Below are 57,671 nucleotides of genomic sequence, written 5' to 3'. Positions count from 1 at the left end.
AATCTGCAGTTCGTAAACTTCCTTATCAGTCAGTTCATCGATGTAGGAGGATTTATCCTGGTAAATCATGTATTGCATAAGTGCGCTGGACAAAGCGTTCACGTTTTCCTTGCGTTGCTGACGGCTACCCAACATAGAACCTTTGATACGGCTCAGCTGCTTTTCGTCCAGTTTCGGCATCAGAATCTGACGGGCGAGGAGCTGGCAGGCTTGCGGCAAAGTTTCTTCATAACCTTCCATGGTGATGTAGAGATAGTTGCTGTTAGCACTTACTTCACAAGTAGCATTCAGTTTACCAAGCTCTTCTTTCAATTGTTGTGGCTCGTAAGCACCCATGATACCTGCATTATTCATCAGGTCTGCTGCGATACCCAGTTTGCGGAATTCGCGTTCACCAACACCGTAACGCAGTGTTAAACTGAATACATTATTTTCCGGATTCTGTGTATAGTACATCTTAGAGCGGTCGTTCAATTGCTTGCTTTGTACGTCAGCGAAGTTGATGAACTTCTCGTCTACTTGTCCGATAGGCATGTTCTTGAATTGCGTAGCATACAGTGATTGTTTGCCTACAGGAGGTTCGATAGGTTTATATCCCGGTTTCTTAATTTTGGTACTCTTATCAAGCTTTCCTTTTTCAATGTAAATGGCAAGATAATCATCCGTCAGGTATTGCTTAGCCACACGTTTGATATCCTCTGTTGTGATGGCCATTACTTCATCTTTGTAGTTGAGAACTTGTCCCAGATCTTCTTCGCTGATGAAAGCATTCATCAACATGTGTGCCTTGTAAGTGTTAGATTCCATTCTGCGGTCGAAATCACGGCACATATTGTTCTTAATAGAATTGATTTGCCATTCTTCAAATTCACCGTTAGCTACTTTTTCGATAGCTTTCAGAGCTTTCTTTTCAGCGCTCTTGTTTGATTCGAAGCGACGTTGGTTTTCATCGTACAGAGGGATACAACGTACGATATTACGGCCCTGTTCGCGACGACTGTCTGAATAAGCATAACCTTGAGTCAACTCACCGTCAATAGTCAGTTTGTCCAGTGTACCGGTGTTGCTGTTATTGCTCAACAGAGACATGGCGATATCCAAAGGCTTTTCATCGGGATGTCCGGAAGGTACACCTTTATAAACGAGGCATACATTGGGATAATAACCAACCTTCGCATTATATTGCTTACGACCTTTGATTTCGAGGTCGGGATAAGTTTTACGTTCGGGAGTCGATTTAGCTTGCAGGCGTCCGAAGGTAGCGTTGATACGTCCGCTGATTTGTTTAGCATCTACGTTACCAACGAGGATGAGCACCATGTTTTCCGGAGTGTACCAATCGTTATAATAGTCGATCAACTTACTCAAACGTGGATTTTTCAGGTGTTCCGGCAATCCGATGATAGGACGTGCATAAGGATGCCCTTCGTATGCTTTGCTGGAAATAAATTCCTGCTGTACGCTTCCTGGATCATCCTTATACATATTATATTCTTCGTATACACTTTCCAACTCGGTCTGGAAAGTACGGAATACCGGGTTGATCATACGTTGTGAGTAGATTTCCAGCCATTTATTGATTTGGTAAGGAGGGAATGAGTTGTGATAATAAGTCACATCGAAACTGGTTCCGGCATTCAATCCCTTTCCACCCATACTTTCTATCAGATTCATGAATTCGGTAGATACACTTACTTTAGCGGCTTCTACTGTCAGTTCATTGATTTCTTTAGCGAGGGCTTCTTTCTTTACGGGATCGGCTTCATCCGCCATTTCATCGTACTTGGCAATGATTTTATCATAAAGCGGCTTTTCGGTAGCCCAGTCCAGAGCCCCGATCTTGTCGGTACCCTTAAACATTACGTGCTCCAGGTAGTGTGCCAGTCCGGTATATTCTGCCGGATCGTTCACGGAGCCTGTTCGGCAGGCCACAATACCATATACATCCGATTTGGTGTTGTCTTCCCATATATATACGGAAAGGCCATTCTTCAGCTTGAATGCTTTCAGCCCTTGACCGTATGACGGCAGAGCGATAGCCATGATAGCCAGAAGAATAATGGAATTAATAATTCGTCTCATAAAATAAAGTGTTTTTAAATAAAGTGTTTTTGCTATATGTAGGCAAAACTATAAAAAAATCACAAACACTTTACGAAATCTTCGGAAAAAGATACGCTTTTTTTTTAAAAGACCACCAGAAAACTCTCAAAATGGGGGTGAAAACTGTCATTTGATAGTTTTTGCCCTAAATAAAAACAAAACTCGACCCCTCGGAAACTTGAAACTTCCCTATACTTGCAATCGTGAATTTAAAATAATTATTAACTATTTAAAAGAGCAAAGTATGAATACCTACAGTTTTAGGAAGGATTTGATTAGTGTGCAAGAAGAACTGCTTCGCTTTGCATATAAGTTGACAGCCGATAAAGAGGAGGCGAATGATTTATTGCAGGAAACCTCACTCAAAGCGTTGGATAACGAAGACAAGTACATGCCCGATACAAATTTCAAAGGGTGGATGTACACCATTATGCGGAATATCTTTATTAATAATTACCGCAGAATCGTTCGCGAACAAACTTTCGTGGACCAGACAGATAACCTTTATCATTTAAACCTGCCGCAAAACTCCGGTTTTGCAAGCGCCGAAGGAACTTATGATTTGAAAGAGATGCACCGCATTGTCAATTCATTACCCCGCGATTATAAAGTCCCCTTCTCCATGCACGTTTCCGGTTTCAAGTATCGTGAAATAGCCGATCGGCTCGGATTGCCTTTAGGAACTGTCAAAAGCCGCATATTCTTTACCCGCCAGCGGCTACAACAAGAATTGAAAGACTTTGTTTAAAAACTACAGGTTAGGCTGCGAGCTTGACTATGAGCCTCTTACAGTGTGATTCTGTAAATTAAGCCTATATGGCTTTAACCGAATAGCCCAGGGCAGTGCCCTGGGTATATTTATGTGTACGCATTGGTGAAGGTTGTTTGAATTGTGAAAAATGAAGTTGTACTTTCAATATGATATAAAACATAACTTTTATAACAAATATTTAGTGTATGTTTTTGACTATATGTTAGAATAAACCCTTATATTTGTACTTATTAAGTTAACTTACTAATTCATATATGTTAAACCGCTAACTACCGACTGCGATGAAAAAAGAAATTAAATTCAGTCTTGTTTACCGTGACATGTGGCAATCTTCCGGTAAATATCAACCTCGTGTAGACCAATTGGTACGTATCGCCCCCTTGATTATTGAAATGGGGTGTTTTGCCCGTGTGGAAACTAACGGAGGGGCTTTTGAACAAGTGAATCTGTTGTATGGCGAAAATCCCAACAAGGCCGTACGTGCTTTTACTAAACCTTTTAATGAAGCAGGTATACAGACACATATGCTGGATCGTGGTCTGAATGCTCTGCGTATGTATCCGGTACCTGCCGATGTACGTCGTTTGATGTATCATGTGAAGCATGCACAGGGGGTAGATATTACTCGTATTTTCTGTGGATTGAATGAAACGCGCAATATCATTCCTTCTATAAAATATGCATTGGAAGCAGGTATGATACCACAAGCTACACTGTGTATCACGCATTCGCCTGTACATACAGTGGAGTATTACGCTCATGTTGCTGATCAGCTGATTGAAGCCGGAGCACCCGAAATCTGTCTGAAAGATATGGCAGGTATCGGTCGTCCGGGTATGCTGGGGCGATTGACGAAAACAATTAAAGAGAGGCATCCGGAAGTGATCATTCAATATCATGGTCATAGTGGGCCGGGCCTGTCGATGGCATCTATTCTTGAAGTCTGTGAGAATGGAGCTGATATCATTGATGTAGCTATGGAACCGATGTCCTGGGGTAAAGTACATCCGGATGTGATTTCGGTGCAGGCTATGTTGAAAGATCTGGGTTTCCAGGTGCCGGACATCAATATGAAAGCCTATATGAAAGCGCGTGCCATGACGCAGGAATTTATAGATGATTTCCTGGGTTATTTCATGGATCCCACGAATAAACACATGTCCTCTTTGTTGCTGAAATGTGGACTTCCCGGTGGTATGATGGGTTCTATGATGGCGGATCTGAAGGGGGTACATTCAGGAATAAATATGATACTGAGAGGGAAAAACGAACCTGAACTTAGTATCGATGATTTACTGGTGATGCTTTTCGACGAAGTGGAATATGTATGGCCTAAATTAGGTTATCCACCACTGGTGACACCTTTCAGCCAGTATGTGAAGAATGTTGCGTTGATGAACGTTATGCAACTGGTGAAAGGTGAGGAGCGCTGGACGATGATAGATAATCATACTTGGGATATGATTCTGGGTAAGAGCGGACGTCTGCCGGGTGAACTGGATCCTGAGATTGTAGAACTCGCAAAGTCCAAAGGGTATGAGTTTGTAGATACAGATCCGCAGTTGAATTATCCGGATGCACTGGATGAGTTCCGGAAGGAAATGGATGATAATAGCTGGGAATATGGTGACGATGATGAAGAACTCTTTGAGTTAGCCATGCACGACCGCCAGTATCGTGACTATAAGTCAGGTGCTGCCAAGAAGCGTTTCGAGGATGAGTTACAACGTGCTAAGGATGCCGCCATGGTGAAAAATGGATATTCGGAAGAAGAAATAAAAAAACTGAAACGTGCCAAAGCTGACCCGATACTTGCTCCGGATAAAGGACAGGTACTGTGGGAAGTATCCGTTGAAGGTCCTTCTGTTGCTCCGTTCATCGGGCGTAAATACCAGCACGATGAAGTATTCTGCTACCTTTCCACTCCGTGGGGAGAATACGAGAAAATACCGACCGGATTTACCGGACGTGTCGTAGAGATATGTGCCAAGCAGGGTGATACTGTGAATAAGGGCGATGTGATCGCTTATATCCAGAGGAGCGATATTTTTGCGTAATTAGGGATTAGTGAGTGATTAGTGGTAAGTGATTAGTGATTAGCAGGCTGCGCTATGATGCCGCAGGAGCTAATCACTAATCACTTACCACTAATCACTTATTAACCCACTTTTTTATCGTCTCCTTTAGTACCTCCTGTGTGAAAGGTTTAGTCAGGAAATCGTTGCACCCCACTTCAAGTGCTGCTTTACGGTCATGATCATAGGCAAAAGCAGTCAGGGCGATGATGGGGACATCGGGTGATAGTTCACGGATGATTCTTGTTGCATCCAGTCCGCCGAGGTTCGGCATTTTCATATCCATCAGGATAATATCCGGGTTTAATTCCACAAACATATTGACGGCTTCCATTCCATCTTTGGCACGTTCCAAGTGATATTCTTTTCCTAAGATGGCTTTGATCAGGATATAATTACTGTCGGTATCTTCAGCTATCAGGATTGTTTTCATTAGAGAACTTTCAGGTGTAGCTTGACTCTTTTCAGTTGTTGTTTTTGGTTCATTGGTTGTCGATCCACTCTCTTCAAGTACAGTTTCAGACATTTCTTTTTCTTCCTCTTTGGCAATCTTTGCAGGCAGGTTAAAGGTGAAAGTAGTACCTTTCTCCAATTCGGAAGTCACGGAAATTGTTCCGCCCAGACGCTCAATGATGGTCTTGCAGATTGCTAATCCTAATCCTGTACCCTGTGCAAAATTGTTTGCTTTCACAAACCGTTCGAATACCTTTCCTATCTTTTCGGGAGTAATACCTGTTCCTGTATCAGTTACATGGAAAATGATATTATCCCCTTCTTGGTGGTATCCATAACTGATACTTCCATGAGTTGTGAATTTGAATGCATTTCCTATCAGGTTTGATATAACCTGGAAAATACGATTCTTGTCCGAATCGATGCGAATATCTTCATCCGAAGGTTCAAACACCAATTCAACACCGGAAGGACAACGGAACACATGGGCATCATGAATCTCTTTACAAAGCGGATGCAGACGGACGGGAGCAATGCTGAATTCAACAATTCCGGCTTCTATCTTCGATAAATCCAGTATCTCGTTGATGAGTTGCAGCAGACGTTCGTTGTTAGCTTCCACTATGTTGTAATATTCTTTGCGCTCCTCTGTATTTTCGCTTTCGGCGATGATGCGTGAGAAACCGACGATGGCATTGAGTGGCGTACGTATTTCATGACTCATATTGGCCAGGAAAGCCGATTTGAGCTGATCGGAAGTCTCCGCTTTTTCTTTGGCAACCATTAATTCCCGTTTCATCAGTTCCATGTCGGTGATGTCCCATTCTATATTCAACAAGATGGGGGAGAAGTCATTACTCTCTATCTTCATCTTCCGTTTGTCGAGGAAAAGGGGCTGCCCGGTACCATCACGTTCTTCTGCTATCCAGTGCATTTCCTGTCCAGTAGAAGCTATTTCGATGTCCTGACGGCGTTTTTCCTGTGCTATATCCAAAGGGTAGAAATCGAAGTCATCTTTCCCCAAGGCCTCTTGCATGGTAATTTCACGGTTGTACGACTCACGGTTGCGATATAAGTATTTAAAGCCGTTTTTGATGTCCTTTACGACAATGCCTGCGGGCAGATATTCAATGATCTTGTCCAATATCTGGTTAAAGCGTTTTATTTGCTGCTCGTGACTGATGCGTTGGGAAATATCCCGGCCGAATGCCCAGATCGTTCCTTCGCCTTCATCGCTGATAATACAATATGCATTGCCTTCATATGCCAGCACTTCGGGATAGAGTGGCAGAGGGTTGTACATAGTGACACTCTGTTTCTTGTCTCCATTCTTAATGGAAACAACCATCTTCTTCCACTCTTCTCTGTTGCGGGCATATGAACCGATATCATAAATCTTTAGTTGGGTGATGTCATCCGTATTGCTCAGATTATGGTGCTGTTTAAACTGGCGGTTAGCGAATATCAGCGTACCGTCTTCATGGGCGGCAAAGATGTCTTCCGTGGAATTATTGATGGCATGAGTCAGCAGGTTGATATCGTTTCGTCTTTGCTGGATATCCGTAATGTTCTGTATATATCCTTCCAGAGTGACATTGCCGTCTTTACAACGTTCACGGGTAAATGTCTTCAGACGGATATAGAAGACTTTTTTATCTAAGGAGATACGATAATCTATGCTTTCTTCCATATTTCCTTTCAGATTCTGAGAGAGCCAATTGTTGAAACTCTCTCTATCTTCAGGAAGAATAAGGTTTAGATAGTCGGATAGGGGAATATTCTGTTCTTCTTCCGTACACATGATACCTGTCTGACCTGCATAGCCAAATTTCTTAGTGCCGGTGTCATATATCCATCTGCCTATAAGGGCAGCTTTTTGTATCTCATACAGTTCCCGGTTTCTTCTTTCCAGTTCCAATTTGCGTTGGCTGCGTTCCGTTATGTCACGGTATTGGCATAATATCAGGTCGCCATAGGGCTGCATGATACATTTAAAGAAATAATTTCTACCTCGTAGTGAGAGTTCGTAATTACGGGTTGATTTTGTTTTCCGGAGCAAGACTTTTTTGAATTCCGGATAAAACTCACGGTATGTACTGGGGGGTAACAGGGCAAGTAAATTCTTGCCGAGTAGCCTTTCCTCTTTTATGAACCATAAATCTACATTATGGATGGCTATATCTACACATACACCGTCTTTGTCCATGAGTATCAGTGTATCTGATACCATGTTCAATAGCTTTTCGGAGTTATCTGTGTCTTTCAGTATGCTTTTCATGTCTTTCTGTGTATTTAGATTTGTTGTTGGGCAGAGGTTTTATTGTCCTGCCCTTCGTGCTTTTTCCCAAGCTCCGCTACTGTTGCCTTTGCGTTTACTCAGGTATCGGAATCCCCTTATTACATTGACGTTCATAAAGAGGAAGTAATAAGGAATAAAGAGTATTTTGTTTTTGATATGCTTTCTTGAGAGGATATATCCCCAGATGCCCATTAGGTAAAATAGGATCTGCAGTCCTAAAATGACGGCATAGAATAGCGGACAACTGCTGGTAAAGAGTAATATAACGTTAAGGGGGAGCAGTAAGAATAAGAGGATAGGAGTGATAGACCATCGCAGAACACGATGGGATACATATTGGAAATTAAGCCAGCCATAGCGGAATGGATTCAATAATGGACGCAATCGCCAGATAGACTGTAATCCTCCGGCTGCGATGCGTACTTTGCGTTTTTCTTCTTCCTGCATATCGGCAGAGCCACCCTCAGTGGCATAAGCAGCAACGCAATAAGCGATGGTGTAACCGCGCATAGCTATACGAAGGGAGAGGATGAAATCATCGAGTAAGGTATCCGTTCTCATGTCTTCGAACAAATCGCTGCGTACAGCGAACAGCTCTCCGGCAGCTCCTACGGCTGAATAAAGGCGTGAATCGAGTGCTTTCAAAGTCGACTCATATTTCCAGTAAATGCCTTCTCCACCTGAAGCAGCATTATCTTTGCTTTGTACGGCAATACGTTTTTCGCCAGCCACACAACCTACCTTGGGATTGACAAAGGCATGAACGATTTCACGCAGAGCTTCCCGGTTCAGGTGTGTATTGGCATCGGTGAATATGACGAGTGGCGTTTTGACAAACTTCATTCCCCGGTTGAGGGCAGCGGTTTTTCCCTGCCGTTGGGGCTGATGGAGTACGGTGGCCTGAGGCCAACGTGAGAGGCGTTCATTGGTATGGTCGTTACTGCCATCGGTTACCCAGAATATTTGCAGTTTCTCTGCAGGATAGTCTAAATCCAGACAGTTCTGCATTTTTTCGTCTACAACGTCTTCTTCGTTGTAAGCTGCAATAAAGAGTGTGAGTTCGGGCAGCTTTTCATCAGGAGGCATGGGGTAGTGGATCGGCTTACGGAAAGTTTCCTTTATCTTAACCAGGATGTATAATACAATTCCATATCCTATATAAGTGTAGAATACGATAAAAAGGCTTATCCAGAATAATATCTCGAAAGTTCTCATTATGAAGTTGTTTAAGGTAAACAAATAATAATGCTCAAAAGTATGGATAATCTTTTACTGATGCAAGAAAAGGGGAGGATTTATGATTTATAATTTATGATTTATGCTTCATGATAAATCATAAATTATAAATCATAAATCTCGAAATAAAATATAAATCAAAACGCTTCTGTCATATTGAAATAAAACAGCGTTTGGTTGTTGACTGTGTTTTTACCCAAATCAAGACGTACATTCATACGGGGCTGCACTTCAATACGTAATCCAACACCGTAGTTGGGAAGTACACCTTCTATCTTGCCGGGAGTGGGGCCCATGAATCCGCAACCCGTCCAGGCTACGAAACCTATATGGTTGAGCATACGCTTCAGCCAGGTACTCTTATCGGTATTTATCATCTGGCGATACTCCGCCATGACCACATGGGAAGACTTGTCACGATATTGTCCCATATAATAACCACGCAGGTCGAAAGGAGTTCCGGTAAGCATGTATTGTGTCAAAGGTACATTTCCAAACACATTTTTAGTTTGTGCGGTCCAGGCGATGACCTTACGTTTGCCGACAGTCTTATATTGACGATAGTCTATCTCCAGGCGATAAAAGTTTTCATCGCTCCCGAGAAATTTGGTATACATCATTCCACGAAAATCGAGGTACATGCCCGAGTAGGCATTGGAGGGAATATCACGGCTGTCGTAAGTCAGCAGAAAACCAAGTCCGGAATTGAAATTCTTGTAACCTTTCTCGGTACCTCCGGCTGCCTTGTAGGACGGTTCGTCTACCAGATATTTGGCAGGTTCTGTAATATCGTCATAGTTGATGTCTATCTGTGGTCCGGCAAATATATTGCTGTTGCCTAAGCGGAAAAGGAACCAGGGATTGAACTGGATACCACTGTAGCGGTATTGGCTGGTGCTGTCGCTACGAACATAATTCTTATTTGTACCGTAGCCCAGACCGTAGAAATTATCTTCTGTGTTCTTATAAGCAAACTTTCCGAAGATGCGGAAACGGTCACCTTTAAAAAAGAGTTGAGGCTTGGAAAAGAGGTTGATACCACCATTGAACAAGAAAGCGATGGCTACGGGAACCACGGAACGTAACTGTGTAGTGTCACTGGGATTCATGCGGAAAGTCATCAAAGCACTGCCACCAAGTACTGCACCAAAATCGGGAGTATAACTCGGACCACCCAAAATATTATAATGCAAGTTTCGTTTTGCTACTTTTTGTTTACGCAATTCACGCTTAGTCAATGCAGGAGTCGTATCGTTGCCAGTAATAATCAAATTCATTCCTTCCTGAGCGGAAAGTGCTGTTACTGAAAGCAGTAACGTAATAATACCTATTATATATCTTTTCATATCATACGAATGAGGGTGCAAAGAAAACTAATAAATTTGAATTAGTTTTCAATTCAAAAGACAATAAATCTAAAGATTTTACTAAAAGTTTCAAAAAAGCCATTAATTTTGCATCTAATCAAAGAGCTGACAGTGGGAATTGCCAATGGCCTTTTTTCGAAGTATCGGACATTTAGATCAATATAAGACCATCCCCGTACCCGGTCCGTGTCTGGTCCATACCAAAGCCGTACCAAGTCCAAGTTCTTAGACACGGAGCAAGTACGGACTTGATAGGTGGCAGGCCTGTAGAAGACAGGAAAAATAGACCAATTACTATACAAACCATATGTATTATGAATAAACGAATTTTATCAGTTTTTGTTTTCAGTGCCGCTTTATTTTCCATGCAGGCACAAGACCGAAAAGGGGGAATCAGCGAAACTATGCTGAACCAGATTAAACAGAGCTATCAAGGCACCACTGCCGATAAGGCTCTACGTAATGCCATCGGAAACAATGACATTCGTAAACTTGCACTGAATCAGGAGAATCTGACAGGAATGGATACTCATTTTTCTGTGAAGGTAAACTCCAAGGGAATTACAGATCAGAAGTCGTCCGGACGTTGCTGGCTCTTCACCGGACTGAACGTGATGCGTGCCAAGACTATTGCCAAATATGATTTTCAATCTTTTGAATTTTCGGAGATTTACCCTTTCTTCTGGGATCAACTGGAGAAAGCCAATCTTTTTCTGCAAGGCATTATCGACACCCGTGAAAAACCTATGAGCGACAAAACAGTGGAATGGCTTTTTCAACATCCTTTGAGTGATGGAGGAACATTTACGGGAGTTGCCGATATTGTCAGCAAATACGGTCTGGTGCCTAAAGAAGCTATGCCGGAAACCAATAGCAGTGATAATACTTCGCGTATGGCAAACCTGGTTTCTTTGAAATTGAAGGAATACGGCTTGCAATTGCGTGACCTTGCTGCTAAAGGAGCAAAACCGGCAGCATTGGATAAAGAGAAAACAACGATGCTCGGTACTATCTATCGTATGTTGGTGCTGAATCTGGGTGTTCCACCTACAGAGTTCGATTATGTACGTAAGGATGCCAAGGGCAATCCTGCGGAGACCGAACATCACACTCCGATGTCTTTCCTGAAGAAATATGGTGATGAGAATCTGCTGGGTAATTATGTGATGGTAATGAACGACCCTTCCCGTGAATACTACAAATGCTATGAGATAGACTATGATCGCCACCGTTACGACGGTAAAAACTGGACATATGTAAACCTGCCTGTAGAAGATATCAAAGAAATGGCTATTGCTTCTTTGAAAGACAGTACCATGATGTATTTCTCTTGTGATGTGGGTAAGTTCCTGAATTCCGAACGTGGTTTGCTCGATGTGAAGAACTATGATTACGAATCGCTTATGGGCACTACTTTCAATATGGATAAGAAACAACGTATCCAGACTTTTTCCAGCGGTTCTTCTCATGCCATGACTCTTATGGCGGTAGATTTGAATAAGGACGGAAAGCCTGTGAAGTGGATGGTGGAAAATAGCTGGGGGCCTGCAAGCGGTTATCAGGGGCATTTGATCATGACGGATGAATGGTTTGATGAATATATGTTCCGTCTGGTTTTGGAAACTAAGTATGTGCCTGCTAAGGTAATGGATATATTCAAACAGAAGCCTATTCGTCTGCCGGCTTGGGATCCGATGTTTGCGGAAGAAGATTAAACAATATTTATTTTCATAGCAGGGAATTAATACCCGGTCAACAAGAGGTTAAGAGTTTGTCAGCAAGAAGTTAATTCCTTGTCGACAAACTCTTAACTTCTTGTAATGCTTTAATAACCAAATAGTATGGGTGATTTCTTTTTCTTGACTATATAGGTAGGGATATTGCGGAAAGAGAGAGGATGTTGTGAAGGATGCTTGAGAAGCTGTTGATCGCCCTTGTTGCTATCGTGTTCGTTAACGAAAGGAATTACGGAAATTTCTCCGTAATTCCTTTTGTTTTTGCTCTTTATTCACGTTCTTTTTTGCTACTTTTGCGGCAAATTAATGAAACCATTATTTTATATAAACGCATGGCAAATGTAATTAAGTTACGTAAAGGCCTTGACATCAACCTGAAAGGTAAAGCCTCTCAAGAGTTAATGTCTGTAAAAGAACCGGGATTCTACGCATTGGTTCCCGATGATTTTACGGGTGTCACTCCGAAAGTGGTAGTCAAAGAACAGGAATATGTGATGGCCGGAGGACCCTTGTTTATCGACAAGAATCATCCTGAATTGAAATTTGTTTCGCCCGTTAGCGGCGTAGTGACAAGTGTGGAGCGCGGCGCACGCCGTAAAGTGCTGAACATTGTCGTTGAAGCTGCAGCCGAGCAAGACTATGAAGAATTCGGTAAGAAAGACGTGAATGCCCTGAATGGCGAGTCGGTAAAAGCTGCATTGCTGGAAGCCGGTATGTTTGCGTTCATCCGTCAGCGCCCCTATGATGTGATTGCTGATCCGACGATGTATCCGAAAGCTATCTTTGTTTCGGCCTTCGACAGTAACCCGCTGGCACCTGATTTTGAATTCGCCCTGAAAGGCGAGGAAGCAAACTTCCAAACAGGATTGGACGCTCTTTCCAAAATGGCAAAGACGTATTTAAGTATTAGTGTAAAACAAAAGGCAGCAGCGTTGACGCAAGCCAAGAATGTAACGATTACCGCATTTGACGGACCGAATCCGGCCGGCAATGTAGGCGTACAGATTAACCATATTTCACCTGTTGTGAAAGGTGAAACCGTATGGACAATTGGTGCGGAGGCTGTTATATTCATCGGACGTCTGTTCAATACAGGTCGTGTGGACATGACACGCAAAGTTGCTGTAACAGGTTCCGAAGTGTTGAAACCTGCTTACTGTAAACTGAAAGTCGGTGCTCTGCTGACAAACGTATTCAGTGGAAACGTGACTACCGGTAGAGATTTACGCTACATCAGTGGTAATGTACTTACAGGTAAAAAAGTGAATCCGAACGGTTTTCTTGGCGCTTTTGACAGCCAGTTGACAGTGATTCCCGAAGGTGACGATATTCACGAAATGCTGGGCTGGATTATGCCGCGTTTCAATCAGTTCAGTGTGAACCGTTCTTATTTCAGTTGGTTGCTGGGTAATAATAAGGAATATGTGCTTGATGCCCGTATCAAAGGTGGTGAACGTCATATGATCATGTCTAATGAGTACGATAAAGTATTCCCGATGGACATCTTCCCTGAATATCTGGTAAAAGCTATCATAGCAGGTGATATTGACCGTATGGAAGCTTTGGGTATTTATGAGGTAGCTCCCGAGGATTTTGCCCTTTGCGAATTCGTATGTTCTTCGAAGGTAGAAGTTCAACGCATTGTTCGTGCAGGGCTTGACATGCTCCGTGCTGAAATGGCCTAATTCAATTAAAAATCAAGAATTAAAAATTAAAGATGAAAGCGTTAAGAAATTATCTCGACAAGATAAAGCCGAACTTTGAAGAGGGCGGCAAATTCCACGCATTCCAGTCTGTGTTCGACGGATTCGAAACATTCCTGTTCGTCCCCAGCACGACTTCGAAATCGGGAACGCATATTCACGACGCTATCGACAGCAAGCGCATTATGTCGATGGTGGTCATTGCGTTGGTACCGGCGTTGCTGTTCGGTATGTATAACGTAGGTTACCAGCATTTCACGAATACCGGTGCTACGGGTAGCTTCATTGAAATGTTTGCCTACGGTTTTCTGGCTGTATTGCCTAAAATCATTGTTTCTTATGTAGTAGGTTTGGGTATTGAGTTCGTTGTGGCTCAATGGAAGAAAGAAGAAATCCAGGAAGGTTTTCTTGTTTCCGGTATTCTTATCCCTATGATTGTTCCGGTAGACTGCCCGCTGTGGATTCTGGCGGTGGCTACTGCATTCGCCGTAATTTTTGCAAAGGAAGTATTCGGTGGTACAGGTATGAACGTATTCAACGTTGCCTTGATCACTCGTGCATTCCTTTTCTTTGCATATCCTACGAAGATGTCCGGTGATGCTGTTTGGGTATCAGGTGACACAATATTCGGTCTGGGACAAGCTGTTGACGGATTGACCGTAGCTACTCCGCTCGGTGCTGCTGCCACTTCGGGGGCTGTGCCGCCATTCTCCTGGGATATGGTGACGGGATTGATACCGGGTTCTATCGGTGAGACCAGTGTGATTGCTATTGCTTTGGGTGCTATCCTGTTGCTGGCAACGGGTATTGCAAGTTGGAAAACAATGTTTTCTGTATTTGTAGGTGGTGCGTTCATGGCTTGGATATTCAATACTGTTGGTCCTGACACTGCTATGGCTCATATGCCTTGGTACGAACACCTGGTACTGGGTGGTTTCTGCTTCGGTGCCGTATTCATGGCTACCGACCCTGTAACTTCGGCACGTACCGAGACGGGTAAATATATCTTCGGTTTCCTGATTGGTGTTATGGCAATCGTGATCCGTGTACTGAACCCCGGTTATCCCGAAGGTATGATGCTTGCCATCCTGCTGATGAACATCTTCGCTCCGCTGATTGACTACTGTGTAGTACAAGGTAATATCAGCCGTCGCGAGAAACGTGCAATTAAGTCTAACAATTAAAATACCGTAAGAAAATGAATACCAATAGTAATAGTTATACTATCATTTATGCTTCGGTAATGGTTGTTATCGTTGCATTCTTGCTGGCATTCGTTAGTTCCTCTCTGAGAACTATTCAGAATAAGAATGTGGAACTGGATACGAAGAAGCAAATACTCGCTGCATTGAAAATCAAAGATGTGAAAGATGCTGAAGCTGAGTATAATAAATATGTAAAAGGAGATATGCTGATGAATGTAGACGGTACTTTGACTGAGAATACCGGAGCATTTGCTACTGGCTACGAGAAAGAAGCTAAAGAATACCAACGCCTGCACGTATTCGTAGCAGAAGTGAATGGAGAGAAGAAATATGTATTCCCTGTTTATGGTGCCGGTCTTTGGGGTGCTATTTGGGGATATGTTGCACTGAACAGCGATAAGGATACTGTTTATGGTGTCTATTTCTCTCATGCCAGTGAAACTCCGGGTTTGGGTGCTGAAATCGCCGGACAACACTTTCAGGATGAGTTCCTGGGTAAGAAGACCATGGAAAATGGTGAAGTAGCCCTGGGCGTCGTGAAGAACGGCAAGGTAGATAAACCTGATTATCAGGTGGATGGTATCTCCGGCGGTACGATTACTTCTGTAGGTGTAGATGCCATGCTGAAAGCTTGTCTGAATAGTTACAAGAGTTTTTTAACCAATAATGATGAGGAATAAGGATATGGGACAGTTATTTTCAAAGAAAAATAGAGAAGTATTCTCAACTCCGCTGGGCATGAACAACCCTGTTACCGTACAGGTACTGGGTATTTGTTCCGCACTGGCTGTAACTGCCAAACTGGAACCCGCCATCGTAATGGGTCTTTCGGTAACAGTGATTACGGCTTTTGCCAATGTGGTTATTTCACTGTTGCGCAAGACTATCCCCAACCGTATCCGTATCATCGTTCAGTTGGTTGTGGTAGCTGCTTTGGTAACCATTGTGAGTGAAATATTGAAAGCGTTTGCTTATGACGTAAGTGTACAGCTTTCTGTTTATGTAGGTTTGATCATTACAAACTGTATCCTGATGGGACGTCTGGAAGCATTTGCCATGCAGAACGGTCCGTGGGAATCTTGCCTGGATGGTATAGGTAATGGTTTGGGATATGCTAAGATTTTGATTATTGTGGCTTTCTTCCGTGAACTGTTAGGTTCAGGTACATTGCTCGGCTTCAATATCCTGAACCATGAATGGCTGACAAACTTGGGTTATGTGAACAATGGCTTGATGCTGATGCCGCCGATGGCTTTGATCATCTGTGCTTGCATCATTTGGTATCAACGTGCTCGCCACAAAGAATTGCAAGAAAAGTAAGTTTAATAATTGTGAATGATAAATAATGAATGATGAATGGCTGTGCAGCACAAAGGCTCGTACATTCTCTAAATTCATAATTAATAATTCATAATTCATAATTAATTAAAGCATGGAACATTTAATAAGTTTATTTGTCCGCTCCATATTTGTGGACAACATGATATTTGCATTCTTCCTGGGTATGTGCTCTTACTTAGCTGTATCCAAGAATGTGAAGACTGCTGTAGGACTGGGTATCGCCGTAACTTTCGTATTGGTGGTTACGCTTCCGGTCAACTATTTATTGCAGACCAAGGTGCTGGCTGCCAATGCTATCATTGATGGCGTTGACCTCAGCTTCCTGAGTTTTATCCTTTTTATTGCCGTAATTGCCGGTATCGTGCAGTTGGTAGAGATGGTTGTGGAACGTTTTAGTCCTTCTCTCTACGCTTCACTGGGTATCTTCCTGCCGCTGATTGCTGTAAACTGTGCCATCATGGGTGCTTCTCTGTTCATGCAGCAGCGCATCAATGTAGGTGAGAGTGATCCGAAATACATCGGTGACATTTGGGATGCCATCTCTTATGCGTTGGGTTCCGGTATTGGTTGGTTACTGGCCATTGTAGGCCTGGCAGCTATCCGTGAAAAAATGGCTTACTCTGACGTACCCGATGCGCTGAAAGGTTTGGGTATCACGTTCATTACAGTAGGTCTGATGGCAATGGCATTCATGTGTTTCTCTGGTTTGAACATCTAATAAAGAAAGGAATAAAACAATGGATATGAATTTAATATTAGCGAGCATTGGAGTATTCCTGGTGGTTATTCTGCTGCTTGTCGTTATCCTGCTGGTTGCCAAAAATTTCCTGGTACCCTCAGGTAATGTAAAACTGACTATAAATGGTGACAATGTACTGGATGTGGAGTCTGGTGCTACGTTGCTGAATACATTGTCTGTGAATGGAGTATTCCTTTCTTCCGCTTGTGGTGGTAAGGGTTCTTGCGGACAGTGTAAATGCCAGGTACTGGATGGTGGCGGTGAAATTCTGCCGTCTGAGGTTCCTCATTTTAGCCGTAAACAAGTACAGGATCACTGGCGTCTGGGCTGTCAGGTGAAAGTAAAGAGCGATATGGCTATCAAGATTGATGAGTCTGTGCTTGGTGTAAAAGAGTGGGAGTGCGAAGTTATCTCCAACAAGAACGTGGCTACGTTCATCAAAGAGTTCATCGTTGCGTTGCCTAAGGGCGAACACATGGACTTTATCCCGGGCTCTTATGCGCAGATCAAGATTCCTAAATACTCAATGGACTATAACAAGGACATTGATAAGAGTCTGATTGGTGATGAGTACTTGCCTGCATGGGAAAAATTCGGTTTGTTCACATTGAAGTGTGACAATAATGAAGAAACGATCCGTGCTTATTCTATGGCTAACTATCCGGCAGAAGGTGACCGTATCATGTTGACGGTACGTATCGCAACTCCGCCGTTCAAGCCGAAAGATCAGGGACAAGGCTTTATGGATGTGCCTGCAGGTATCGCTTCTTCTTATATCTTCACTTTGAAACCGGGTGATAAGGTAATCATGAGTGGTCCTTACGGAGACTTCCACCCGATATTCGACTCTAAGAAGGAAATGATGTGGATTGGTGGTGGTGCCGGTATGGCTCCGTTGCGTGCACAAATCATGCACTTGACGAAGACATTGCATACTACTGACCGTAAGATGACTTACTTCTACGGTGCACGTGCCTTGAACGAAGTTTTCTATCTGGAAGACTTCCTGCAAATCGAGAAGGATTTCCCGAACTTTACGTTCCACTTGGCGTTAGACCGTCCGGATCCCGCAGCAGATGCAGCAGGCGTGAAGTATACTCCGGGCTTTGTGCATCAGGTAATTTACAATACATACCTGAAAGACCATGAAGCTCCTGAAGATATTGAATATTACATGTGTGGTCCTGGCCCGATGTCAAAGGCTGTTGAGAATATGCTCGACGATCTTGGTGTTCCGGCTCAGAACTTGATGTTCGATAACTTCGGCGGATAAAATTAGGCAAGGTTTATAAAAAACTTCGATATTTGTAGAAACTCCTGCAAGGCTACGGCTACGCAGGAGTTTTTTTGTTATCTTTGACCCGTGATCGAAAAAGAATGTTATGGAAATTCAGGATATACTGCGTAATTTGCAAATAGAACAACTCACCCCGATGCAGGAGGCAACTCGGGAGGCTTATCATGAAAATAAAGATTTGGTGCTACTCTCACCTACAGGTTCGGGTAAAACACTGGCTTTTCTTCTCCCTTTGGTACAATCATTAAAGACGAATGTGCAAGGTGTACAGGCCGTTGTGTTGGTACCTTTGCGGGAACTGGCATTGCAAATTGAAACTGTATTTAAATCCATGGGAACTCCCTTTAAGGCTATGAGTTGTTATGGTGGCCGTCCTGCTATGGAGGAACATAGGACGATGAAAGGTATCAATCCTTCAGTCATTATCGGTACACCGGGGCGAATGAACGATCATTTGAGAAAAGAGAATTTTGATGCGGGTACTGTTACTACATTAGTAATAGATGAGTTTGATAAATGTCTTGAATTTGGTTTTCATGACGAGATGGCGGAAGTTATCGGACAGTTGCCTTCATTAAAAAAGCGTATATTACTTTCAGCTACAGATGCCGAAGAAATTCCACAATTTGCCGGAGTGGGAGGGGATTCCCAATCTTCAGTCTCCGGTTCTCAACTGGTTAAGCTTAATTTTCTTGATCCCGAGGCTCTTGCCCCTCGTTTGAAGTTACATAAAGTCGTTTCTCCCGAAAAAGATAAGCTGGAAACGCTGTACAATTTGCTTTGTACGCTTGGTTATCATTCCACTCTTGTATTTTGTAACTATCGTGATAGTGTGGAGCGCGTCACCGGATACCTGCAAGCTAAGAAGTTCCCGTGTGATATGTTTCATGGGGGTATGGAACAACCTGACCGTGAGCGGGCACTCTATAAATTCCGCAATGGTAGTTGTTCAGTATTGATTTCTACCGATCTTGCTGCCCGCGGACTGGATATTCCGGGCATCGAAAATGTGGTGCATTATCATCCTCCCGTGAATGAAGAAGCCTACACTCATCGTAATGGGCGTACGGCACGCTGGGAGGCATCAGGAAACGCCTATTTGATTCTGCATGAAGAAGAATTTGTACCGGAATATATTTCTGACGATATTGAAACTTACGAATTTCCGGAGGTACTTCCTAAGCCTGCTAAACCTCGTTGGGCTACCTTATATATAGGTAAAGGAAAAAAAGATAAATTGAATAAAATCGATATTGTAGGTTTTCTATATAAAAAAGGTGGAATGACACGTGAAGACGTCGGACAGGTAGATGTGAAAGAACATTATGCTTTTGTAGCTGTGCGCCGTAGCAAAATAAAGCAATTGCTCACACTGATACGTGGTGAAAAAATCAAAGGAATAAAGACGATAATAGAGGAGGCCAAGTAAGTTTTCTTATAAATATTCACTTTATTTGCACATAATCTTCTGAATATAAAGTAATAAATCCTCAATACTTTTAGTTTCTCTAAAAGTATTGTTCTTGATAAGTATGGATAACAAAATGGTGCATATATCCTGTATAAACCATTAAAAAGTAAGCTAAATGCGCTATTAAAATGGAATTTCATTATGAAAGGTTTGTTTTAAAGAAATATTTCCGTAATTTCGCAAGGTCTAAAGACACTAATGAACGAAATTGTATAACCAAAACAAACTTCAAATGAAAAAGCATAATTTCAATGCAGGACCTTCTATTCTTCCTCGTGAGGTGATTGAGGATACGGCAAAAGCTATTCTCGATTTCAATGGTTCAGGCCTCTCACTGATGGAAATCAGCCACCGTGCTAAAGACTTTCAACCCGTTGTGGATGAAGCTGTAGCATTATTCAAAGAATTACTTAATATCCCTGAAGGGTATTCGGTACTGTTCTTGGGCGGTGGTGCCAGTTTGGAATTCTGCATGGTACCCTTCAACTTCCTTGAAAAGAAAGCTGCTTACCTGAATACAGGTGTATGGGCCAAAAAAGCCATGAAAGAAGCCAAAGCATTCGGTGAAGTAGTTGAAGTCGCTTCTTCCGCTGAATCTACTTATACTTATATTCCGAAGGACTATACAGTACCTGCTGATGCTGATTATTTCCACATCACAACCAACAACACTATTTATGGTACTGAACTTAAGGAAGATTTGAATGTAAACGTTCCGATGATTGCCGATATGTCTTCTGATATTTTCTCCCGTCCTATCGACGTGTCTAAATATATTTGTATCTATGGTGGTGCACAGAAGAATCTGGCTCCTTCCGGTGTTACATTTGTTATCGTGAAGAATGACGCTTTGGGTAAAGTATCCCGTTATATTCCGACAATGTTGAACTATCAGACACATATTGATAACGGTTCTATGTTCAATACTCCTCCGGTTGTTCCAATCTATGCTGCACTGCAGACTTTACGTTGGATCAAGGCACAGGGTGGTGTGAAAGAAATGGAACGTCGTGCTACTGAAAAGGCAGATATGCTGTATGCTGAAATCGACCGTAACAAAATGTTCGTAGGTACAGCTGCTAAAGAAGACCGTTCACGCATGAACATCTGTTTCGTGATGGCTCCTGAATACAAAGACCTGGAAGCTGACTTCATGAAGTTTGCAACAGAAAGAGGCATGGTGGGTATCAAGGGACACCGTTCAGTTGGCGGATTCCGTGCATCTTGTTATAATGCTATGCCGAAAGAAAGCGTACAGGCTTTGATTGACTGCATGCAGGAATTTGAAGCGTTGCACGCTTAATGATGAATTATGAATTATAAATGATGAATGGTTCGTATTATCGGACCATTCTCTTTTATATATGAAAGATAATATCATTAAGCAGAAAAGTTTCTTATTTGCAGTTCGCATCATAAAGCTATATAAATATTTAAATAACGAACATAAAGAATATGTTTTGAGTAAGCAGATGCTTCGTTCGGGTACTTCTATTGGTGCCAATGTTCGAGAAGCTCTGAATGAGGAATCAAAATCAGACTTTGTTCATAAATTAGGCATAGCACAGAAGGAAGCTGATGAGACTATGTATTGGTTAGAACTCTTGAATGAGACTGAATTTTTGAAACCACATGAATTTGAGTCAATGTCTGCCGATTGTATAGAACTCATAAAATTATTGCGCTCTATCGTTATCACCGCCAAAGCCTCAATTCATAATTCATAATTTATAATTCATAATTAAATTACATGAAAGTATTAATTGCAACAGACAAACCGTTTGCTAAAGTAGCTGTAGACGGTATTCGCAAAGAAATTGAAGCAGCAGGTTATGAACTTGCTTTGCTGGAGAAATATACAGAGAAAGCACAGTTACTGGATGCTGTGAAAGATGCCAATGCTATCATTATCCGTAGTGACATCATAGATGCTGAGGTGTTGGATGCAGCTAAAGAACTGAAGATTGTGGTACGTGCAGGTGCAGGTTACGATAATGTAGACCTGGACGCAGCCACTGCTCATGGTGTATGCGTAATGAACACTCCGGGACAGAACTCAAATGCCGTAGCCGAACTTGCTTTCGGTATGATGGTGATGGCTGTCCGTAATATGTATAATGGTACTTCCGGTACGGAACTGAAAGGTAAGAAACTGGGTATCCATGCATATGGTAATGTAGGTCGTAATGTAGCCCGTATTGCTAAAGGTTTCGGAATGGAAATCTACGCTTTCGATGCTTTCTGCCCGAAAGAAGTAATTGAAAAAGATGGTGTGACAGCTGTTGACTCTGCTGATGAGCTTTATTCTACTTGCAATGTAGTTTCATTGCATATTCCGGCTACCGCTGAAACAAAGAACTCTATCAACTATGCTCTGGTAAACAAGATGCCGAAGAATGGTGTATTGGTAAATACTGCCCGTAAAGAGGTTATCAATGAAGCAGAGCTGATCCAGTTGATGGAAGAACGTGGTGACTTGAAATACATGACGGATATTATGCCTGCAGCTCATGAAACATTTGCTGCCAAGTTTGCCGGACGCTACTTCTCTACACCGAAGAAGATGGGTGCACAGACTGCTGAAGCTAATATCAATGCCGGTATTGCTGCTGCACAGCAGATTGTTGGCTTCCTGAAAGATGGTTGCGAGAAATTCCGCGTAAATAAGAAATAAGAATGAATAGTAAAACTGCCTATAAATTTGCAGTTGTCTATCTGACGATAGGTGCTGGTGTTTTTGCACTAAGCAGCATATTCAGAAAAGAACTTTCAGATTTCGCCCTCGGCTTTTGCGAGGGCGTATCTGTTGTATTGATATTAGGTAGTGCAATCTATTTGATAGTGCATTTCATGAAAAAGAAATCTCAATAATCCATTAAAAACACACCTTGACTTATGGCTATAATTAAACCTTTTAAAGGTATCCGTCCTCCACAGGACCTGGTGGAACAAGTTGCTTCCCGCCCGTATGATGTGCTGAACTCTGCAGAAGCGCGTGAAGAGGCGAAAGGAAACGAAAAATCCTTGTATCATATTATTAAACCCGAAATAGATTTTCCGGTAGGTACTGACGAACACGATGAGTGTGTCTATCAGAAAGCTGCTGAAAACTTCCAGATGTTTCAGGACAAAGGCTGGTTGATTCAGGATGATAAAGAAAACTATTACGTCTATGCGCAGACCATGAATGGAAAGACGCAATATGGATTGGTAGTAGGTGCTTATGTTCCCGACTACATGAATGGTGTCATTAAGAAACATGAGTTGACCCGTCGTGATAAGGAAGAAGACCGAATGAAGCATGTCCGTGTGAACAATGCCAATATTGAGCCTGTATTCTTTGCTTATCCTGATAATGCTACACTGGATACTATTATCGCTCACTATACTGCCGGAAAACCGGTATATGACTTTATCGCTCCCGGAGATGGATTCGGACATACTTTCTGGATTATTGATAAACAGGAAGATATTGAGGCTATCACCAGAGAATTTGCTAAAATGCCTGCTCTTTATATTGCCGACGGACACCACCGTAGTGCTGCAGCAGCATTAGTAGGAGCAGAGAAAGCTAAACAGAACTCCAATCATACTGGAAATGAAGAGTACAATTACTTTATGGCTGTTTGTTTCCCGGCTAATCAATTAACGATTATCGACTATAACCGTGTTGTCAAAGATCTGAATGGCCTGACTCCGGAACAGTTCCTGACAGCTGTCAGTAAGAACTTCACAGTTGAAGAGAAAGGTGCTGAAATCTATAAACCTGCTGGTCTGCATAACTTCTCTCTTTATCTGGATGGTACATGGTACAGTCTGACTGCTAAACCGGGTACTTACAATGATAATGATCCGATTGGTGTACTGGATGTTACCATTTCTTCTAATCTCATTTTGAATGAAATCCTTGGCATCAAGGATCTGCGCTCTGACAAACGTATTGATTTTGTTGGTGGTATCCGCGGTTTAGGTGAGTTGAAAAAACGTGTGGATAGTGGAGAAATGAAAGTTGCTTTAGCACTTTATCCTGTCAGCATGAAGCAGTTGATGGATATTGCAGATACAGGCAACATCATGCCGCCTAAGACAACGTGGTTTGAACCGAAACTGCGTTCGGGTTTGGTTATCCATAAACTGGACTAAGAACTGAATAAAAAAATAAAGCGGGGATGTTCCTACAACGGATATCCTCGCTTTTTCTTTACGAATGGTGTTTATAATATCTTTTTCTCATCCAGCGATCAAATAATACGAACAGAGGAATTGCAATGAATATCAGTAAGCAGAATGAGGGAATCTGAATCTGTTCAGTTTCCACCATTTCAGTTCGGGTGAAAGCTTCTCTGATTGTATCGCCGAAATAGATGACAAGTCCGGCAATACAGCATCCTATTAAGAATATAGAGGCTGTTATTGTGGCAAATAAAGTTCTTCGTTCCGACTTCTTTTCGCGTAAGCGTATGGCTTCTTCCACCTTCCGCATGGTGCGATAGGCAAAATTGGAAGGTAAACGAAATCCGTTTTCTTCTTTTATGGCTCTTTTTAGTCCTTTATCTTTTTGTTCCTCGTTCATACTTCCTCTTGTTTTATGAGTACATATATCTTTTTGCGTACGCGATGCAATTTTACTTTCGCATTGCTTTCTGTCAGGCCCAATATCAGGGCAATTTCATTCAATGTCTTTTCTTCGTAGTAGAATAAGGTAATTAAAGCCCGTTCGTCGGAGTTCAGCTTTTCTATGGCACTATTTAATTTGATAATCATTTCCTCGCTTTCATCATTGAGCGTTTCATCTACTTGTTGTTCGGAGATGTTGGCAAGCAATGTATCGTCCATGGCAAAGGTATCGAATTTCTTTTTACGAACTGCAGAAATAGCCGTATTATAGGCAATAGAATAAAGCCACGTAGAGAATGAACTTGTGGCTTTAAAAGAGGAGAGGTTCTGGAATGCTTTCAGAAAAACATCCTGCGTCAACTCTTCGGCATCTTCCTGATTGCAAATAATGCGGGCAACCAGGGAAAACACCTGTTGGCCGTGTTGATTCAGGAAGTATTCGTATAGAGCTGTTTCCCCTTTCAGTATGCGTTCGATAATATGAATTTCGTTGTTCTCCATTTTATCTTTTAGACGCAACTCTCTATAAGAGGTTACAGGATTCGTGAGAAATATTTTTTTCGATAAAAGGTGTAACCTTAGAAAAAACACTGCGTCTAAAGTGTACAAAGGAACAAAAATACTAATTTAAAACGAAACGAATATGATGGATTTTATTATGGTGCCTACAATCATGGCAATTATTACATTAGGTATTTACAAATTGTTTGAGCTGTTTGTATGTAAGAAAGAGCGCTTGCTGCTCATTGAGAAAATGGGAGATAAATTTGTCCCGGATACTACCTATGGGCCGAAGCTCTGCAGTAACTTCTCATTCTCAGCATTGAAGATTGGCTGTCTGTTAGCAGGTATGGGCTTAGGGTTATTGATCGGATTTGTAATTTGTACAACTTCGGTCCCCGGTTATCTGGATAAGAATATGAATGACTGGCGCATTTACAGGGAAACGGTTTCTATGGTTTATGGAGCTTGTGTTCTGGTATTCGGTGGTATCGGCCTTATCGTTGCTTTCATTACGGAGTTAAAGCTTAGTAAGAAGCAGTAATTGAGCTTCATTCAAGGAGTTTTCAGAAATATAAGAGTTGTCACAGTTGTTGACAGCTCTTTTTTTCTATAATGGAGAACCTTAGCGGTTGTCTGTTTGTTACTATTTCAGTAATTAACCTAAACCAGATAACAATATGGATAAAAAAGAAGAAAAGACTCTTGAAGAAAAGAGTAAGATACAGACGAATGCGGAGGAAACATTACCTGGACGACAATTGGGATTATATTCTAAAGTTGATAAGAAAGAAGTGCGTAATATGGTTTCCGAGATCAATCCGGATAAGAATAGTTTGGGTAGCAGGGGATAGTTTCGACAAAATTGGCTACCTTTGCAAAACCTTAGCCTTTTAGCTATTTGTAATGTATAAAGTTGTAGAACAATGAAAACGAAAAAACGTAGGGATGCCCTGTCGGCATTCAAAGAGGCGAACCGCTTGATAGAGTTGGAACGCAATGGTGGGCGTTGGATTGCAAAAGACCGTCCGCATAAAAACAAGAAAAAGTATTGTCGTAAAGATAGTAAGAAAGAGTTGTCACGTATGATCGATGGCAGCTCTTTTGTTTTATATAACTCTTTTTGTTAACTTCGCCCTTTCAAAAATTAAAAACTATGTTTCGTAAACTTGTAGCAATAGAGCCTGTAAGTCTGATTCCATCAGCAGAAAAAGCACTGCACTCCTATGCAGATGAAGTCGTTATGTATCCTGATGTACCGGCAGGGGATGATGAAATAGTAGCTCGTATCGGAGATGCCGATGCCGTGCTTCTGAGTTATACTTCCCAGATAAACCGTGCCGTACTGGAGAAGTGTCCCGATATTAAGTATATCGGTATGTGTTGTTCATTGTATTCTCCCGAAAGTGCTAATGTAGACATTCGTTATGCGAATGAGCGGGGTATCACTGTAACCGGTATCCGGGATTATGGTGATGAAGGTGTAGTGGAATATGTAGTCAGTGAATTGGTACGTTGCCTGCATGGATTTGGACAAGATCCTTGGGAGGATATGCCCCGGGAGATCACCGGACTGAAAGTAGGCATCGTCGGCTTGGGTAAATCCGGCGGTATGATTGCAGATGCACTGAAATTCTTCGGGGCGGATATTTCTTATTTCGGTCGTAGTGAAAAACAGGATGCGAGAGCCAAAGGGTATCGCTTCTTATCATTGAGTGAACTTCTTGCCCAAAATGAAGTCATTTTCTGTTGTCTTAATAAGAATACAGTTCTTCTACATGAGGCAGAATTTGAGCAACTCGGAAATAAGAAAATAATGTTTAATACCGGATTGTCTCCGGCATGGGATGAAGTTGCATTTACCAAATGGTTGGAAGGTGATAATCTGTGTTTTTGTGATACGGTGGGAGCATTAGGAGGAGAGCATCTTCTGAATCATCCTCATGTACGTTGTATGCAGGTTTCTACAGGCCGTACACGCCAGGCGTTTGACCGCCTGAGCGAGAAAGTACTGGCCAATATAGAAGAATTTAACCGATAATAGAATCAGAAAAATACAATCGGTGATGTAATATTAAGCAGGGTGTTTACTACAGACCACCCTGCTATTTCTGCTGTGGCGCTGTACACATCTATTACAGCATGAACCTGATCATTTTTTATTTCCACCCTTTGGGTATCCCCCGTGAATCCGGGAGTAGACTGCATGGACATTTCCATATTTTCCGGACCGACAGATGCCAATGAAGCGGCAACAGCTACATTGACTTTAGTAGGGAACATAGCTATGGCTTCGGTCGCATTTCCTGAGAAGACGACACGCTGTTCAGTTTGCAAAGATTCATCATATACCGCTGTTCCTTTCAGGGCATTGGGCCCTTTTTCATTGAAGAATTTTGCTTTTGCATTTCCCATCAGAGAGGCTGTCCGCAGAACGTCGAATCCTCCGGTAGCACCGGAAACGATGTATACGCGAGTACCGTTTGCCTGGGCGGTTTCCATTACTTCTTTATAGAAAGTGTTATCTGCCAAAGCTCCGATGGACAGGGTAACGATTGAAATGCCGTTTTTTAAAGCAGGCAAAGCAATCTCTTTCATGGCAGCAGGAGAGGCGGCCTCTACGAGATAATCAGGTTTCAGTGCCAGTAAACTTTCCGGTGTAGCGCATGCCACACAAGATTTTCCATGTTGCTGCATTTTAGTAACGATGCGTTCTGCTTTTTCAGCAGTGCGCGAATATACTCCAATCAAATCATAATCAGGCAACAAGCCATTGACAACTGCATCCGAAACTATTCCGGCGAGTCGTCCACATCCGACAATAACTAATTTTTTCATGGAACAAAGATACCGCTTATTCACATAATCTCCAAAATCGTGATATGAGCTTAGCCAGTTTTTGGGTAGCTATTATAAATGTTGTACTTTTGCAGAGGAGAAGTCGCTAATATTATCATTTAGGAATAATAAGATATGGGAAGAAAAGAAGAATATAAGTTGCAGAATGAAAGTTATATGGAATCATTGCGTACAGAGGAAGATATAAAAGAACTACCCTGTGGCATTCTATATCGGGTATTGGAAGAGGGTACCGGGGACAATACTCCCCGCTTGAATAGCATCGTGACAGTACACTATAGAGGCTCTTTGATAAATGGTCGTGAATTTGATAACTCCTGGAGACGGAACTATCCTGAAGCTTTTCGCTTGAATGAAGTCATTGAAGGCTGGCAAATAGCATTGCAGCGGATGCATATAGGAGATCATTGGATTGTGTATATTCCTTATACAATGGGATACGGTACACGTACCAGCGGACCTATTCCTGCTTTTTCCACTTTAATATTTGAAGTTCAATTATTGGGAATTGCGTAAATACAGGATAGTCATGAAAATATTAATAATCAACGGAAGTCCCCGCAAACAGGGACATATCTCAAAGATGCTGCAATGGATGGAAGCAGAAGCTAAGGCTAATGGTGATGATGTTTCTGTTATCAGGGTAGCCGACTTGAGTATTCGTCCTTGCATTGGATGCATGAGTTGCCGTGAAAAATTGAAATGCTGTCTGCCGGAAGATGATGCACAACGGGTCCTGAAACAGATAGAAGAAGCCAATGCCTTGATTATCGGTGCTCCTTGTTACTGGGGAAATCTGCCCGGACAACTGAAAGTGATGTTCGACCGTATGGTGTATGGAATGATGGGGGAGACTTCGCGAGGTATTCCCATCGGTTTGCATAAAGGGAAGAAGGCGGTTATTGTAAGTACCTGTACCACTCCGTATCCTTTCAATATCTTTTTCAACCAGACGAGAGGAGTGGTGAAGGCATTAAAAGAGATTCTGAAATGGAGTGGTTTTAAAGTCGTTTCAGCCATTGAAAAGGGGGGGACAAAACAACATCCCGGACTGACGGAACGGGAAATAAAACGTTGTCGTAAGGTAGTACATAAGCTATAGTAAAATAGCTTCTACCGTCTGTTGGATGTTTTTGCGTGCAACATCCGGTTGCATGGCTTGCTCTAATGACAAAAATGGGGGATTGATAGAGAATACCCCTTGAAATCCCGCCTGTTGTAATTCATCTGCATCTTCTACTTTGCCTGCCAGCAGGATGACCGGAATATTTTGTTGGTGAGCCTCAGTAAGTATCCCCGAAGGCACTTTACCCATCAATGTTTGCTTATCAGCTTTACCTTCTCCGGTGATTATTAAATCAACTCCCTTTATTTTATTGCTGAAATCAAGTATATCCAGCAACAGTTGTATACCGGGTTTCAGTTCCGCATTCAGGAAAGCCAACAAACTGCCTCCCATACCTCCGGCAGCACCTGCTCCGGGGTGATTGGAGATATCTTTCTCTGTTGCATAGCGGATCACTTTTGAAAAGTGTCGTAATCCTGTATCTAATATTTCTACCATTTTCCTGTCTGCTCCCTTTTGAGGTGCAAAGACATATGCAGCTCCTTCGGGACCATAAAATGGATTTTGTACATCGCAGGCAACCGTAAAATGGCAGCTATTCAATGCCGGGTGAATATGGGTAATATCTACTGTATCCACTTGGGTCAATGATTCCCCGTTGCCGATTCCTGATTCTTTTCCTTCTTTGTCTAGGAACCGGAACCCTAATGCCTGAAGCATTCCAAGTCCGGCATCATTTGTTGCACTGCCACCGATGCCAATGATAAAGTTGCGGCAACCGCGTTCCAATGCATTACGGATAAGTTCACCGGTGCCATAAGTGGTAGTCAACATTGGATTTCTTTTCTCCGGCGGAACTAAGGGTAAGCCGCTGATATTTGCCATTTCTATGAAAGCAGTTTTTCCATCTTCCGAAATGCCATAATAAGTATCGTGCCACTCCATGAGAGGGTTGTGAGCGGAGATATGAATCATTTGTCCGTTTGTTGCCGCAATCAGGACATCCAACATCCCTTCACCACCATCGGCTATGGGCAGACAGAGAATTTCACATTCCGGGTATACGGAACGAATACCCTCGGCAGCTGCTTTTCCAGCCTCTGCCGAGGGTAAACATCCTTTGAAGGAGTCAATGGCTATGACTACTTTCTTCATTTATCTTTAAACTTCTTCTGTATCTTCCAGCTTAGCTTCAACTTTAGCTTCTGTTTTCGCTAACTTTCTGGTATTATTGGCGATAACTGCCAAAGCACGATATAGCTCTGCAAGCAGGCGGGCAAATACAACAATCAGGAAACCGTATATCGGCATGAGGAAGAAGATACCTGTGGATACCGGCATGATATATTGCAACTCATTGGCTGCAAAGAGTGCGATAATCAGTGAGCAGAGCGTACCAATAACACCGATATAAATTCCGAGCCATTCACCTATTGTCTGTGTCAGATGGGATACGACAGGGATGGCGATGAATTCGTTGTTTTCCTGAATAATGTCTTTCAATTTATTTTTCCGGTTCATCCAAAGCAGATAACTGCCCCATGCACCACCGCAGAGAATAATAAATACCAGAATGAAAGCAAAGATTGCTTTCCCTTCAGCGAACTTGAAGAAACCCATGTCAATGACTTTCACCAGAATTGCAATAGGAAACAGCAGATTTAGTACGGCAAAGATGACGTAGAGCCAGCGGAAAGGTTCACGGAAGAAACGTCCATTGTCGATGTACCCCAATAGAGGGTCGAGGAAGGTAAACAGCTTGTTGTTCATAGCGATAAGTATTAGCAATAAAGGATCTTGTTATTCTTAAATTACAAGCATGAGATCCTGATACATACCCATAATCTGATTTTTTCCTATTGATTATTTTATGTTTTACAAATATAATAAATATATCATAAAGATAAACATCTATGCCCTTTTTCAAGCAAAAAAGTTAAATAATCCCTATCTTTGCAGCATGAGTGAAGATACCTATAAAACCATAAGCGCCCCTTCCGAAGGGATTTACACCGAGAAGCGTAGCAAATTCATTGCTATCGCCCTACCTGTGCGTACTGTCGATGAGGTAAAATCGCATCTGGAAGTTTATCAGAAGAAATATTATGATGCCCGTCACGTCTGTTACGCTTATATGTTGGGATCCGAACGTAAGGATTTCCGCGCCAATGATAACGGAGAACCTTCCGGCACGGCAGGCAAACCGATCCTGGGACAGATAAATTCCAATGAACTCACGGATATTCTGATAATCGTAGTCCGCTATTTCGGTGGTATTAAATTGGGAACAAGTGGATTGATAGTTGCTTATAAAGCTGCTGCTGCTGAGGCGATAGCTGCTGCCGAAGTGATAGAAAAAACGGTAGATGAAACGGTAACCTTCTTGTTTGAATATCCTTTTATGAATGATGTAATGCGCATTGTAAAGGAGGAAGAACCGGAAATACTGGAACAGTCGTATGATATGGATTGCCGTATGATACTTCGTATCCGCAAGTCGATGATGCCGAAGTTGAAGGCACGTCTTGAAAAAGTGGAGACATTACGCTTCGAAGAAGAGTAATGTCCCGGCTCCCTGGTGGCCCAGTACGTTTATTTCAAAGATAAATCATTATAATGGATTTTTCGGTGCGTACCATCGCAAAAGGGTTGTTTATAGGATTTTCCGCATCGGCATAAGGCAATCCTGCCTGTTCGTATTTCTGCTTTTCCTTCTCTGTCTATCAGTTTAAAATTGCCTTCTACAATAAAAGGTCCATTGGGGGTAGCTGTGATGGCTACCATATTCTCTTCATTTTTCATGTTATCGAAAATTTAATATTTGATGTTTTAAGTAGAACGCTTCTACATGGAAATAGTTTGTTTATTCACTTTCTTTTGGGGGGATTTCCTTATCTTTAAATAAAATAAGCAGCATCTCAGTAGAACTTTTTCATGCAAGCATGAAAGTTCTGCCTTCAATTTGCATTATCTTTGTACACTTGTTAATTAGGAAAAAACAATTTATTATGGCATTTGAAGCAACAAAACGTGAGTTGGGCGAACTCTATACATTCTTTCGCCTCCTGGCAAATGGGAAAGTTTCACTGGGTACACCGCAAGCCCGGAAGGATGAAACGAAATGCTGGCCCATTGCACTGATACAGAGAGAGGAACACGACGGTACACGTCGTTATTACATAGAGTCGGATAATGTCCGTATAGTTAGTGGTGTATTAGAGAAAGAAGGTACATTTACTACAACTGATAAGGAAGAACAGCTCATTCCCCGTGAAGACTTTGGTGGAGCTGCCGAGTTTATTCTTGAATTATTGAAGACTACCAGCGGTTCCGATGCCATTGAAGTTCCTGAGGGACTGGAAGCATTTCTGGATGCAATCAATATCTATGACCTGGAAGCGAAGACAGAAGATCGTACGGATTTCTCTATAGCTTTCTGGCATCCCGAAGCTCCGTTGACAGGCTTTAATGTCCGTTGCCGCCTTAGTTCAATGAATCCATTGCTGGATGGCGGGCGTACGGCAAACCTGAAACTGGAACAATCGGGTATTAAATTTGCAACGCCTACGGTGAATAAGGTGAATGCCTTGCCGGAGTCGCCCACAGAAGTTACTGAACGCATGCTGATGATTGAGCGTCTCGGTGGGGTGTTGAAATACTCTGACGTAGCCGACCGTGTATTTCGCTGTAATTTATTGATGATTGATTTGCACTTCCCTCGTATGTTGGCGGAAATGGTGCGTATGATGCATCTCGATGGTATCGCACGTATCAGTGAACTGACAGATCGTATTAAAGAAATCAATCCTTTGAAGATAAAGGATGAGCTGATAAACAAACATGGTTTCTATGAGTTTAAAATGAAACAGTTCTTGTTGGCACTGGCTCTTGGTATGCGTCCGGCAAAGATTTATAATGGTACGGATTCCGCTGTGGAAGGTATTCTGTTGGTGGATGCAGCAGGAGAAGTGCTTTGCTATCATAAATCGGAACGTCGGACATTTGCCGATTTCCTTTATCTGAATACCCGTTTAGAGAAAGGTTCGGTAGATAAGGACAAGTACGGTTTTCTGGAAAAAGAGAATGGTGTATATTATTTCAAACTGAATGTAAAGATTGGATTGACAAAAAAATAACAAGTATGAATGAAGTTTTAAAGACCATCAAGTCGCGTCGTAGCGTACGTGCTTACACAGAACAGCAGATATCTCAAGAAGATTTGAATACTATTCTGGAAGCGGCAACCTATGCCCCCAGTGGTATGAATTATCAGACTTGGCATTTCACGGCTATTCAGAATGCCGCAGTATTGGAAGAGCTGAATGAGAAAATTAAAGGTGCTTTTGCTAAAAGTGACGAGCCTCGTTTACGGGAGCGTGGACAGAGCCAAACTTATTGCTGTTATTATCATGCACCCACACTTGTCATAGTTTCCAATGAACCAACGCAGTGGTGGGCAAGTATGGATTGTGCCTGCGCCATGCAGAACATATTCCTGTCTGCCAAGTCTCTTGGTATAGGTTCTTGCTGGATCAATCAACTGGGGCAGACTTGCGATGACCCGGATGTTCGTGCTTTCTTGACGAAATTGGGTATTCCCGAAAATCACCGTGTATATGGTTGTGCTGCTTTGGGCTATGCTGCTACCGCTCCGACAAAGGAGAGGCAACTGGCAGAAGGTACTGTGACTATTATTAAGTAATACTGGCCCTCCTTTCTATATGCTTTATTTTAGTAATTGACAAATATATGCTTTTCTTCACAAAACGACCGGTTACTCTCGTCATTAAGTGTAGTTGAATATTTGCCAAAGTTAGGACATTTTGCATATAAAAATGCCCGCAGGAGAGGCGGCAGTCAGGTAATTAATGAATTATACATGAAGCAATTTCGTATAATCCCGCCGCCTCGCCCTTTGGGCTACCTCTTTTCACAAAGAGGGTTGAAATTATATTATGTTAACCCGTTGGCGGAGTTAATTCATATCTGAAAAGATGTGAATCAAAGATTGCTGACGACATTCTTGTTAGTTCGTTGATAGTCAGCTAATAGTATTTACCGAATGCTTATCATAAGATGTAAAAGCGTTTACCGCTGTATGTAACAGTCTTTACCCCTTATTGTAACGACCTTTACCTCGGCATGTAACGGTCTTTACCTCGGCATGTAAATGGAGTTACCGTGTGGAGTGAACAAAGTTACCATTTGGGGTAAACAGAATTTCCATGAAAGGAAAACGGCTGTGTATTTAAGTCAGATAATCCATAACTGTGTCAGAAATGAATTAATTCCGCCAACGGGTTATACTATATTATATCCGGATTTTTATCTCTGCATATCAATGATGCCGCTATCCGTATCACTATTGTTCAATCCCTTGTTTCCGGCTTTGTGCTTGCGGCCGAACTCGAACGTATAGCCTATGCGGAGTATGAACATTTGTCCCGTCTCCTTCACAAAAGTTTCCGAGCGGAAGGGAGCTACCTCACTGATGCGTTCTTTTCCCACCTTATAATTATTGGTGAAAGGAAACAGAACACCGATCCCTGCCTGAAAGTTCTGCTTGGCGTACATTGCCATAAATGCCGTCTGATTTTCATTCTTCTTGATGGTCTCACCGAAGAAGTTGTTCTGCACCTTCCTGAATTGTCCGAGCAAAGAAAAGCCTTTGTATTGCAGTTGCGCCATCACACTATAGTAAAATTCATCGTACGTGTGGCTGTATTCCAAACCTTCCGACCAACTGCGGGTGTATCCTCCCGAAGCATAAAGCGTCAGGAAATCTTTCAGTCCGAACAACGTTGCGCCGTTTGTGCCGATCATCAGTTCCGCATTCAGGCTCTGAAACGAGCGTTGGTTTTCATCTTTCAGTATCAGCTTCCCATCCTCGACAAAGATGCTTTCCATGATGGGGCTGTCATAGTACTGATGGCGCAGGCTCAGGTTGGCATTGAATTGTTTTTTAGAATAACTGTAGGACAAGGAATTTGTGAACTGCTGATATGTTTTCAGCAACGGGTTACCACGGACAATCTGCAGGGTATCAATAGCCTGTTCCACATCCGTCAGCGAACCGAGTGACGGTATGGCGGGACTGATATTGAACCGGTAGCGCAGGAACCCCGCTTTCTTCAAATTATAACTCAACCGTACGGTAGGTGTAAAAGTATAGTAAGCATGGTCTTCGTCACTTTCTTTGAACCAGGCGCGTGTCATGCCCACGCTGCCTGCATAACTGAAGTCCTTTACCTTGCCCTGCATCTCAAAGAAAGCGGAGGTCTGCGCCTGGTCCATCTTCGAAGTTGTGGGGTTGGAACCTTTGTACTCATTTTCCGTCCTCATCTGATAGTGGCGGGCACCACCGCTTAGTTTTATATCCTTGAAACTCTTTTCATAAATGGCCTCACCGATGATGGAGCGTTTGTCACCGTCCACCAGTGTCTGAATATCCGCCAGCGGTGCACTTTCATCCTTATACTCCTTATATTTCCGGTTGTTCTTGGTGTGGATGAGCGTTCCCGTCACATTCATCTGAATGCTCTGCTGATGGGGCAGGGTATGCTGGAAGTAAAGGTCGAGAGCCGGAGAATAACTGGATGTATGGCTGTTGACGTACGAATAGATAGACTCCGTGTCACCTACCGCCCACATCTTGTTCAGTTCATTCTGATAAGGAGCATTGTTGAGGTTATTGCGGAAGATGGCATTGAATACATACTTGTCCGCTTTCGTCAGATTGTAAGTCAGATTCAGGTTGTTGATGAAACTGAGTGCGGGAGATTCATCCTCGATACCTTCCTTGATGCGGTCGATGGTGCGGTCGCCCAGATAGAAAGTCTCGTGAGATTCGAGGCGGCTGTGATACTTACCGTTCTTGTTGAAGTAGTCGATGCCCCATTCGGAGTTCTTGTAGTTGAACTTCGCACTCAGGAAATTCTCTCCCCACAGGGTATGGGGCGAGTCGGAAAGCTGGAAATTTACCACACCACCCGTTTCGCGGCGACGCAGGATAATATTGACTACGGCACCCAGTTCGTCGTCACCGTATTGCTTGCCCGGGTCTTCGATGAACTCCACGCGCAGCACGTCTTTGGCTCTGACGGCAGCTATTTCCTTGTCCGTCACTTTGATGCCGTTGATTCGGGTCTGCACTTCTCCACCACCGCTGATGCTCATGCTGTTGGTGAACTTGTCCACTTGCAGGCGGGCGATGCCAAGGTTGTTCAGCAGATCGTAGGCACCGAACGAACGTTTCAGCTGGCTCTCAGTGGGCAGGATAATTTGACGGTCCACGCGTTGAAGCACGTTGCTGGCGGATACGGTCACTTCACCCAGGCTTACGGCATCTTCCTGCAACTGTACATCGCCCAGGTCGAGGTCGTTGTTCAGTTTCAGTAGGATAACTTCACTTTGATAGCCGATAAAAGTAATGGCCAGGCGGTAATTGCCCGCCTTGATTTTATTGAGGGCAAACTTACCCTGAGTATCCGAAGTCACTCCGGTTACCAGAGTGGAGTCTGTGGTCCATAGCGATACATTGGCGGCTATGATGGCTTCTTGCGAAGTATCCGTAACACGTCCTTTGATTGTAAGGTTCTGTGCCTGCGTACTGAGTACGGAGAGGACAGTCAGTAGTAAAAATAGTTTTGTTTTCATATTCGTTCCTGTTAGTAGATTACTGTTTGATTAGAGATGTAGAAGGCACTCCTCCCTGTTAGGGAAGATTCTTTAATTTGTATTTCAGATGTTTATACTTTCGGCGTCGAGGCTGTAAAAGTTAAGACTGTACAGCGGAATTCAGTTCGTACATCAGAGTAAAAACTTTGACTATGATGAGCACGAAGAGGAGTCCGAAGGTAATCAATAATGCTGTCTTTGCGTATCTCTTCATGAACTGCTGTTTTTAAGTTTATTATATCGTTCTATCACTTCATCTATGCTGATGCCGAGTAACTCCATGTTTAGGAATACATCGGCCAGTTGGTTGTCGAAGAATTCTTTCTTCTGTATCTTCATCACTTTCTTCACCGCATCCTTTGCCAGATAGAAGCCCATACCCCGCTCCGGATAAATAATGTCTTCCGCCTGTAGGTATTCGTAGGCTTTCATTACGGTGCGCGAATTCACGGCAAGCTGTGTAGAAAGCTCCCTGACCGAGACTACCCGCTCTTCCGCTCGCCATTCCCGGGTGAGTATCTTGCTGAAACAGAAGTCTACGATCTGTTGGTATATTGGTTTATTGGTTTTAAACTCCATAGCTTACAGTTGTTTTTCTTTGAGCAGGAAGTAGGCTGATACCCATGTTCCGATGATAAATAACGGGGGAGTGGCATAGTTGCAGAAAGCGATGATGGCTTCTCCCGTGGGAGATACCGGGAAATTATATATCGGATAAGCTATAATATTTGACATCCAATATCCATGAGAGTCAGCGGGGGCACATATTGTCATGAGTGCGGTGAGCCCCAGCATGATGGTGAGGCAGAGGCATACGACGATAAAAGCACTTATCATTTTTTGGCGCTTAAAGGCAATACAGCCGATGAAGAAGATACCCTGTAGCAGACTGTATGTCAATAGTTGGTCTTTATTGACTACGTAAGGTTCGATAAGATTCCCGAAGTGTTGTAGATAGTCGATGCCTGACAATATGAATACTCCTTTGAGAACCACAATTATCAGGGCACAGAATAGTGGAAGTATGAGTATATATTTCAGCCATAAATGCATGAACTTTTCCAAAGCAGAAGCGGGTAGCAGCAGATAGAGTGTGAAGTTATGCTTGGAGATACTTGCTTCCAGCAGGCAAGGAGCGATGCAGAGGAACCACAAAGTATAGCGACTCAAGGATGCGGCTTGCGTCTGTTCTGTATAGAAACTTGCTCCTTTATTAATATCATACATCATACAGAGAAGGCAAATCCCCAGAACGACACCTGCACTCCATAATAAGTGTTTTCCGGTTTCTTGCTTCTTGTATTTCTCCAATAGGAAGAAACGTTTCAGATTAAAAGTCGTATTCATAATTTCTTCTTATGATTTATTCGTTCCATATCATTTTTATTTTCTCCGGTACTTGCAGCGCTGCCTTATACAGTAGTTCAATGTCCGGTGTATTCTCTTCTCCCTCTTCATTAGGTAGGATGGAGAAGTAGCCATGCAGGTCTTGTTCGCTATAAAGGCTATCTTCGGGTAGATAGGCTGTGCGGGCAAAAAGCAGCCGTTCGCTGATTTCATCCAGTGAGCGGTTCAGTAAGATTTCGCCTTCGCTGAGGATGATGAGGTGATCCAACAAGTTTTCGAAATCGTGTGCCTGATGAGTGGAGATGAACAAGGTGCTTTCATCATCCACGGTGCGACTGATGATACGTTTCAAGGCTTGCCGGGAGGTGATATCCAGTCCGTTGGTAGGTTCGTCGAGCAGGGTGAGGGGAGTGTGCAGGGCTAAGGCATACGCCAGCATCGCTTTCTTCTGTTGTCCGTAGGAGACGGCGGAAAGTTTCTGTTTTCCATCGATGTGCAATTCTTCCAGGTTCTGTTCGAAATCCTTGCGGCTGAAACGGGGATAGAATACGGAATGGCGGGCGGCGAACTGATAGATGCTTTCAGTGGGCATCTGCATCTCTTCCGGCAAAAAGAAGTAGTGGCACAGTAATTCCGGACTTCTTTGGACAGAATTACAATTATCGATTTTACACTCACCTTTCCATGGGAAAAGAAGTCCGCAGATGAGATGTATCAGTGTGGTTTTTCCTACACCGTTTTCTCCCAATAGTCCATATATACCATTACCTACTTCCAAAGATATATCGTTGAAAATAGGTTGTTTAGGCTTATAGCCGTAGCTTATATTCTCTATCTTTATCATAACTTCTTTAGTGTTGCACTGATGTACAACACTGCAAACGTAAATGATGCTGATGAGAAAAGCAAGGAATAGAGACTTTAATTAATGTATTTTAGCAGATTAACTTTTATAGAATGAGCCATACCGCCACCATGTGGCATGCCGACCCTGCCAATACAAAGAAGTGAAAAACGGAATGCATATATCGCTGTCGGAAAGAGTAAAATACTGCTCCGGTGATGTAGCATACACCTTCGGCAATCATCCAGTAACAAGTTCCTTCGGCAATGGCATATAGCGGTTTGAAAGCAACCAGTACGGACAAGCCCATGACAATGAAACAAATGGTTTCCACATTACTGTGTTCCTCCATTTCACGGAAACTCACAATGGTACCGATGATGGCGCATAGCCAGACGAAACCGAATAACCCCCATCCCCAGGCACCCTCACTTCGCAGTGCAATTAGTGTAATAGGCGAATAACTACCTGCAATATGCCAGTAGATAGCTGCGTGATCCCAATTCCGTAATCGTTTCTTCCAGGGATTATGATATCTCAGTGCGTGATAAAGGGTAGAAGAGATGTAAGAACCCAGCATGCCGAACAAGTAAAGGCAGATGCCAAACGTTGCCCAAAATTCTCCGTTGCTTTTTATGAGAAACAGTGTGCCCACAATGATACCCATCAGAATGCCTGCGGCATGTGACAGTGTATTTATTCTTTCTTCTCCTTTGGTGTAAAAAAGTCCGCTACTTTTTCTGTTTCGGGTTGTATTCATTGGGGGGATAGATAATATGCCATTGATGATAGGGATTATACTTCCTCCGCTCTTACCATCTCCCATCCGCTGAATTGCATCACGATACAGTGCAACTGCGTGCCCTGTGTCAGTTGTTGCACCCGTGGACCTTGGGCATAGCCGTGTATTTGGTCTACGGCATCCAGCCACTGTTGTTTGCCTTTACTATCATAGTCTTTTGTCGGCAAATACTTCAGTTCCAGGATGTAGCTGTGAGCCACCTCGGGGTAATGTTGCAGGTCGGGCATGAGGAACATGTCGCAGAAGCCGTGGTTCAGTTCCACTTCAGGGGCGGTGAGGTAGTAGGCGCTGATACTGAGGTAGGCGGTGAAGAAACCTTGTATGTTTCGTTCACCCTCGATGAGGCTGCGCACGGAGGAATTGTTCTTGTAGGCTTGTGCGATGAATTCGAGTGATTGTCGCCAGTTGCCATAGTATGCCATATCTTTATAGATGGTGCGCAGTCTGCTCAAGTCGATGTAGTTTTCACTTTGATAACTTTCGAGCAAATATTCGTAGTACTGCTTGCGCACATTGTTGTTGGGGATGCTCAGTACCAACTGGTCGCCGTCTGTTCCAGTGATGGTAAGCATCCCGTAATAGAAGAGCAGGCTGGGGAATATCTCCGCCTTGGCAATTTGCTCGGCGGGGAAGGAGGTGGCAAGGTTGGTTATGATCTGTCCCTCCTCGGTGATGCGGCGCAACACACCCTTGCGGTCACCGTCCAACTTGTCCAGCTGGATGAGTTTCTTCATTTTGTTGTAGTCGGTGCGGGTGTTAGGGTCTATCATTTGTTCGGGTGAAGCGCCATAATTCATGTAATTACGGAGGTAATAGAACACCATGTCACAGTTGAACATCTTCGGATCGCGTTCCAAACTCGCTTTGGCGAAGCAGTAGTTGTCGTACCAGGGTTTCATTTCTGAAATCATGGTATCCACGTCGCCGTTGTGCTCTCCGGCATCCTTGTAATATTGCAAAATCGCACGTACGTCCATTTCGCTGAATCCCAGCATCATGTTGAATAAGGGTTCGGTACTGATATTCCATCCGATGTTGAATCCACTGCTCAGGTCGTCTAAAGTAACGGGGCTAACACCTATCATGAAGATGCGCTCAAACATACCCTTGAACTTCTTGAAGACTTCACGATAGAATCCGCTGGCGTGGGTGATGGCATGATAAACGCCTTCGCCTTCTTCGTTGAGTACTACATTGGTAAAGTTGTCGTATTCATCGATGATGAGGTAGAGGCGGGCATCTGTTTCTTTGGCCTTCATGTCCAGATAGTTTAGCTTATTTCTGAAGCCGGATTGTTCCTTCATTTCCCGGACAAATCCGGGATAGTAGTGTGATTCGTAGATGGAAGCGAAGTTATCCACACACATACTGCAATAATCGTTGAAGTTCTGCGACAGTCCTTCTCCTTGTCCGCCTATGCGTGAGAAATCCATGTACAGCACCTGAAAGGCTCCTTGCAGCGGCGTAGGTCGGCTACCTATCCATAAGTTTCCGAAGCGTGCGGTGAATTTTTTTTTCTGGGCAAGGTCGTAGTAAGCCCGCAACATGCCCAGGAAGATGCTTTTGCCGAAGCGGCGGGGGCGGATGAGGAACAGATACCGAGGTTGCTGCTCCAGCAGGGGCAGATACATGGTTTTGTCCACATAATATAGATTTTGTTCCACCACTTCCACGAAGCTGGAAACGCCATAAGGCACTTGTTTTATCTCTTCCATATCATTCTCTGTGTTTTAGTGCTTCAACATGAAGCGCTTATCACGCAACACTGTTTTTGTCGCGCAACATTGCAAAAGTACTTTATTCTTCCCGAAAGAACAAAGGAAGCGGGCGGAAAGTTGTTGTCCGGCAATATCAAGTTCTAATCTTAAAATAAACCTTTGTGAAAGGGACAACAGTATTTATCATCCCGAGATTAACAAAGAAATTTGGACTAAGGATGAAATAGAATTTCAAGGAACGATCACAACAATAAAAAGGTAAAAGGGATTTAACCTCCTAACGAAGCGAAATCCCTTTTACTTTTTTTATGAGTAGTGCTATTTAGAAGCACCCATAACACGTTGGCAACAGCTTGCGGTCGCCCAGCGTATTATCTACACGCGCTACGTTTATCCAGAATTTATTTTCGCGTACACTCTCTATCGGATAAGCAGCCTTTTCGCGAGTATAACTATGTTCCCAATTATTGGCAACCACCTCGTATTCAGGATGCGGAGCATTTACCAATACATTGTCTTCCTTATCTGCTTTGCCTTCTTTCACTTCCTGAATTTCTTCCCAGATGTTTAGCATTACATTTACGAAGTTATCCAGTTCGCTGAGGCTTTCACTTTCCGTAGGTTCTATCATCAGCGTGCCGTGAACAGGGAAGGAGAGGGTAGGAGCATGATACCCATAATCCATCAATCGTTTGGCAATGTCATTTTCGCTGATACCGGTTTCTTCATGTACCTTACGGCATTCCAATATCATTTCATGGCCTACGAATCCCGTAGCTCCACGATATACAATGCCATACGTATCTTTCAGACAAGCTGCCAGATAATTGGCACTGAGGATTGCAATTTTTGTTGCACGGGTCAGTCCTTCCGTGCCCATCATACGGATATATCCGTAAGTAATAGGTAGGATACCTGCACTACCGAACGGAGCAGCAGACACAGCATTAACAGGATTACCGAATAACGGATGTCCCGGCAGGAATGGAACCAAATGTTCCGCTACGCAGATAGGACCTACCCCCGGACCACCACCACCGTGAGGAGAGGCAAAAGTCTTGTGTAGGTTCAGGTGACAAACGTCGGCACCAATAGAACCGGGGTTTGTCAGGCCTACCTGTGCATTCATATTTGCACCGTCCATATATACTTGTGCACCACAATCGTGGATGATGCGGCAGATTTCGACAATTTCAGTTTCAAAAATACCGTGTGTGGAAGGATAGGTAATCATCAATGCGGCAAGATCCTCTTTATTCTCTTCTGCTTTGGCACGCAGGTCGTTCATGTCTACATTACCCTGATCGTCACAAGCGCAAGTCACGGTAGTGAAGCCGGCCTGGATGGCTGATGCGGGATTGGTTCCGTGAGCCGAAGCAGGAATCAACACCTTGTTCCGATGTCCCTGCCCGATGTTTTCCAGATAAGCACGGATCACGCGGAGGCCTGCGTACTCACCTGCCGCACCGGAGTTCGGTTGCAGACTGACGCCGGCAAAACCTGTAATGATTCTCAGCTCTTCACTGAGATTATTTATCAGTTCACGATACCCTTCAGCCTGGTCTTCGGGAACAAGCGGGTGCATACACATAAACTCGGGGCAACTGAGAGGTAGCATTTCTGCGGCTGCATTCAACTTCATGGTGCAGGAACCAAGGGAAATCATGGAATGTGCAAGGGAAATATCCATACGGTCGAGGCGTTTGATATAACGCATCATCTCTGTTTCCGTATGATATTTATTGAATACCTCATGCGTCAGATAAGGACTCTGACGTTTCAGGGTTTTATTGATAGTGCTGTTTACGGGAATATCTTCTGCCTTTGTCCAATCCTTTCCGGCTGCAATGGCAAAGATGGAGTGCAGTATATTGGTAGCAGCTACATCAGTGGTTTCATCGATACTCATGCCTACGTCACCATTATCAAAATAGCGCAGGTTGACTTCCTTACTTAGTGCAATGGTACGTATCTGTTGTGCAGATACCGTATCAGGCAATACAAAACGCAGGGTGTCGAAGTATTGCTCGTTCACTTGTTTGTATCCCAGCTTGTTGATGTTCTTTTCGAGATATGCTGCAATGCTGTGAATGCGTTCGGCGATGGTGCGGATGCCTTCCGGACCATGATATACGGTATAGAAACCTGCCATCGTTGCCAGCAACGCTTGTGCGGTACAGATATTTGAAGTGGCTTTTTCACGTTTGATATGTTGCTCACGGGTTTGCAGGGCCATACGGTAACACAACTTTCCGTATTTGTCTTTTGACCAGCCAATGATACGTCCCGGAATGTTACGTTTGTACTCGTCACGCGTAGCGAAATAACCGGCAGACGGTCCGCCATAGAACATCGGTGTGCCAAGTCGTTGCGTGGTACCGAATACAACGTCAGCTCCCCATTCTCCCGGAGGTGTGAGCAGGGCAAGGCTCAGAATATCGGCGGCTACAGCCACTTTGCAGTTGGCGGCATGAGCTTTCTCTACAAAAGTGCGGTAATCTTCTACATTTCCACTTGCATTGGGATATTGCAGTATACAGGCAAAAATGTCCGGTGTCATTTCCATCTCGGAATATTTTCCTGTGCGTATCTGGATGCCTTGCGGGATGGCGCGTGTAGTCATTACTGCCAATGTTTGAGGGAAAACGCTTTCGTCTACAAACACGACGTTTGCACCGGATTTCTGCATATCGCGCGGACGCAGGGTATACATCATAGAGACAGCTTCGGCAGCAGCAGTGGCCTCATCCAGCAGGGAGCAGTTAGCGAGCGGCATACCAGTCAGGTCGCAGACAGCTGTCTGGAAGTTCATCAATGCTTCGAGGCGTCCCTGTGAAACTTCTGTCTGGTAAGGAGTATAAGAGGTATACCATACAGGATTCTCAAATACATTCCGTTGGATAACGGCGGGGGTGATGGTGTTGTACCAGCCGAGGCCGATATACGTAGTGTAAAGTTTGTTTTTGCACGCCAACCGGGTGATGTGTCGGCCGAACTCATATTCTGTCATGGGTTCGGGGAGTGCCAACGGTTCTTTCAGCCGAATGTTTGCAGGGATGGTTTTATCTATCAACTCATCCAGACTGCCGACTCCTATTTTTTGGAGCATTTTCTCTTCGTCTTTCTCGCTGATGCCGATGTGGCGGCAAGCTAATAGGTCGCTTTTCATATCTATATTTAATTTAAGTTTATCTGAAGAATGGGTTTTCCGCCTTTTCAATGCCGATGGTAGTCGGAGCACCATGTCCGGGATAGACTATTGTTTCGTTGGGCAATACGAACAGGCGGCTGCAGATATGCTCTTTCAGTTCGTCGAAGTTGCCGCCGGTGAGGTCGGCACGCCCGATGCTACCCTGGAAAAGTACGTCGCCGGAGAACATACAGTGATCTGCAGCGCAGTAATAAACAAGGCTTCCCGGTGAGTGTCCCGGCACGTGAATAGCCTCCAGTGTTGTATTTCCAAAACTAATGATGTCTCCATCATGCAGGTAGTGCCCTATCGGCGCAGGCAGTTCGTTCCAATGGAAGCCAAACATACGGCTTTGTTTCGGAGCTTCATCAATCCAGAATTCATCGGCCTTATTGGCTTCTACTTGCAGACCGAATTCTTTAACCATGAAAGCGTTTCCGAAGATATGATCCAGATGCAGGTGTGTATTGAGGAGATGTTTTACGTTCAATCCATTCTTGATGATGAAGTTCTTCAACGCTTGTTTTTCCTCCTCATAATAGCAACCGGGGTCTATCACGGTAGCTTCAAGGGTGTCGTCCCACAGAACGTAGCAGTTCACGGGGAACATATTAAACTCAAACCTTTTTATTTTCATGATAGGTATATGTTAGTCATTATTTCTGTGATTAAGGCGTCACATAAACCACTTTTTTCGTTTCAAAGAATTCCTCCTCAAAATAGTCTTTCAGATCATACATCACGGTCTTGTTCTTGAAAGGCATAGCCTCATTGGCCAACTCGCCGCCTTTCAGACAAATCAGTCCGTTGGGCAAAGCATTCTGCTGTTTGGGAGTGATATTCTTACGAATGATTTTCAGTAAATCGGCAAGCGGCATTACAGCACGGCTTACAACGAAATCGAATAACTGCTTTTCCTCCTCAGCCCGGGCATGGCGGAAAGTGACATTCTCCAGTCCGATGCTGTTGGCTACTTCCGTTGCTACGCGCACCTTCTTTCCAATACTGTCTACAAGGTGAAATTTCACTTCGGGAAATAAAATGGCAAGAGGAATACCGGGAAAGCCTCCTCCTGTTCCCAGGTCCATGATATGGGTACCGGGTACGAAGCGGGTAACCTTGGCTATACCCAGCGAATGGAGTACATGATGTTCGTACAGATTCTCGATGTCTTTGCGTGATATGACGTTTATTTTAGCATTCCAGTCCGTATAGAGGTCATAGAGGGCCGCGAATTGTTGCTTCTGCGTCTCTGTGAGGTCCGGGAAGTACTTTAGAATGATTTCCATGTTTGTTGATTATTAATTTAATTATGAATTATGAGTTATGAATTATGAGTTATGAATAGGCACGCTGTACAATGGCGCAGCCTAATTCATAATTCATAATTTATAATTCATCATTAATTCTCTTTTCTCACTTCGTTCAATACCATTGTATCATCGCTCAGTAAATGCGACATGATTTCATAGGGTAGAGTGATTTCTACCGGTCCCATCACATAGGGAGCGATTTCATAAATATTATAATAGAAAGTGATTCCTTTTTCACTCAAATAGAAGTTCTCGGTTGGTTCCAGGTCTCCGGTGCTTGTATATCCCATTTCTTCTACTTCCTGGCGTGTAGTGGCATTGTTATCTGCCATGAGTTGGTTCCACAGTAAGTCAGTGAGCGTTTCCTGATATTCTCCTACAAAAATATCGTCCAGACGTATCGGACTCAAAGTACGCAGGTCCATATTGAGGAAAGTGGACATATAAATGCCATGAGCACCTCCGGTAAACTCGTTGTAGTCGATGCGGTAAACCAGCAGATGCTTTTTGTAATATTGCACATGACCTTCTACACCTTTGTAATAGGAGTACCAGGCACTTATGGATGCTGAATCTTCTTTTTCCGCTTCATCTTTGGCATACATCGGTTCCAGATCTTTCAGATAATCCTGAATATAGGTTTCTTTATAAGCTTTTACAGCCTCTTCGGGTGTCATCGTCATATACTTATCGCCGAAGCAGGCAGAGAGGAAATAGGTGTTGAGACTATCTTTCAGTTTCTCGTCGGACGATTTACTGGCATAGGCAAAGTTGATGGTAATGTTACATCCGGGCTTGGCAGTATCTCCGAACAGGTGGGCAGTCTCATTTACCTGTATACTGTCGAACTCCAACGCACCGGCGTTTTTGTTCATGGTGTTACCACAAGAAAATAAAAAGCCACTTGCCGCAAGTAGAATGACAAGTAGGCTGACATATTGCTTTTTCATTTGGACTTTCTTCGTTAAATTCAACATTTCGGTTTCAGTTCGCTATCGACAAATATAGGACATATAAACGAATAGAACATATAAAAAATGAAAAAATAATAGGCATAAATGCTTTTATCTGCCTATCTTTGCATCAGATATGAAGAGACTTCGTTACATATTGGCAGTATTATTGTCCCTGACGGTTGTGTATGCAGGGGCCGGAGTTTCTATTGTCCACTATTGTTGTGCACGTTGCGCCACAGAGCAGGCATGCTGCACCAATGGTTGTGCCAAATGCCACAAATCTCATCATAATCCGGAAAAATCTTGCAAGGATGAAGGCTGTACGGCTACCTTTTATAAGGTAGACCTTGTGAAATACTCGTGTGAAAGCCCTGTTATAGCCGTACCTGTTATTCAACTTCTCTGTGAAGCATTGCCGGATTTCCAGTACTCCTTGCCTACGGGTGATTTGGAAGAGGTGTCTTATAATGTACCTCCACATCCTGACAGTTCGAGGCAGTATCTGGCTCTTTATTCTGTTCTCATCATTTAGAATTCCCTTATTGCGGAGTGAATCCGCTCCTGTACGTCTGAAAGACCTTCATTCCTTTCAAATATGGGTCGGCACTGTACCCTAACCATACCAACTCCGTATCAAGTCCGTACCAACTCCGTACCAAGTCCAAGAGTATAGGCACGGAGCAAGTATGGACCGGACAGGGAGAGAATACGGTGCACGTCATTTACAATGATTGCAAGAACTAATAGAACTTTAAGAATAATGAGACTTTTATATATTTTTCTTTTTCTCGCCATAACCTTGAACTTGCAGGCGCAAGTGACAGGTGTAGTAAAAGATTCCGCCGGAGAACCCATTCCGGGGGCAAATGTTTTCTGGATGAACACAACCGAAGGAGCAACCACTAATGAAGACGGTAACTTCTCTATTCATAAACCTGCCCGCAGCCATATGCTTGTAGTTAGCTTTATCGGATTTGAAAATGATACGGTACATGTGGATAAAGGCAATCAGCAACTTGAGATTGTGCTTCGTGAAGGAGTGGAATTAGGTGAAGTGAACATTGTAACCCGCAAAATGGGTACCATGAAGTTGCGTTCCAGTGTGATGAACGAAGATATGATCAGTAGTGCCGAATTGACACGTGCAGCCTGCTGTAATCTGGGTGAGAGTTTTGTGACAAACCCTTCCGTCGATGTAAGCTATTCGGATGCTGCCACGGGGGCCAAGCAGATTAAATTACTGGGGCTCTCCGGCACTTATGTACAGATGATGACTGAGAATATTCCGAATTTCCGTGGAGCAGCCGCTCCTTATGGATTAGGATATGTACCGGGGCCGTGGATGCAGAGTATACAGGTCAGCAAAGGAAGTTCATCCGTGAAGAATGGCTATGAGTCTATAACCGGACAAATTAATGTGGAGTTTAAGAAGCCTCAGTTGCCGGAAGCGGATTGGGTGTCGGCAAATCTTTTTGCCAGCAGCACAAACCGGTATGAAGCTAATGCGGATGCTACAGTGAAGCTTTCGAAGCGCTGGAGTACTTCTTTACTGGCACATTATGAAAATGAGACGAAATCTCACGACTCCAATGATGATGGTTTTGTGGATATTCCGCGTGTGGAGCAGTACAACTTCTGGAACCGATGGGCGTATATGGGCGATCATTATGTATTTCAGGCAGGTATAAAGGCTTTGCATGAAACCCGTAACAGTGGTCAGACTGCTCATGGTCAGACACCTACTCATGATCTATACGAAATAGGTATTCAGACAAACCGTTACGAAGCCTTCACCAAGAATGCTTATATTTTCGATAAAGAAAAGAACACGAACCTTGCTTTGATTCTGCAGGGAACTTTGCATAATCAGGATGCCACCTACGGGCGCAAACTGTATGATGTGGACCAAAGCAATTTCTATGCTTCGTTGCTTTTTGAAACGGAGTTCAGCAAACAGCATAGTCTTTCCACGGGATTAAGTTTCAATTATGATGGTTACGATCAGCATTACCGGCTGACGAATCAGGTGGAAGATGGATTGACGAAGAAATATGTGAAGGAGTCTGTTCCGGGAGCATATGTCCAGTATACATTCAATCTGAATGACCAGTTGATGTTGATGGGCGGTATCCGAGGGGATTACAGCAGCGAACATGGTTTCTTTGTAACACCGCGTGCACACGTCAAGTATAATCCGAATGAGTATCTGCATTTTCGTTTGTCTGCCGGTAAGGGATACCGTACCAATCATGTATTGGCGGAGAATAACTATCTTCTGGCAAGCAGCCGTAAAATGAAGATTGCCCCTCATCTGGATCAGGAGGAAGCGTGGAATTACGGAGCGAGTGTGTCTACTTACATTCCTGTTTTTGGCAAGACGCTGAATGTGAATGCCGAGTATTACTATACGGATTTCCTGAAACAGGTGGTTGTTGATATGGATAGCAATCCGCACGAAGTGGCCTTTTATAATCTGGATGGACGTTCTTATTCGCACGTGTTTCAGATAGAGGCAAGTTATCCGTTTTTCAAAGGTTTCAACCTTACGGCAGCCTACCGTCTGACAGATGCGAAGACCACCTACAATGGCAAACTAATGGAGAAACCACTTACCGGAAAGTATAAGGGCTTATTGACAGCTTCCTATCAGACACCATTGGGCTTATGGCAGTTTGATGCTACCCTTCAGTTGAATGGAGGTGGAAGGATGCCCGATCCTTACGAACTCGCTGACGGCAGTCTTTCGTGGGAACGTCGTTATGGCAGCTTCCAGCAACTCAGTGCCCAGGTAACGCGTTATTTCCGTCGCTGGTCTATTTATGTCGGCGGTGAGAACCTGACTAACTTTAAGCAGAAGAATCCGATAATCGATGCCTCTAATCCATGGGGAGAGAATTTCGATGCTACCATGGTGTGGGGGCCGATGCATGGTGCAAAGGCATATATCGGGTTGAGGTTTAACCTTGCAAGAAACTAAAATCTAATTTTATATTAACTCAAAATAAGGAGATATTTATGAAAACAAGAAGAATGATGGCTGCTCTCGTAGTAGCTTTATTGAGTGTAACAGCAGTGATGGCAAAAGATATCCGTACCGCTGTTTTTAAAGTTTCACAGATGCATTGCGAAAACTGTGAGCGGAAAGTGAAAAGCAACATTAAATTTGAGAAAGGAGTAAAAGAATTCTCTACAGACTTGAAAACAAAAACTGTGTCTATTACCTACGATGCTGAAAAGACAAATGTAGACAAACTGAAAGCTGGTTTCAAGAAGTTCAACTACGAAGCCGAGTTCGTTAAGGAGGCGAAGCAAGAGGATAAGAAGTAGTCGAACAAACAGCCTGTAGAGATTGTTTTAGGAATAGAAAGGAAGGGAACCAGTTGACGAGTTGACAAGGGAACAAGGGGCTGCGCAATGCTTCTATGCCGCATGGAACCTTGTCTCCTTGTCAACTCGTTAACTGGTCAACTTTCCCCAATACATTTTCCTCAACGAAACTTGAAATAAACAATATATATGGCTAATTTAAAGAAACAGACGTTTCCCGTGCTGAACATGCATTGTGCGGGATGCGCCAATAACGTAGAAAAGACCGTTCGCAAGTTGGTGGGCATTACAGATGCTTCGGTCAACTTTGCTTCCAATACACTGTCTGTCTCCTATGAGACGGATAAGCTGACACCCGGAGAAATTCGTGCTGCCGTACTGGCTGCGGGCTATGACCTCATTATTGAGGAAGATCATGCCGAAGAGCGTCAGGAGGAAGAACAACAGAAGCGTTACCGCCGCCTGAAAGGGCGGGTGATAGGAGCGTGGTTATTTGCTATTCCTCTGCTGTTGCTTTCCATGGTCTTTATGCATGTACCCTATTCTAACGAAATACAGATGGTACTGGCTATTCCAGTACTGGTGTTGTTCGGTACACCGTTCTATACCGGTGCCTGGAAACAGGCTCGTCTGGGACGCAGTAACATGGATACCTTGGTTGCACTGAGTACATCCATTGCTTTTCTGTTTAGCGTTTTTAATACCTTCTTCCCCGATTTCTGGTATAGCCGTGGTTTGGAGCCTCATGTTTATTATGAAGCTGCTGTGGTTATTATCGCTTTCGTACTGACAGGTAAGCTGATGGAAGAGCGTGTTAAGGGTAACACCTCTACCGCCATCCGCAAGCTGATGGGATTACAGCCCAAGATAGCCCGTGTGGTGCGCAACGGTAAGGAAGAGGATATTCCTTTGGAGCAGCTGAGAATTGACGACCTGGTCAGCGTACGTCCCGGCGAGCAAATTCCCGTTGACGGCTTTTTGACCGAGGGTGATTCTTATGTTGATGAAAGTATGATTAGCGGTGAACCTATCCCGGTAGAAAAGAAGACCGGTTCGCACGTATTGGCTGGAACCATCAATCAGAAAGGTTCATTCATTATTCGTGCCGAGAAAGTGGGTAGTGAAACGGTGCTGGCGCGTATCATCCGTATGGTGCAAGAAGCACAGGGCAGTAAAGCTCCCGTACAACGTATCGTGGATAAGGTGACAGGTATCTTTGTTCCTGTAGTATTGGGCTTGTCCGTACTGACATTCTTTATCTGGATGTTCTTCGGTGGTGTAGATATGCTTTCCCATGCCATGTTATCGGCGGTTTCCGTATTGGTGATTGCTTGTCCCTGTGCATTGGGGTTGGCCACGCCTACAGCTTTGATGGTAGGTATTGGTAAAGCTGCCGATCATCATATCCTGATAAAAGATGCTGTGGCACTGGAACAGATGCGAAAGGTAAATGTGGTAGTGCTGGATAAGACCGGTACATTGACTGAAGGGCATCCTACGGTTACCGGATGGTTATGGGCACAACCGCAGGAGGAGCATTATAAAGATGTTCTTCTGGCTGCCGAACTTAAATCCGAACATCCGTTGGCAGCTGCTATTGTGACTGCTCTGCAAGAACAGGAGTCTATCGAACCTGCAGTTTTGGACAGCTTTGAAAGTATTACCGGAAAAGGGATCAAAGTTTCTTATCAAGGTACGGAGTATTGGGCTGGCAGTCATAAGCTATTGAAAGATTATCATGCCGCTCTTACTGATGTATTGGGAGAGATGCTGGCCCAGTATGAATCGGATGGTTGCAGTATCATTTACTTCGGACGTAAGAATGAACTGCTTGCCATTGTAGCTATCAAAGACCAGATAAAAGCGACTTCCGTCGAAGCTGTCCGCGAACTTCGTACTCAGGGCATCGATGTATATATGCTGACGGGAGACGGAGAACGTACTGCTTCTTCTGTTGCCGCACGCTTGGGTAATATCCAATACATTTCTGATGCTATGCCGGATGACAAGGAAGAGTTTGTCCGTCAGCTCCAGCTTCAGGGAAAGACGGTGGCGATGGTAGGCGATGGCATCAACGACTCACAGGCTCTGGCTTGTGCCGATGTCAGCATTGCCATGGGTAAAGGAACTGATATTGCTATGGATGTAGCGATGGTCACTCTTATGACTTCGGACCTGTTACTGTTGCCGAAAGCATTCAACCTCTCCCGGCAAACTGTACGTTTGATTCATCAGAATCTGTTCTGGGCATTTATCTATAACCTGATAGGTATTCCTATTGCTGCAGGACTGCTTTACCCCATCAACGGGTTGTTATTGAACCCTATGCTGGCAAGTGCCGCTATGGCGTTCTCCAGTGTATCGGTGGTATTGAACAGCCTTCGGCTGAGATACTAACTATTTCTATATTCCAATGGACTCATCCCCATGTGCCTCTTGAAATACTTTCCAAAGAAAGAGGCACTGGGGAAGTTCAGTGAATAGGCTATCTCCTGGATAGTCATATCTGTAGATTTCAACCGTGCTTTGACGTCGATGATGACTACATGTGAAATGATATCAAGCACATTCCTTCCAGTCACTTGTTTTACGGTGGTGCTGAGGTGCTGCAGGGAGATTCCCAGTTTGTCGGCATAGAATTGGGCACGCCGTTCCGTCATATAGTTTTCAATAACCAGTTGCACGAATTTATGGCAAATCTCCTCCTTGCGGCTTTTGGCAAGAATGTTTTGCGGACGACGGGCATAGAGGGTATTAATTCCCAGCAAAATGCTGTGAAGTACGCTTTGTGCCATTGCTGTACTGGTGGGGTGAGAGATGGATATCCGGGTCAGTAATGCGAAGTAGTCTACAAAATAAGAGGCTACGGTATCGCTCACATTGACAATCGGATTGTCCCATATTTTGGAGAATGAACCCATAGTAGCTTGTAGCAGATTGATGCCGTTGACACAGTGAGCGGAGAAACCCACAAAACAGAGCCGGACTTTTTCTTTTTGTTCATTGAGCTGTATGATAGTGCCTGGCATCAGGATAATCAAATCATTCTTTTTGATTTCATATTCCATCAGATTGATGGATGCCTTGATAGTTCCTTCGGTGCATAATGCGAAAATGCAAGCCTTCAATCGACACGACTGGCGATAGAGATTCAGAATATCTTCTGTAACATCTCTCCATGCCAGCATTTCGACCGGCAAATCTACTTGTGGGAAGTTATGTTTCATCTTTTTTCATTTTGCTGTCGGCAAATATACGATTTTATCCCTAAAATCTTAACTTTGTCGGCATGAAACTGAATGTCATTGATTGGAATATCATCCCGTATGCTGATGCATGGACCCGGCAGACGGAGTGGTTTGATGCTCTTGTTCGTGCTAAGCAGGCGGGTGAGGAGTATGAAAATCACATTATTTTGTGTGAACATCCGCATGTTTATACTTTAGGCCGTAGCGGTAAAGAAGGAAATATGTTGCTGAGTGAAGAACAGCTTCAGAAGATAGGAGCCACGCTCTATCACATCGACCGGGGCGGAGATATTACCTATCACGGACCGGGGCAATTGGTATGTTATCCTATCCTGAACCTTGAAGAATTTTCTCTTGGACTGAAGGACTATGTGCACTTGCTGGAGGAAGCAGTCATCCGTGTGTGCGCCTCTTATGGCATCACTGCCGGAAGATTGGAGAAAGCAACAGGTGTGTGGCTGGAAGGGGATACGCCACGTGCCCGTAAGATATGTGCCATTGGTGTGCGTAGCAGCCACTTCGTCACCATGCATGGGCTGGCACTGAATGTAAATACTGATTTAAAATATTTTAGCTATATCCATCCTTGTGGATTTATAGATAAGGGAGTCACTTCGCTTCAGCAGGAGCTGAAACGGGAGGTGCCGATGGAAGAGGTAAAACAACGCTTATGCCTTGATTTACAGGGCTTGATACAGAGATAAAAAACAGACCATCTATTCAATACGAATAGATGGTCTGTTTGTATCAAATAGACGGTCTGTTTACCCCTAACAGATGGTCTGTTTCAGGAGCCTTCAGTCGTCTGTTTTTTATTTCAACCATTTGTCCAGCCATTCGAAGAATGTGCGCTGCCAGAGGATACCATTCTGAGGTTTCAATACCCAGTGGTTTTCGTCCGGATAGATCAGCAGTTCGGCAGGAACACCACGCATTACGGCGGCATCAAAAGCAGCCATTGCTTGGTTGGCAAGAATGCGGTAGTCCTTTTCGCCATGAATACAAAGGATAGGCGTATCCCATTTGTCTACGAACTGGTGTGGAGAGTTGGCAAATGTGCGTTGAGCCACCGGATTCTGTTTTTCCCAGTATGCGCCACCCATATCCCAGTTGGCAAACCATTTTTCTTCAGTTTCCAGATATTGCATTTCCATGTTGAAGATACCATCGTGTGCAATGAATGCTTTGAAACGCTTGTCATGATGTCCGGCAAGCCAGTAAACGGAGAAGCCGCCGAAGCTGGCGCCTACACAACCGAGACGGTCTTTGTCTACAAACGGTTCTTTAGCCATCTCGTCGATAGCTGTGAAATAATCCTTCATACACTGCCCACCGTAATCACCACTGATAGCTTCATTCCATTCTACTCCGAAGCCCGGAAGGCCGCGGCGGTTGGGAGCTACGATGATATAATCGTTGGCAGCCATAATCTGGAAGTTCCAACGATAGCTCCAGAACTGACTTACGGGGCTTTGCGGACCACCTTCACAGAATAGGAGGGTAGGGTATTTCTTATTCGGGTCAAACTGTGGCGGATAGATTACCCATGTCAGCATCTGTTTGCCGTCTGTAGTCTTCATCCAGCGAGCTTCAACCTTACCCATTTCCAATTGGTCGTAAATCTGCTTGTTTTCGAAGGTCAGTTGCTTTACCTCGGCAAAAGCATCACCGTTGCGGGTAGCAGATACGGCATAGATTTCATCGCCCATGCTCATAGAATGGCGTAAAGCGATTACTTTATCTCCTGCAAAGGCAAGGGAAGCATAGTCATACATGCCGTCTGTCAACTGTGTAACCTTATCATTGGCAGCAAGGTCTACATTATAAATCTGCGTTTCACCATGCCAGACACCAATGAAATAAATGCTCTTTGAGTCCTTATTCCATAAGAAACCATCTACATTCGATTCAAATTCTTTGCTGACGAAACGTTTCTCACCTGTTTCCAGATTCATAATGAAGAGGCGGTTTAAGTCTGCTTCATAACCGTCACGTTCCATGCTCTGCCAGGCAATGTATTTACCATCGGGAGAGTATTGAGGATTCGTGTCGTAACCTTTGTTTTCTTCGGTGATATTGTCTGTCTTCTTAGTTGCAAGATCATAGATGTAAATATCCGAGTTGGTGGAAATAGCATAAGCCAGACCGGTCTTTTTACGGCAAGTATATGCTACCTTGTCTCCGGCAGGACTCCATGCCAGTTGCTCGATGCCACCCCAAGGTCTCATCGGGCTTTCGTAAGGTTCTCCTTCCAGTATATCTTTTATATTACTGATGCTGTTTCCATCAAAATCGGCTACAAAAGGATGCGGAGCACCGGTTACCCATTCATCCCAGTGTTTGTACATCAGGTCGGTAACGATGATACCCGTTGCTTTAGGCAGATCGGGATGCTTGTCCGCGGTACTTTGTTTGGTTTTCACTTGTGCAATGAAAAGTAACTTCTTACCGTCGGGGGAGAAAGAATAACCTTCGATATCACCATCATATTGCGTCAACTGCTTGCGTCCGCTACCGTCCGGATTCATTTCCCACAACTGGCTGCTGCCACCTTCATTGGAAAGGAACGCCAGTTTAGTGCCGTCTTTTATCCAGTTCACTTCGTTCTCTTGCCAAGGGGTACGGGTGATTTGTTGGTTGCCTGTTCCATCTGTGTTCATCACAAAGACTTCACGGTTACTCTTGTTCTCCGGCACACTGTAGTAAGCTACCGTGTAAGCAATCTGCTTTTCATCGGGAGATACGGCCACACCGCCGATACGCCCCATGGCCCAGAGAGCTTCGGGAGTCATACGCTTGCCTTCAATCTGGATGTCCGACCGCTCGATAAGCGGTGCTCCGGCTTGCCCTGCGTCTTTTGTCCCGCCGCAGGCAGCCAATGTCATAGCTGCTGACATAAGCAATAAGTTTACTTGTTTCATATAGGTTGTTCGTTACAGTTATTTTGCGACAAATATACAAATTATATGCGTTTCTCTTGCCATCGTCCTCCTTTAATATACCACCAGCAAAGTAATAGTATAAAAATGGAGTATACCATTTCTGATGTCCAACACAGAGCTACATCAAGTTTCAGGTAAAGAATGATGTATGTGATGTAGGCAACATAGAAGACGAGCGTTATCAGTTCCATGACCAGAGCCGTGCGCGTGTTTCCCGTTCCTGATACTGCCTGGAAATATACATTGGCAGGTACGAGAAGCAGATATGCCGAGCACATTACCCAAAGTGAATGTACGGCTGCATCCTGTAAGTCGGGTATATCCGTATAGATTCCCAGTATCAGTTTTGGGAATAGTGCAAAAAACAGTGCTAACGGCAATGTGAACAGGTATGCAATGCGTATATGCTGCCGGATAGTGCCTGCCACGCAGTCTTTGTCTCCTGCACCGATAAGATTGCTAACCAGTGAACCACAGGTTGAAGCAAATGCCATCATTACCATGAACAGAATGCCGGATATGCTCCGCACAATGTTCGTGATGGCGAGCGACCGTTCTCCCAGATGCTCCACATAGAGAAAAAACAAGAACCAGGTGGACAAGGAGAAGACGTTCTGTATCATGGTCCAGAAGGAAATGTTTAGCATCCGTTTCAGTATCTCCGGGCGGAACTTCGGAATACGGTCCAGTCCAAACTTACGGCAGTCAATGCGGTAACGGGTGTAGAGGATAAAGAATACCAGTGAAACTAACTCTGCAAGCGATGAACCGATGGCGGCACCTGCAATGCCGAGCGCGGGAAAGCCGAATTTACCGAAAATCAGTATATAGTTGAAGACTACGTTACTCAGTACCATGACTATGGAGTTGAGTGTCAGTGTCTTAGTTTGCGTAGTTCCCAGGAAGAAAGCACGGAAGATGACTGCACTGAATGAGAAGAAGGCTCCGAAAACCCGCCAGTTCAGATAACTGATGGCAGCCTCATAGATGTGTTCAGAAGAAACTATTCGCTTCAGTATCATTGGTGAAAGGAAGTAGGAGAGTAGGAACATTACTGCTGCCAGTCCTATCTGGAAGTAAATTCCTTGATAGAAAAGGTCGCCTATTTCCCGGTATTGCTTTTCACCGTTGCGCCGGGCAATGAGTATTTGAGCTCCGATACTGAAACCGAAAGCTGCCATGAATATTACCATATAGAAGACACCTGCAATGGCCGATGCTCCCAGTTCTACTTCGCCTACCCGTCCCAGGAAGGCTGTGTCCGTCATACCTATCATTTGTTCCATCAGCAGGCTGATGAGGATCGGATAGGCTATCATCCAAATCTGTTTGTTGGTGTATTTAGTTTTCATTTAAATTATAGTTATAGTCGTTATAAGAGAAAGAAAGCCGGACAATTACATCAATTGCCCGGCTTTTATTATCAAGTGATGAAAAGCGGAGACTTACTTTTTATTCTGTCTCTCT

Annotated in this window: 53 protein-coding genes (2 of these 53 cut by a window edge); 29 read left to right on the top strand and 24 right to left on the bottom strand. The window is 43.7% G+C overall.

Features of this window, described 5'->3' with window-relative positions:
* Positions 1-2,082, bottom strand: partial view of a M16 family metallopeptidase gene (locus tag DWW10_RS18015; RefSeq protein WP_022391928.1) — the 5' portion only. It extends 819 nt beyond the left edge of the window; 2,082 of the gene's 2,901 nt are visible here — the first part of the coding sequence; it begins with the start codon at positions 2,080-2,082; the stop codon falls past the left edge of the window.
* Between the two features lie 265 nt (positions 2,083-2,347).
* On the opposite strand from DWW10_RS18015, the gene DWW10_RS18010 reads away from it, so the two are divergent.
* Positions 2,348-2,851, top strand: a complete 504-nt coding sequence (locus tag DWW10_RS18010) for an RNA polymerase sigma factor (RefSeq protein WP_021967203.1) — start codon at positions 2,348-2,350, stop codon at positions 2,849-2,851.
* A 305-nt stretch (positions 2,852-3,156) separates the two neighbouring features.
* Entirely contained in the window at positions 3,157-4,932 is a 1,776-nt protein-coding gene (locus tag DWW10_RS18005) for a biotin/lipoyl-binding protein (protein ID WP_022391929.1), read from the top strand.
* A 94-nt stretch (positions 4,933-5,026) separates the two neighbouring features.
* Here the strand turns inward: DWW10_RS18005 and DWW10_RS18000 are convergent, their stop codons facing one another.
* The 3 genes from DWW10_RS18000 to DWW10_RS17990 form a co-directional block, all read right to left on the bottom strand.
* On the bottom strand, positions 5,027-7,681 hold the full coding sequence (locus DWW10_RS18000; RefSeq protein WP_022391930.1) for a PAS domain-containing hybrid sensor histidine kinase/response regulator: 2,655 nt from the start codon (positions 7,679-7,681) through the stop codon (positions 5,027-5,029).
* A gap of 39 nt (positions 7,682-7,720) precedes the next feature.
* Complete coding sequence (locus tag DWW10_RS17995) at positions 7,721-8,917, bottom strand: glycosyltransferase family 2 protein (protein WP_022391931.1); 1,197 nt, start codon at positions 8,915-8,917, stop codon at positions 7,721-7,723.
* A 158-nt stretch (positions 8,918-9,075) separates the two neighbouring features.
* Positions 9,076-10,284, bottom strand: a complete 1,209-nt coding sequence (locus tag DWW10_RS17990; protein WP_118421670.1) for a BamA/TamA family outer membrane protein — start codon at positions 10,282-10,284, stop codon at positions 9,076-9,078.
* A 335-nt stretch (positions 10,285-10,619) separates the two neighbouring features.
* On the opposite strand from DWW10_RS17990, the gene DWW10_RS17985 reads away from it, so the two are divergent.
* From DWW10_RS17985 to DWW10_RS17925, 13 genes are all read left to right on the top strand, one after another.
* Complete coding sequence (locus DWW10_RS17985) at positions 10,620-12,020, top strand: C1 family peptidase (protein ID WP_022391933.1); 1,401 nt, start codon at positions 10,620-10,622, stop codon at positions 12,018-12,020.
* Positions 12,021-12,214: 194 nt separating this feature from the next.
* The gene (locus DWW10_RS17980) at positions 12,215-13,726 is read left to right on the top strand and encodes a Na(+)-translocating NADH-quinone reductase subunit A (RefSeq protein WP_182021461.1); all 1,512 of its coding nucleotides are present in this window, start codon (positions 12,215-12,217) and stop codon (positions 13,724-13,726) included.
* Positions 13,727-13,758: 32 nt separating this feature from the next.
* Positions 13,759-14,928 carry an NADH:ubiquinone reductase (Na(+)-transporting) subunit B gene (locus tag DWW10_RS17975; RefSeq protein ID WP_118421572.1) on the top strand — a complete coding sequence of 390 codons (1,170 nt, stop codon included), beginning with the start codon at positions 13,759-13,761 and terminating at the stop codon, positions 14,926-14,928.
* A gap of 14 nt (positions 14,929-14,942) precedes the next feature.
* A complete protein-coding gene (locus DWW10_RS17970) occupies positions 14,943-15,629 on the top strand; it encodes a Na(+)-translocating NADH-quinone reductase subunit C (protein ID WP_118421573.1) in 687 nt (228 codons plus the stop codon).
* Positions 15,630-15,633: 4 nt separating this feature from the next.
* Positions 15,634-16,269, top strand: a complete 636-nt coding sequence (locus DWW10_RS17965) for an NADH:ubiquinone reductase (Na(+)-transporting) subunit D (protein WP_118295926.1) — start codon at positions 15,634-15,636, stop codon at positions 16,267-16,269.
* A 112-nt stretch (positions 16,270-16,381) separates the two neighbouring features.
* Positions 16,382-17,008: an NADH:ubiquinone reductase (Na(+)-transporting) subunit E gene (gene nqrE, locus DWW10_RS17960; protein WP_007663369.1), complete on the top strand. Its 627-nt coding sequence runs from the start codon at positions 16,382-16,384 to the stop codon at positions 17,006-17,008.
* A 19-nt stretch (positions 17,009-17,027) separates the two neighbouring features.
* Positions 17,028-18,302, top strand: coding sequence for an NADH:ubiquinone reductase (Na(+)-transporting) subunit F (nqrF, locus tag DWW10_RS17955; RefSeq protein ID WP_118220471.1), 1,275 nt, complete (start codon positions 17,028-17,030; stop codon positions 18,300-18,302).
* A 109-nt stretch (positions 18,303-18,411) separates the two neighbouring features.
* Positions 18,412-19,755 carry a DEAD/DEAH box helicase gene (locus DWW10_RS17950; protein ID WP_118421574.1) on the top strand — a complete coding sequence of 448 codons (1,344 nt, stop codon included), beginning with the start codon at positions 18,412-18,414 and terminating at the stop codon, positions 19,753-19,755.
* 274 nt (positions 19,756-20,029) lie between these two features.
* Entirely contained in the window at positions 20,030-21,100 is a 1,071-nt protein-coding gene (gene serC, locus DWW10_RS17945; protein ID WP_118421672.1) for a 3-phosphoserine/phosphohydroxythreonine transaminase, read from the top strand.
* A 61-nt stretch (positions 21,101-21,161) separates the two neighbouring features.
* Positions 21,162-21,524: a four helix bundle protein gene (locus DWW10_RS17940; protein ID WP_118421575.1), complete on the top strand. Its 363-nt coding sequence runs from the start codon at positions 21,162-21,164 to the stop codon at positions 21,522-21,524.
* A gap of 23 nt (positions 21,525-21,547) precedes the next feature.
* On the top strand, positions 21,548-22,471 hold the full coding sequence (locus DWW10_RS17935; RefSeq protein WP_118220468.1) for an NAD(P)-dependent oxidoreductase: 924 nt from the start codon (positions 21,548-21,550) through the stop codon (positions 22,469-22,471).
* A 2-nt stretch (positions 22,472-22,473) separates the two neighbouring features.
* The gene (locus tag DWW10_RS17930; protein ID WP_118220467.1) at positions 22,474-22,668 is read left to right on the top strand and encodes a hypothetical protein; all 195 of its coding nucleotides are present in this window, start codon (positions 22,474-22,476) and stop codon (positions 22,666-22,668) included.
* A gap of 24 nt (positions 22,669-22,692) precedes the next feature.
* Positions 22,693-23,940 carry a DUF1015 domain-containing protein gene (locus DWW10_RS17925; protein WP_118421576.1) on the top strand — a complete coding sequence of 416 codons (1,248 nt, stop codon included), beginning with the start codon at positions 22,693-22,695 and terminating at the stop codon, positions 23,938-23,940.
* A 58-nt stretch (positions 23,941-23,998) separates the two neighbouring features.
* On the opposite strand, the gene DWW10_RS17920 is transcribed toward DWW10_RS17925, so the two are convergent.
* Together DWW10_RS17920 and DWW10_RS17915 are read right to left on the bottom strand one after the other, a co-directional pair.
* On the bottom strand, positions 23,999-24,370 hold the full coding sequence (locus DWW10_RS17920; protein ID WP_118421577.1) for a hypothetical protein: 372 nt from the start codon (positions 24,368-24,370) through the stop codon (positions 23,999-24,001).
* Positions 24,367-24,915 carry an RNA polymerase sigma factor gene (locus tag DWW10_RS17915; protein ID WP_118220464.1) on the bottom strand — a complete coding sequence of 183 codons (549 nt, stop codon included), beginning with the start codon at positions 24,913-24,915 and terminating at the stop codon, positions 24,367-24,369. Before DWW10_RS17915 ends, DWW10_RS17920 begins: the two co-directional genes overlap by 4 nt.
* Positions 24,916-25,057: 142 nt before the next feature.
* On the opposite strand from DWW10_RS17915, the gene DWW10_RS17910 reads away from it, so the two are divergent.
* The 4 genes from DWW10_RS17910 (at position 25,058) to DWW10_RS17900 (ending at position 26,956) form a co-directional block, all read left to right on the top strand.
* A complete protein-coding gene (locus DWW10_RS17910; protein ID WP_118220463.1) occupies positions 25,058-25,459 on the top strand; it encodes a DUF6249 domain-containing protein in 402 nt (133 codons plus the stop codon).
* Between the two features lie 136 nt (positions 25,460-25,595).
* Positions 25,596-25,769, top strand: coding sequence for a hypothetical protein (locus DWW10_RS26110; protein ID WP_182021459.1), 174 nt, complete (start codon positions 25,596-25,598; stop codon positions 25,767-25,769).
* 72 nt (positions 25,770-25,841) lie between these two features.
* On the top strand, positions 25,842-26,045 hold the full coding sequence (locus DWW10_RS17905) for a hypothetical protein (protein ID WP_118220462.1): 204 nt from the start codon (positions 25,842-25,844) through the stop codon (positions 26,043-26,045).
* A gap of 26 nt (positions 26,046-26,071) precedes the next feature.
* The gene (locus DWW10_RS17900) at positions 26,072-26,956 is read left to right on the top strand and encodes a D-isomer specific 2-hydroxyacid dehydrogenase family protein (RefSeq protein WP_118421578.1); all 885 of its coding nucleotides are present in this window, start codon (positions 26,072-26,074) and stop codon (positions 26,954-26,956) included.
* Positions 26,957-26,961: 5 nt separating this feature from the next.
* Here the strand turns inward: DWW10_RS17900 and DWW10_RS17895 are convergent, their stop codons facing one another.
* Positions 26,962-27,753, bottom strand: coding sequence for an aspartate dehydrogenase domain-containing protein (locus DWW10_RS17895; RefSeq protein WP_118421579.1), 792 nt, complete (start codon positions 27,751-27,753; stop codon positions 26,962-26,964).
* Between the two features lie 135 nt (positions 27,754-27,888).
* On the opposite strand from DWW10_RS17895, the gene DWW10_RS17890 reads away from it, so the two are divergent.
* Together DWW10_RS17890 and DWW10_RS17885 are read left to right on the top strand one after the other, a co-directional pair.
* Positions 27,889-28,290, top strand: a complete 402-nt coding sequence (locus DWW10_RS17890; RefSeq protein ID WP_118421580.1) for a BamJ family beta-barrel-assembly machinery protein — start codon at positions 27,889-27,891, stop codon at positions 28,288-28,290.
* Positions 28,291-28,303: 13 nt separating this feature from the next.
* Positions 28,304-28,876 (top strand): flavodoxin family protein, encoded by a 573-nt coding sequence (locus tag DWW10_RS17885; RefSeq protein WP_118421581.1) that lies wholly within the window; start codon positions 28,304-28,306, stop codon positions 28,874-28,876.
* On the opposite strand, the gene DWW10_RS17880 is transcribed toward DWW10_RS17885, so the two are convergent.
* On the bottom strand, positions 28,871-29,995 hold the full coding sequence (locus DWW10_RS17880) for a glycerate kinase family protein (protein ID WP_118421582.1): 1,125 nt from the start codon (positions 29,993-29,995) through the stop codon (positions 28,871-28,873). The genes DWW10_RS17885 and DWW10_RS17880 overlap by 6 nt on opposite strands.
* A 6-nt stretch (positions 29,996-30,001) precedes the next feature.
* Positions 30,002-30,610 (bottom strand): hypothetical protein, encoded by a 609-nt coding sequence (locus tag DWW10_RS17875; protein ID WP_118220456.1) that lies wholly within the window; start codon positions 30,608-30,610, stop codon positions 30,002-30,004.
* 190 nt (positions 30,611-30,800) lie between these two features.
* On the opposite strand from DWW10_RS17875, the gene DWW10_RS17870 reads away from it, so the two are divergent.
* A complete protein-coding gene (locus DWW10_RS17870; RefSeq protein WP_118421583.1) occupies positions 30,801-31,403 on the top strand; it encodes an IMPACT family protein in 603 nt (200 codons plus the stop codon).
* Positions 31,404-31,432: 29 nt separating this feature from the next.
* On the opposite strand, the gene DWW10_RS17865 is transcribed toward DWW10_RS17870, so the two are convergent.
* Positions 31,433-31,642, bottom strand: a complete 210-nt coding sequence (locus DWW10_RS17865; RefSeq protein ID WP_118421584.1) for a CDGSH iron-sulfur domain-containing protein — start codon at positions 31,640-31,642, stop codon at positions 31,433-31,435.
* 206 nt (positions 31,643-31,848) lie between these two features.
* On the opposite strand from DWW10_RS17865, the gene DWW10_RS17860 reads away from it, so the two are divergent.
* Both DWW10_RS17860 and DWW10_RS17855 read left to right on the top strand, forming a co-directional pair.
* Positions 31,849-32,976 carry an HpaII family restriction endonuclease gene (locus DWW10_RS17860; protein WP_118421585.1) on the top strand — a complete coding sequence of 376 codons (1,128 nt, stop codon included), beginning with the start codon at positions 31,849-31,851 and terminating at the stop codon, positions 32,974-32,976.
* A 5-nt stretch (positions 32,977-32,981) separates the two neighbouring features.
* Complete coding sequence (locus DWW10_RS17855; protein WP_118421586.1) at positions 32,982-33,542, top strand: nitroreductase family protein; 561 nt, start codon at positions 32,982-32,984, stop codon at positions 33,540-33,542.
* Positions 33,543-34,165: 623 nt separating this feature from the next.
* Here the strand turns inward: DWW10_RS17855 and DWW10_RS17850 are convergent.
* The 10 genes from DWW10_RS17850 to DWW10_RS17805 all read right to left on the bottom strand — a co-directional run bounded on the left by DWW10_RS17850 (position 34,166) and on the right by DWW10_RS17805 (position 46,681).
* On the bottom strand, positions 34,166-36,496 hold the full coding sequence (locus DWW10_RS17850) for a TonB-dependent receptor (RefSeq protein ID WP_118421587.1): 2,331 nt from the start codon (positions 36,494-36,496) through the stop codon (positions 34,166-34,168).
* Positions 36,497-36,727: 231 nt separating this feature from the next.
* Positions 36,728-37,096: a GntR family transcriptional regulator gene (locus tag DWW10_RS17845; RefSeq protein WP_007217929.1), complete on the bottom strand. Its 369-nt coding sequence runs from the start codon at positions 37,094-37,096 to the stop codon at positions 36,728-36,730.
* Between the two features lie 3 nt (positions 37,097-37,099).
* On the bottom strand, positions 37,100-37,864 hold the full coding sequence (locus DWW10_RS17840) for a hypothetical protein (protein WP_118421588.1): 765 nt from the start codon (positions 37,862-37,864) through the stop codon (positions 37,100-37,102).
* A 16-nt stretch (positions 37,865-37,880) separates the two neighbouring features.
* Entirely contained in the window at positions 37,881-38,708 is an 828-nt protein-coding gene (locus DWW10_RS17835) for an ATP-binding cassette domain-containing protein (protein WP_118421589.1), read from the bottom strand.
* A 106-nt stretch (positions 38,709-38,814) separates the two neighbouring features.
* Positions 38,815-39,468: a PAQR family membrane homeostasis protein TrhA gene (gene trhA, locus DWW10_RS17830; RefSeq protein ID WP_118421673.1), complete on the bottom strand. Its 654-nt coding sequence runs from the start codon at positions 39,466-39,468 to the stop codon at positions 38,815-38,817.
* A 35-nt stretch (positions 39,469-39,503) separates the two neighbouring features.
* Positions 39,504-41,225: an ATP-binding protein gene (locus DWW10_RS17825; RefSeq protein WP_118421590.1), complete on the bottom strand. Its 1,722-nt coding sequence runs from the start codon at positions 41,223-41,225 to the stop codon at positions 39,504-39,506.
* Positions 41,226-41,550: 325 nt separating this feature from the next.
* Positions 41,551-44,397 carry an aminomethyl-transferring glycine dehydrogenase gene (gene gcvP, locus DWW10_RS17820; protein WP_118487219.1) on the bottom strand — a complete coding sequence of 949 codons (2,847 nt, stop codon included), beginning with the start codon at positions 44,395-44,397 and terminating at the stop codon, positions 41,551-41,553.
* A 19-nt stretch (positions 44,398-44,416) separates the two neighbouring features.
* Positions 44,417-45,055, bottom strand: coding sequence for an MBL fold metallo-hydrolase (locus DWW10_RS17815; protein ID WP_044533096.1), 639 nt, complete (start codon positions 45,053-45,055; stop codon positions 44,417-44,419).
* Positions 45,056-45,086: 31 nt separating this feature from the next.
* Positions 45,087-45,707: a 16S rRNA (guanine(527)-N(7))-methyltransferase RsmG gene (gene rsmG, locus DWW10_RS17810; RefSeq protein ID WP_118220446.1), complete on the bottom strand. Its 621-nt coding sequence runs from the start codon at positions 45,705-45,707 to the stop codon at positions 45,087-45,089.
* Positions 45,708-45,820: 113 nt separating this feature from the next.
* On the bottom strand, positions 45,821-46,681 hold the full coding sequence (locus tag DWW10_RS17805; RefSeq protein ID WP_118487227.1) for a DUF3298 and DUF4163 domain-containing protein: 861 nt from the start codon (positions 46,679-46,681) through the stop codon (positions 45,821-45,823).
* Positions 46,682-46,820: 139 nt separating this feature from the next.
* Between DWW10_RS17805 and DWW10_RS17800 the strand changes: the two genes are divergently transcribed.
* The 4 genes from DWW10_RS17800 (at position 46,821) to DWW10_RS17785 (ending at position 52,411) form a co-directional block, all read left to right on the top strand.
* Positions 46,821-47,219, top strand: a complete 399-nt coding sequence (locus DWW10_RS17800) for a hypothetical protein (RefSeq protein ID WP_118220445.1) — start codon at positions 46,821-46,823, stop codon at positions 47,217-47,219.
* Between the two features lie 228 nt (positions 47,220-47,447).
* On the top strand, positions 47,448-49,664 hold the full coding sequence (locus DWW10_RS17795; RefSeq protein WP_118487217.1) for a TonB-dependent receptor: 2,217 nt from the start codon (positions 47,448-47,450) through the stop codon (positions 49,662-49,664).
* A 38-nt stretch (positions 49,665-49,702) separates the two neighbouring features.
* Positions 49,703-50,014 carry a heavy-metal-associated domain-containing protein gene (locus DWW10_RS17790; protein WP_022393564.1) on the top strand — a complete coding sequence of 104 codons (312 nt, stop codon included), beginning with the start codon at positions 49,703-49,705 and terminating at the stop codon, positions 50,012-50,014.
* A gap of 189 nt (positions 50,015-50,203) precedes the next feature.
* Complete coding sequence (locus DWW10_RS17785) at positions 50,204-52,411, top strand: heavy metal translocating P-type ATPase (RefSeq protein WP_118487215.1); 2,208 nt, start codon at positions 50,204-50,206, stop codon at positions 52,409-52,411.
* Here DWW10_RS17785 and DWW10_RS17780 read toward each other — a convergent pair.
* Positions 52,408-53,241: a helix-turn-helix domain-containing protein gene (locus tag DWW10_RS17780; protein WP_118487213.1), complete on the bottom strand. Its 834-nt coding sequence runs from the start codon at positions 53,239-53,241 to the stop codon at positions 52,408-52,410. The two genes, DWW10_RS17785 and DWW10_RS17780, sit on opposite strands and share 4 nt — an antisense overlap.
* Positions 53,242-53,303: 62 nt before the next feature.
* Between DWW10_RS17780 and lipB the strand changes: the two genes are divergently transcribed.
* Complete coding sequence (lipB, locus tag DWW10_RS17775; protein WP_118487211.1) at positions 53,304-53,966, top strand: lipoyl(octanoyl) transferase LipB; 663 nt, start codon at positions 53,304-53,306, stop codon at positions 53,964-53,966.
* A gap of 108 nt (positions 53,967-54,074) precedes the next feature.
* Here lipB and dpp5 read toward each other — a convergent pair whose 3' ends face one another.
* The 3 genes from dpp5 to yidC form a co-directional block, all read right to left on the bottom strand.
* Complete coding sequence (gene dpp5, locus DWW10_RS17770) at positions 54,075-56,183, bottom strand: dipeptidyl-peptidase Dpp5 (protein ID WP_118220440.1); 2,109 nt, start codon at positions 56,181-56,183, stop codon at positions 54,075-54,077.
* A gap of 41 nt (positions 56,184-56,224) precedes the next feature.
* A complete protein-coding gene (locus tag DWW10_RS17765; protein WP_118487209.1) occupies positions 56,225-57,556 on the bottom strand; it encodes an MATE family efflux transporter in 1,332 nt (443 codons plus the stop codon).
* Positions 57,557-57,649: 93 nt separating this feature from the next.
* Positions 57,650-57,671, bottom strand: partial view of a membrane protein insertase YidC gene (yidC, locus tag DWW10_RS17760; protein ID WP_118487207.1) — the 3' end only. The gene runs 1,829 nt beyond the window's last position; 22 of the gene's 1,851 nt are visible here — the last part of the coding sequence; the start codon falls outside the window, past its right edge; its stop codon occupies positions 57,650-57,652.

Origin of the sequence: Bacteroides intestinalis, from assembly GCF_003464595.1 — a bacterium.
Taxonomy (GTDB): domain Bacteria; phylum Bacteroidota; class Bacteroidia; order Bacteroidales; family Bacteroidaceae; genus Bacteroides; species Bacteroides intestinalis_A.
This window is presented reverse-complemented; position numbering and strand designations above follow the sequence as displayed.

Excerpts from the sequence above, each read along its gene's own strand:
- DWW10_RS17900 (WP_118421578.1), top strand. The coding sequence starts at position 26,072 with ATGTTTCGTAAACTTGTAGCAATAGAGCCTGTAAGTCTGATTCCATCA.
- DWW10_RS17790 (WP_022393564.1), top strand. The coding sequence starts at position 49,703 with ATGAAAACAAGAAGAATGATGGCTGCTCTCGTAGTAGCTTTATTGAGT.
- DWW10_RS26110 (WP_182021459.1), top strand. The coding sequence starts at position 25,596 with ATGGATAAAAAAGAAGAAAAGACTCTTGAAGAAAAGAGTAAGATACAG.
- DWW10_RS17815 (WP_044533096.1), bottom strand. The coding sequence starts at position 45,055 with ATGAAAATAAAAAGGTTTGAGTTTAATATGTTCCCCGTGAACTGCTAC.
- DWW10_RS18000 (WP_022391930.1), bottom strand. The coding sequence starts at position 7,681 with ATGAAAAGCATACTGAAAGACACAGATAACTCCGAAAAGCTATTGAAC.
- DWW10_RS17875 (WP_118220456.1), bottom strand. The coding sequence starts at position 30,610 with ATGAACAACAAGCTGTTTACCTTCCTCGACCCTCTATTGGGGTACATC.
- dpp5 (WP_118220440.1), bottom strand. The coding sequence starts at position 56,183 with ATGAAACAAGTAAACTTATTGCTTATGTCAGCAGCTATGACATTGGCT.
- DWW10_RS17885 (WP_118421581.1), top strand. The coding sequence starts at position 28,304 with ATGAAAATATTAATAATCAACGGAAGTCCCCGCAAACAGGGACATATC.
- DWW10_RS17975 (WP_118421572.1), top strand. The coding sequence starts at position 13,759 with ATGAAAGCGTTAAGAAATTATCTCGACAAGATAAAGCCGAACTTTGAA.
- DWW10_RS17780 (WP_118487213.1), bottom strand. The coding sequence starts at position 53,241 with ATGAAACATAACTTCCCACAAGTAGATTTGCCGGTCGAAATGCTGGCA.
- DWW10_RS17935 (WP_118220468.1), top strand. The coding sequence starts at position 21,548 with ATGAAAGTATTAATTGCAACAGACAAACCGTTTGCTAAAGTAGCTGTA.
- DWW10_RS17800 (WP_118220445.1), top strand. The coding sequence starts at position 46,821 with ATGAAGAGACTTCGTTACATATTGGCAGTATTATTGTCCCTGACGGTT.
- DWW10_RS17920 (WP_118421577.1), bottom strand. The coding sequence starts at position 24,370 with ATGAACGAGGAACAAAAAGATAAAGGACTAAAAAGAGCCATAAAAGAA.
- serC (WP_118421672.1), top strand. The coding sequence starts at position 20,030 with ATGAAAAAGCATAATTTCAATGCAGGACCTTCTATTCTTCCTCGTGAG.
- DWW10_RS18005 (WP_022391929.1), top strand. The coding sequence starts at position 3,157 with ATGAAAAAAGAAATTAAATTCAGTCTTGTTTACCGTGACATGTGGCAA.
- DWW10_RS17925 (WP_118421576.1), top strand. The coding sequence starts at position 22,693 with ATGGCTATAATTAAACCTTTTAAAGGTATCCGTCCTCCACAGGACCTG.
- DWW10_RS17880 (WP_118421582.1), bottom strand. The coding sequence starts at position 29,995 with ATGAAGAAAGTAGTCATAGCCATTGACTCCTTCAAAGGATGTTTACCC.
- DWW10_RS17930 (WP_118220467.1), top strand. The coding sequence starts at position 22,474 with ATGAATAGTAAAACTGCCTATAAATTTGCAGTTGTCTATCTGACGATA.
- DWW10_RS17845 (WP_007217929.1), bottom strand. The coding sequence starts at position 37,096 with ATGGAGTTTAAAACCAATAAACCAATATACCAACAGATCGTAGACTTC.
- DWW10_RS17870 (WP_118421583.1), top strand. The coding sequence starts at position 30,801 with ATGAGTGAAGATACCTATAAAACCATAAGCGCCCCTTCCGAAGGGATT.
- DWW10_RS17980 (WP_182021461.1), top strand. The coding sequence starts at position 12,215 with ATGCTTGAGAAGCTGTTGATCGCCCTTGTTGCTATCGTGTTCGTTAAC.
- DWW10_RS17825 (WP_118421590.1), bottom strand. The coding sequence starts at position 41,225 with ATGGAAGAGATAAAACAAGTGCCTTATGGCGTTTCCAGCTTCGTGGAA.
- gcvP (WP_118487219.1), bottom strand. The coding sequence starts at position 44,397 with ATGAAAAGCGACCTATTAGCTTGCCGCCACATCGGCATCAGCGAGAAA.
- DWW10_RS17855 (WP_118421586.1), top strand. The coding sequence starts at position 32,982 with ATGAATGAAGTTTTAAAGACCATCAAGTCGCGTCGTAGCGTACGTGCT.
- DWW10_RS17765 (WP_118487209.1), bottom strand. The coding sequence starts at position 57,556 with ATGAAAACTAAATACACCAACAAACAGATTTGGATGATAGCCTATCCG.
- DWW10_RS17850 (WP_118421587.1), bottom strand. The coding sequence starts at position 36,496 with ATGAAAACAAAACTATTTTTACTACTGACTGTCCTCTCCGTACTCAGT.
- rsmG (WP_118220446.1), bottom strand. The coding sequence starts at position 45,707 with ATGGAAATCATTCTAAAGTACTTCCCGGACCTCACAGAGACGCAGAAG.
- DWW10_RS17910 (WP_118220463.1), top strand. The coding sequence starts at position 25,058 with ATGATGGATTTTATTATGGTGCCTACAATCATGGCAATTATTACATTA.
- DWW10_RS17865 (WP_118421584.1), bottom strand. The coding sequence starts at position 31,642 with ATGAAAAATGAAGAGAATATGGTAGCCATCACAGCTACCCCCAATGGA.
- DWW10_RS17995 (WP_022391931.1), bottom strand. The coding sequence starts at position 8,917 with ATGAGAACTTTCGAGATATTATTCTGGATAAGCCTTTTTATCGTATTC.
- lipB (WP_118487211.1), top strand. The coding sequence starts at position 53,304 with ATGAAACTGAATGTCATTGATTGGAATATCATCCCGTATGCTGATGCA.
- DWW10_RS17805 (WP_118487227.1), bottom strand. The coding sequence starts at position 46,681 with ATGAAAAAGCAATATGTCAGCCTACTTGTCATTCTACTTGCGGCAAGT.
- DWW10_RS17905 (WP_118220462.1), top strand. The coding sequence starts at position 25,842 with ATGAAAACGAAAAAACGTAGGGATGCCCTGTCGGCATTCAAAGAGGCG.
- DWW10_RS17965 (WP_118295926.1), top strand. The coding sequence starts at position 15,634 with ATGGGACAGTTATTTTCAAAGAAAAATAGAGAAGTATTCTCAACTCCG.
- DWW10_RS17795 (WP_118487217.1), top strand. The coding sequence starts at position 47,448 with ATGAGACTTTTATATATTTTTCTTTTTCTCGCCATAACCTTGAACTTG.
- DWW10_RS17785 (WP_118487215.1), top strand. The coding sequence starts at position 50,204 with ATGGCTAATTTAAAGAAACAGACGTTTCCCGTGCTGAACATGCATTGT.
- DWW10_RS17990 (WP_118421670.1), bottom strand. The coding sequence starts at position 10,284 with ATGAAAAGATATATAATAGGTATTATTACGTTACTGCTTTCAGTAACA.
- DWW10_RS17840 (WP_118421588.1), bottom strand. The coding sequence starts at position 37,864 with ATGAATACGACTTTTAATCTGAAACGTTTCTTCCTATTGGAGAAATAC.
- DWW10_RS18010 (WP_021967203.1), top strand. The coding sequence starts at position 2,348 with ATGAATACCTACAGTTTTAGGAAGGATTTGATTAGTGTGCAAGAAGAA.
- DWW10_RS17890 (WP_118421580.1), top strand. The coding sequence starts at position 27,889 with ATGGGAAGAAAAGAAGAATATAAGTTGCAGAATGAAAGTTATATGGAA.
- DWW10_RS17940 (WP_118421575.1), top strand. The coding sequence starts at position 21,162 with ATGAAAGATAATATCATTAAGCAGAAAAGTTTCTTATTTGCAGTTCGC.
- DWW10_RS17950 (WP_118421574.1), top strand. The coding sequence starts at position 18,412 with ATGGAAATTCAGGATATACTGCGTAATTTGCAAATAGAACAACTCACC.
- DWW10_RS17860 (WP_118421585.1), top strand. The coding sequence starts at position 31,849 with ATGGCATTTGAAGCAACAAAACGTGAGTTGGGCGAACTCTATACATTC.
- DWW10_RS17895 (WP_118421579.1), bottom strand. The coding sequence starts at position 27,753 with ATGAAAAAATTAGTTATTGTCGGATGTGGACGACTCGCCGGAATAGTT.
- DWW10_RS17985 (WP_022391933.1), top strand. The coding sequence starts at position 10,620 with ATGAATAAACGAATTTTATCAGTTTTTGTTTTCAGTGCCGCTTTATTT.
- trhA (WP_118421673.1), bottom strand. The coding sequence starts at position 39,468 with ATGAATACAACCCGAAACAGAAAAAGTAGCGGACTTTTTTACACCAAA.
- nqrF (WP_118220471.1), top strand. The coding sequence starts at position 17,028 with ATGGATATGAATTTAATATTAGCGAGCATTGGAGTATTCCTGGTGGTT.
- nqrE (WP_007663369.1), top strand. The coding sequence starts at position 16,382 with ATGGAACATTTAATAAGTTTATTTGTCCGCTCCATATTTGTGGACAAC.
- DWW10_RS17970 (WP_118421573.1), top strand. The coding sequence starts at position 14,943 with ATGAATACCAATAGTAATAGTTATACTATCATTTATGCTTCGGTAATG.
- DWW10_RS17835 (WP_118421589.1), bottom strand. The coding sequence starts at position 38,708 with ATGATAAAGATAGAGAATATAAGCTACGGCTATAAGCCTAAACAACCT.
- DWW10_RS17915 (WP_118220464.1), bottom strand. The coding sequence starts at position 24,915 with ATGGAGAACAACGAAATTCATATTATCGAACGCATACTGAAAGGGGAA.